The sequence below is a fragment of the Halorubrum wangae genome (assembly GCF_051194135.1).
Lineage (GTDB): Archaea > Halobacteriota > Halobacteria > Halobacteriales > Haloferacaceae > Halorubrum.
In genome coordinates, this window is sequence record NZ_JBLZNH010000001.1 from 947,029 (window position 1) to 1,003,562 (window position 56,534).

Below are 56,534 nucleotides of genomic sequence, written 5' to 3' on the forward strand. Positions count from 1 at the left end.
AGGGTTCGGGCGTTCGCGTCCGTCTCGCGCTTCAGTTCGTTGAAGCGCGACTCGCCGTTCAACAGCTCGTGGAGGACGACGAGCCGCCAGCGCGACCCGATCTGTTCGAGCGAGTCGACGACGGGACAGGGCGTCTCCGGGGCCGAGGAGGTCTCCGCTTCGGGCTCCGCATCGGTCGTTTCCGCCGGATCAGACCCGGCGAAGTCCTGCGATGACATCGGTGTTACCTGCTTACCCACTTGTCCGGGAAGCGATATATAGGTTACGTCCGTACACGTGGTTACACGATGTTAGCTGAATTCACGACGCTACCGCTCCAGATCGACTCGCCCCTCGGGGGCGAACTGTTCCTGCTCGGCCGCATCCTCTTCGGCGCCACGCTGGCGTTCATGGGACTGAACCACTTCATGGAGGTCGACACGATGGCCGGCTACGCCGAGTTCAAGGGTCTCCCGGCGCCGCGCTTCTCGGTGATTGCGTCCGGCCTCGTCCTCGTACTGGGCGGCCTCGGGATCATCGTCGGTGCGTTCCCCGTCCTCGCGGCCGGTGCGCTCGCGGTCTTCCTGCTCGTCTCCGCCGTGACGATGCACGACTTCTGGTCGGTCGACGACCCCGAGGAGAGGCAAAACGAGATGACGAGTTTCCTCAAGAACGTGTACGGCGCCGGCGCCGCGGTCGTGCTGCTGGCCGTCGGCGGCACCGCGTGGCCCTACGCGCTGGGCCTGAGTCTGTTCTGAGTCGGCCGCGACGCTCCCGAACCGAACGCGACCGCACCCGTTTTGACCATTTTCTCCCACCCGCCAGTATCACTAACTGACTTCGGGACTACCGGACAGACGAGCATGACCGACGCCCCGCCCACCACCGGACTGCACCACGTGACGAACATCTGCACCGACATGGACGAGACGGTCGCCTTCTACGAGGACGCGCTCGGCTGGTACACCGTCAAGCGGACGCAGAACTACGACGACCCGGGAACGCCGCACTACTACTTCTCGTCCACGCCGGAGGGGGAGCCGGGGACCAACGTCACCTATTTCGAGTACCCGAACTCGCAGGGCGCGCCCGGACCGGGCGCGAGCCATCACTTCGCGTTCGGCGTCGCCGACGAGGAGACGCTCCGCGAGTGGCAGGCGCACCTCCGCGAGCGGGGAGTTCGGGTCTCCGAGGTGAAAGACCGGACCTACTTCAAGAGCATCTACTTCAGCGACCCCGACGGCCTCGTCTTCGAACTGGCGACGAACGGGCCGGGATTCACCAGGGACGAGGACGAACCCGGCAGCGAGGAGATAGACCCATTCGCGGAGGGGTACGAGAACTGAGAGACGCCGGTACGCGGTCCGAGTTGTCAAGTGTCAGGCGTCGGTTGCACCGTCGCTCGACCGAGACTCGACCAGTTTCGCGAACCGGTCGAGCGCCCGGCGACAGACCGGAACGTACCAGGCGGCGACGAGGGGCACCTCGACGACGACGCGACTGCGATCGGTCTCGCCGACGTAGCTGTCGACGCGGTGGCCTGTCGCCGGAAGTCCGGCCACCCGCCAGTCCCAGCGGCGCCCGTTGCACGCGGTCACCCGAAAGGGGACCCAGGCGCCGCCGACGCTGACTCGTCCCCTCGTCCCGCGGGTGACGTACCGGTTGTCGCTCTCGACGGCGTCGATTGCCGGTCCCCAGTCGGGCCACGCGGCGGTGTCGCGGAGGGCGCGGGCGGCGACCGCCGGCGCGACGGCGACGTCACGACCCACGGCGAGCGTGGTCCCCTCGCGGACGACCGTCGACGACGACTCACCGCCGCAGCAGCCGTCGAAATCGAAACGTGCGTTCGATTCGCTGCCGTCTCGACCGGAACAATTCACGATCCGTCTAACGTTCTCGTCGCAGTTAAGCCGAAGCGTATTAATTCCTTATATGGTATGAGGTATCATTATCTCATTCCACGAAGGGTTAATACGGGGATCCGCGAAAGGCTGGTTCAAGATGGCTGACGACCGCGACACAATGAAAGACGTCTCTCACACGGCACCGCACGACACCTCCGCGAAAGGGGTCTGGAAGCGAGGCCGACGACCCGTCGAGGAAGAGGAAGAAGAGTAACGACCCGCGGACGACCCCGTTTTCTCTCGACGACGCACATCGACACGCACGGTCCGCCCAGCGAGAGCGCCCGGAGCGAACGCCGATCGGTTCTCTCGTCGGCCGGCCGACACGCTCTTAGACCTCGTTTATAAATGAGTCAGCATGGACGAAGTCACACTCGGGTTGGTCGGGATCGCGACGGTGACGCTTCTACTGGCGCTCAGTGCGTTCTTTTCGAGCTCTGAAACGGCGATCTTCTCGCTGTCAAAGGAGTGGTTCGAACAGTTGGCCGCCTCGAACGACCCGCGAGCGGGCGTCTTGAAGGAGCTTCACGACGACCCGCACCGGCTGCTCGTGACCCTGCTCGTCGGAAACAACGTCGTCAACATCGCCATCTCGAGCATCGTGACCGTGCTGGTCGCCAGCTACCTCCCCTCGGGCGCCGCGGTCGTGGTGACGACAGTGTGTACGAGCTTCCTCGTGCTCGTGTTCGGCGAAATCGTTCCGAAGGCGTTCGGGCTCGGAAACGCCGAGACGTGGTCGTTGCGTGTCGCGTCGCCGGTACGACTGGTCGAACGCATCCTCTCGCCGCTCATCACGCTGTTCGACGGGATCACCCGTCGGATGAACGCGTACATCAGCGGCGACTCGAACATCGAGAAGTCGTACACGGACTAACGACGAGGCCCCGCCCGGACCGTCGTCTCCCAGAAGGGCGACGGTCGACACGCCGCGCCCTCTTCCGAGCGCTTTTCCCCCCGTGCCGTGACGCCGACCCATGAGCGAACCGCAGCCAGACGCGGAGTCTGCGCCCGAGCCGTTCCGGTACGACGCCGTTGTCGACCCGGGCGAGAAGCGACACATCCGGTACGAGGTCGGCGAGACGTACCTCGGCGACCCGATAGAGATGCCGGTGACGATCGTCAACGGCGAGGGCGCCGGGCCGAACCTCTTTCTGACCGCGGGCATTCACGGGGACGAACTCAACGGGGTCAAAGTGGTCCAGGAGGTCGCCGACCGCTACACGCCCGGCGACCTCCACGGGACGCTCGTCTGTCTCCATGTGTGCAACGTACCCGCGTACGAGGCGCAGCGGCGCGACACGCCCATCTACGACCAGGACATGAACCGGTCGTTCCCGGGGAAGGAACGCTCGAACACCACCGAACGAATGGCGAACCGGATCTATCGGCGGTTCGTCTCACAGTGCGACATCGGGCTCGACTTTCACACGTCGACGCGCAATCGGACGACCATCTACCACGCCCGCGCCGACCTCGATAACCCCGACGTGCGGCGGCTCGCGCGGGCCTTCGCGACGAACGTGGTGCTGTACGGGAGTGGCGACGCGGGGTCGCTCCGTTCGACGGCGACCGCCGACGGCATCCCGACGGTGACCGTCGAGATGGGGCGCGCTCACCGGTTCCAGCCCGTTCTTGTAGAGAAGGCGCTGGAGGGCGTCGAGAGCGTCATGGCCGAATACGGGATCCTCCCGCACGAGCCGGTCCACTGGCCCGGCTGGTACCAGACGACCTCCGCGGACAGCACGAAGCGCTGGCTCCGCGCCGACACCGGCGGTCTCGTGGAGATGGAGTGGGGACCGTACCCGCTCGTCTACGAGGGCGAGACGATCTGCACTATCACGAACCACTTCAAAACGGAGGAGCACGCGGTCGAAGCCCCCTTCGACGGGCTGATCCTCGGCTCGCTGGAGAATCCGGTCGCGGCGCCTGGCCACCCCCTTTGCCACATCGTGCAACTCGGCACGGAGACCCGCGCGGAGATCGAACGCGAGATCCGGTCCGGCGACTTCGACGGCTACCGCGCCCACGGCGACGCTTGGGCGGACGACTGAGTCGCCGCCGTCGCTCGCGGCGCGGCATATGTCGCGGTCCGCATCGACGCCGGCCTCGTCGCCCCCTGCGTTCTCGTACCTGATAGCCGCGGAGGTGGGTTTAACCCGCCGGACAGTCGATCGGCCTTCATGATCGAAGTGGAGGGGTTGCGGAAGACGTACGGCGACTTCGCGGCCGTCGTCGACAGCGACTTCTCCGTCGAAGACGGTGAGGTGTTCGGCATCGTCGGACCGAACGGCGCGGGCAAGACGACGACGCTGAAGGTACTCGCCGGGCTCGTCGACCCGACCGCGGGCGACGTCGAGGTCGCCGGGTTCCCGTCTGACGACCCGGAGATGCGGCGGCGACTCGGCTTCCTTCCCGAGGAGTCGCCGCTGTACGAGGAGATGACGCCGATGTCGTATCTGCGCTTCTTCGCCGATCTGTACGACGTGCCGAGCGATGTCGCCGACGAGCGCATCGAGACTGCGCTCGACCGACTCGAACTGGACCACCGCGAGCGCCGACTCGGCGACATGTCGAAGGGAATGAAACGGAAGGTCGCCATCGCGCGGTCGCTCGTCAACGACCCGGACGTGCTCGTGTACGACGAACCCGCGTCGGGGCTCGACCCGGTGACGACGAACTCCGTGCTGGAGTTCACCCGCGAACTGCGCGCGGCCGGGAAGACCGTCGTCTTCTCCGCGCACAACCTCTATCACGTCGAGTCGGTCTGCGACCGCGTCGTGGTGATGAACGAGGGCCGTATCGTCGCCCGCGGGAGCGTCGACGGGATCCGCGAGCGACACGGCGAGACGACGTACCACGTGTTCACCGACGTCTCGCCCGCGACGGCGCAACTGTCGGCGGTCCTTTCCGACCCCGACGCGGCGACCGAGGAGGTCGGCGACCGGTTTCGGACGGTGGTGCCCGACATGGACGCGGTCGAGGCGGTCCGGGCGGCCGCCGCCGACGCCGGCGGCGAGGTCGTCGACATCCGCACCCGTGAGCCGAGCCTCGAGGACGTGTTCCTCGACATCGTCGGCCGGCCGATGCCCGGGCGGTACGCCGGCGGTGCGACGCTCGAGGACAGGGACGAGCGAGCGGCCACGGCCGCGGAGACAGACGCGGAGGGGCCGACGGAGTCGCCGGAGGGGGCCGAGTGATACACCGTCTCCGGAGGGTCCTCCGGGTCGCTCGCTGGGAGGTCGCCCGCGCCGGAGGCGGCGTCGACCGTCGGACGATGCTCGCGGCGCTCGCACTCCTCGTCGTTGCCGGCGGCGTCCTCGGCGGGGGGCTCGCCGTCGACGCGGTCGGGCTTGACGTCGACCGCGACGTGTACCGCGTCGCCGTCGACGGCGACTCCCCGTACGCTGACGCGGTCGAGGAGGCGCCGTCGCTGACGCCTGTCTCGATCAATAGCGCCGTGCTCGGCGAGACGGCCGACCTCGTCGTGTACGACGGCGCGCGGAACGGCGCCCTCGAGACCGTCGCCGTCCGCGCCAGCGACACCCGCAAGGGCGAGGCCGCGGCCGCCGAGTTCCGCGAGGCGGTCGAGGCGCACAACGAGCGGCTGATGGCCGCCGAGGAGAACGCGACCGCCGCCTTCCCGGTCGTCGTCACCCTCCAGTACGTCGGCCGGACGAGCGGGCTCGACGACGGGTCGACGCTCGGCGGGGGCGACGCCGGAGGTCCGGACGGCTCGGCTGATGGGGGAGGCGACGGCAGTGCCGGCGGCGACGGGGGGAGCGACACGTCCGAGTCGGGAGACGAGACGACCGTCGACGGCCCCACCGTGCGCGACGCGGAGGCACCCGGAGGCGGCTTCGCGGTCCCCTCCGTCGGCGGCGGGACGTTCGGCGCCGACACGGTCGGCTCGCCGGGGTCCATCTCGCCGCCGTTCCCGTTCGTCTCGCTGCTTCTGGCGTTCATCTTCCTCGTTCCGATGAACTTCCTGATTCAGGCGTACGGCTCCTCGGTGCTCGACGAGCGCACGAATCGACGGGGGGAGCCGCTGCTCGTCACCCCGCTCTCACCGGTTGACATCGTCGCCGGGAAGACGCTCCCGTACGTTGCGGCCGCGCTTCTCGTCACGACGGTCATCGCGGTCGCCGTTGGGGGCGGCGCCCTCTCGGTGGTCGCGGTGCTGCCAGTCGCGCTGACCTTCCTCGCGGCGACGTTCGTCGGCGCGATGTTCGCGCGGTCCTTCAAGGAACTCACCTTCGTCACGGTCGGCGTCAGCGTGCTCCTCACGACGTACGCATTCGTCCCCGCCATCTTCACCAATGTCACGCCCGTGGCGCTGGTGTCGCCGCTGACGCTCGTCGTCTTCGACCTGCAGGGCGAGGCCGTCTCCGTCGGCGAGGCCCTCTTCTCGACGGTTCCGATGGCGCTCGGCGCCGCGCTGCTGTTCGGGCTCGGACTCGGGGTGTATCGCGAGGATGACATGTTCACCCAGAAGCCGGTGGTCCGAAAGTTCCTCGACGCGCTCGCGGTCCGGCTCTCGCCGGTCGAGGAAGCCACGCTCGTCGACCTCGCCGACCGGCGGCGGCTCCGAGCCCTCGGGTCGGTTGCGTTCCTCACCGCCTGTACCATTCCCTTCGTGTTCGTGGCGGAGCTGTTGGCGGTCGCGACGCTGTTCGCGTTGCCGGTGACCGTCTCTATCCCCGTACTGCTCGTGACTATCGCCTTCATCGAGGAAGTCGCCAAGAGCGTCCACCTTTACGCCGGGTTCGAACGCGGCGTCTTCGCCCGAACCGATCAGGTGGCCGTCGCGGTCGGGCTCGCCTCCGGACTCGGCTTCTTCCTCGCCGAGAAGGCGACGGCGGTCGTGCAGGCGATCGGGCTCACGGATCTGTACGTCGGTCGGGCCGCGTTCGGGAGCGTCGCCGGGGTGAGCGGGCTCTCCCCGCTCGCCGTCGCGGCCCTGCTGTTCGCGCCCCTCCTGCTTCACGGGTTCGTCACGACAGTCGCCGCGGTGGGCGCGAGCCGGGATCGGACGGCGTACGCGCTCACGCTGGCGCTGGCGACGCTACTCCACGCCGCGTACAACTTCGGGGTGGTGAGCCTCCATGGGTGACCTCCACAGCCGACTGACGATCGCTGGCCGGGAGCTAGCGGGCCTCCGCGCCGAGAAGACGATCCTGCTCGCAATCGCGATCCAACTGTTCATCGCCGCGTTCTCGTCGTTCCTCGTCGTCGGGCTCGTCTCGATGTACGACCCCGGATCGCTCGGCGGCGCGGAGGTCGAGGTCGCCGGTGCCGGCGACGCGGTGAGCGACCTCGAACGCGCCGCGAGCGAGGTCGAGGGGGCCTCTGTTACACGCTACGAGGATGTCGCCGCCGCCCGACGCGCCTTCGACCGCAACGCCGCGGACGCGGTGGTGGTCGCGAACCACAACGACGACGGCCGGATCTCCGCCGTCGTCACGGCGCCGGACGCAACCATCGAGACGACCGTCATCGTCGTCCAACTCAGAGCGCTGCTCCGGACGTACGAACTGAACGAGCGCGCCGACCGAGTCGCGTACCTCAGCGAGTCGCCGCTTCCGCTCCCGGACCGAACCGGCTCCAGCCCGTACTTCACCTTCACGTACACCGTCCTGATCCCGGTGTTGGTGTTCCTCCCCGTGTTCATCTCGGGGTCGCTCGTGGTCGACTCCATCACCGAGGAGATCGACGAGGGGACGCTCGAACTGCTCCGCGTGGCCCCCGTCACGCTGGGCGAGATCGTCGACGGCAAAGCGCTGGCGGCGGTCGCTATCGCGCCCGGACAGGCGCTGTTGTGGCTCTTATTGCTCCGCGCGAACGGGACGCCCGTCGCCAACGTCCCCTCGATCCTCGCGCTGATGACCGCGCTGACGACGCTCCTCGTCGCGCTGGCGGTCGCCATCTCGGCGATCGCGCCCGACCGGCGGGCCGCGCAGTTCCTCTACTCCATCGGCGTGCTCGTCCTGTTCGGCGGCGCCACGGTGATGGCCGGCGGCCCGGCGAACGCGGTCGCGCGCCTCGCTATCGACAGCGCGGACGCGACGACGACCGCGCTCGTCGTCGCTTACGTCGGGATCGCCGCGGTCGCGTACGTCGGCGTGCGGCGGCTCGTCGCTGAAAACGGGTTCGGTGATTGACGGACCCTAGGGTCGAGTCAGCGCTCTCCGATGACGCGGTCCACGAGGCGCGCGACCCACTGGGCGGTCGGAAGCTCCCAGCCGTAGGCGACAGCGATCAGTCGGGTCACTGCCGTCACCGCCGCGCAGGCGCCGGCGGCGACCCCGCCCAGGCCGCCCAGCGAGACGAGCGCCCAGTACGTCACGCCGCCCAACACCGCGCAACTCGCGTAGAAGTCGTCGAAGAGGATGAACGGGGCGCGGTCGAGTAGGATGTCCGCGAACGCCCCGCCGCCGACCGCGTTGATCGTCGCGATGGCGACGACGCCGAACGCGGAGACGCCCGCCTCGGTCGCGACGATCGCACCGGTCGTCGCGAAGGCGGCGAGTCCGATCGCATCGGCGGCGAGCGTGATCGGGTGCGTGTCGAGATCGGCGAGCACGACGCCGAGGGCGACGGCTAGCCCGACGCCGACCAGTCCGAGCGCGATCTCGACCGGCGACTGGAGGGCGAGCGGGACGCGATTCACGAGGAGGTCGCGGGTCACCCCGCCGGCGAACGCCATCGCCAGCCCGACGACCGCGACGCCGAACAGGTCGAACTCCTCCCGGACCGCCTTCGTCGAGCCGACCAGCGCGAACGCGACCAGTCCGACGGTGTTCATGACGGCGAACGGGTCGCCGAACAGGGTCGCCCCGAGACCGCCCGTCACTCCCCGAACGCCCCCAGGCTCGACTGCAGTTCGCGGTCCGGCACCTCGTCGGTGAGGTCGTAACCGACCAGTTCGCGGGCGTCGACCGCGTAGGTGGACCCGCCGCGGTCGAGCACCAGCACCCGCCCCTTCCAGCCCCGCACCGTTCCGGCCGCCATCGTCTCCGCGACGGGGCGCTCCGCGAGGTCGAGCCCGTCGTCGAACGCGAACTGCTCGACGGGGTCGAACCGACTCAGAAGCGTCTCCCACGCCGACTCGTCGACCTCGCGTCCGAACCCGGCAAGCTTCGTCGGTACCCGGACCCGATCGACGAGGTCGTCGCCGTCGGCCAGTTCGGACTCCACCTGTCGGGCGACTCGGCCGTCTGGGAAGGTCCGAACGTGGGCTGCGCGGTCCGCGCCCTGCTCGCGGAGTCGAGTCTCCAGTCGCCACAGCCGCGTCACGCCGACCTTCAGCACGTCGGGGGCGAACGCGGCGAGGTACAGCGCGTGCTCCTCGTGGCAGTCCATCTCGTCTTTTAAACAATCTCCCGTACACCGCGCGCACACCCAGACGCTGCTGTGAGCGTCGCAGTAGGGTGCGTCAGGCGCGTCGCAGGCGACGTGCTCACCGTCGTGGACGGTTCCCGCGCAGCGGCGTTCGCCAAGCCCGTAGGCGAGCTCCGTCCCGGCGCCCGCCTCGAGGAACTCGACTGCGCCGCCGCTGGCGACGTAGAACCCCTCGCCCGACTCGTAGCCCACGACCTGCACGGTCGGTCGTAGGGGGAGGTACGACTTAGGCGCGTCGTCGATCCCTGTTCCCCGATTTATAAGTCGACGTCCGTGTGAGCCGAACGCATGCTCGACGCCACGCTGACCGCGGTCGACGGCGCCGCGGGTGTTGACCTGACGCTCACCGTGACGAACGAGGGCGACGACCCGCTCACGCTCCGCTTTCGGACCGGCCAGCGCGCCGACTTCGTGGCGTACGCGGCGGAAGACGCCGGCTCTGAGCGCGACAGCGAGAGTCCTGACGCCGACGCCGACCCCGTCTGGCGTCACGGCGACGGTCGGCTGTTCACGCAGGCCCTCAGTAGCGAGACGCTCGAACCCGGCGCGTCGACGACCGTCGAGGGAACGTGGGAGGAGCCGCCGCAAGGGCCGTTTCTGATCGTCGGCTCACTGACCGCCGAGGCGCACGACGCGAGCGCGACGGCGAGGGTCACCGTCGACTGAGTCGCGCCGTCTCAGTCCGAGTCGCCGTGGACCGCGTCCTCGACCGCCGCCGCGAGTCGCTCGCGCGTCCGGTGACTCGACTCGGCATCGGTCCGGACCTCGATCAGGTGCGAGCCTTCAGCGTCACGGGCGCTCGCGACCGCCGTTCCGATTTGCTCGCCGACGTCATCGGGGTCGTCGACCGCCTCGGGCCGCGCGTCGACTCGCGCGTACTCCAATCCGTGGAGGTCGGCCATCGGTTCGAACGCGATGCCGTGCGGCGTCTTGAACGACTCCGTGAACTCGGGCTCGAAGGATTCGATGGGCAGTGCGTGGAAGATTCCGCCGCCGTCGTTGTTGATCAGCACGACCGTCGCGTCGACGTCACAGCGGTCGATCGCAAGCAGGCCGTTGGTGTCGTGGTACAGCGCCAGGTCGCCGACCACGAGGGTGAGGTCGTCTGTCGTCGCCGAGCCCGCCCCGAGCGCGCTGGAGACGATGCCGTCGATGCCGGAGACACCGCGGTTCCCGAGGGCCGTGAGGCTCGTCGTCGTCGGGCCGACGAACCGGTCGAGGTCGCGGACCGGCATCGAGTTGGAGACGAACAGCGTCGCCGGGTCCGGGAGCGCGTCGGCCACGACCCGGAGCGCGTCGCCCTCGTGGAAGCCAACCGTGTCGTCGGCGGCCGAGTCGTTCTCACCACCGTCTTCGCCACCCTCGCGACCGTGAATCGCTCGGGCGGTGCGGTCGGCCTCCTCCCACTGCGCACGCCAGTCGGGGTCGCTTCCGGCGCCCACCGCCCGCGAGAGGCGAGCACAGAGGCGGCTCGGTTCGGCGACGACGAGGTCGGTCGCGGCGAACTCCGCCTCGCGCCAGCGACCCGCTGGGTCAACCAGATACTGGTCGGCGCCGGTGCCGGCGAGGTACTTGCGGAGGTTCTTCGAGGTGGGCGACGCGCCAAGGCGGAGGACGAGTTCAGGGTCGGTCCAGCCGGCGACGTCGGCCGCGTCGCCGTCCTCGCCTCCGGCGACCTCGGCGGAGAGGTAGGCGTCGTACGCGCCGATCACGGGTGCGACGCGAGTGTGACCGCCGTATCGGACGCCCGAGAGCGGGTCGGCGACCACCGGGAACCCCGTCGCGTGCGACAGCGCCGTGACCGCCTCGGCGTCGAGTCCCGGTGGATCCGCCGGCCCGGCGACGATCAGCCCGCGGTCGACCGTCGTCAGTTCGTTCGCGAGGGCGCGCAGTTCGTCGTCGCCCGGTTCGGGCGATCCCGGCGTCACGTCGACGTACGGGCCGTCGCGGCCGGCCGACGCGACCGGGTCGAGGTCGGCGGGCACGTCGCCCGCCACCCGCGTCGGTTCGAGCGGCTTTTTAAATGGAACGTTGAGATGCACCGGTCCGGGGTCGGCCCCCTCGGCGGCCGCGACGGCTCGGCCGACGGTGGTCCGCACCGACCGGAGCGCGCGGTCGTTCGGCGCGGGTTCCGGGAGATCCTTATAAAAGCGAACGGCGTCGCCGTACAGCTTCTCCTGATCGGCGGTCTGGTTGGCGCCCGAGTCGCGCAGTTCCGGCGGGCGGTCGGCCGTGAGCGCAAGCAGGGGGACGCGGGCCTCGCTCGCCTCCATCACGGCCGGGTGGTAGTTGGCGGCGGCGGTGCCCGAGGTGCAGATCAGCGGCGTGACGCTTCCCGTCCGACGGGCGCGGCCCAGCGCGAAGTAGGCGGCTGAGCGCTCGTCGAGTTGGGAGAAGACGCGGAGGTCGTCGCGGCGCGCGGCGGCCATCGTCAACGGCGTCGAACGGCTGCCCGGCGAGACGACGACGGCGTCGACGCCCGCGGCGACGAGTTCGTCGACGAGGGCCCTCGCCCACAGCGCGTTCCGGTTCGGCGCGGTCATTGCCATCGCTTGGGGGTCGATATTTAAATACTCCCGCGGGTCGGCCCGGGCGCCTCGTCAGCCCCGACCGAGTCGCGAGAGTCCGTGCCACACCGCGTGGACGAGCCGGCCCTCACGTCGGCCCTCGTGGAGCAGGTCGGGGCCGTCAGGCTCGTAGGCGGCGTTCATGGCGGTCTGCATGGCGACCTCGCCAGCGTCGGTGCTGACGAACTTCGACTGCACGGCGACGCCGACGGCACCTATCTCCGGATCGTGGGCAGCGATCGAGAACGCTGAGGGACGAGGTGGCTTGCGATCGGTGGAACGACGGCCGTCTCATAACTCGGGCCGGATCGACAGACGCCCCGTCGCGAACGTCCCACGTCGGATCGGCGCTCGCGACCGCGTTCTGCAACGCTTATGCACGCCGACCGACTTCGATCGGGTATGAGCGACGACGACGCCGTCGACGTCGAGGTCGAGTCCCCCGACGACGCCGCGGCCGACGCGGCGAGCGCGAACGGCACGGCGGAGGCAACCGCCGAGAGAACCAGCGGCAGGTCGGCCGGCGCGGCCGGCGAGGCCCGTGCGAACGGACAGAAGCGCGAGGCGCTGGCTGACGACGTGGCCGACCACGACGAAGCACTCGCACGAGAGGTCGCCGCGATGGAGGCGGAGCTCGAAGAGACGCGTGAAGAGCTGTTGGCGGCCGAGGAAGAGGTCGACGAGCTCACGAGCAAGCTCGCCCGCGTGAAGGCTGACTTCAGCAACTACAAGCAGCGCGCCAAGCGCAAGCAGGACGAGATCCGCGAGCGCGCCTCGGAGGCGCTCGTCGAGCGCATCACGCCCGTTCGAAACGACCTCCTGCGCGCGCTCGACCAAGAGGCAGGAAGCGACCTCCGTCCCGGTGTCGAGTCGACGCTGGAGAAGTTCGACGAGGTGCTCGCCGAGGAGGGCGTCGACCCCATCGCCCCCGAGCCGGGCGACGCGGTCGACCCGTCACGCCATCAGGTGATGCTCCGCGTCGAGAGCAACCAGCCCGAGGGCACCGTCCACGAAGTGTACGAGCCGGGCTACGAGATGGGGGACCGCGTCGTCAGCGAGGCGAAGGTCACCGTCAGCGCCGACGAGTCGTAGTCGGCGGTTCCCGTATCGCGCGCCGGTTCACCGCCCGTCTATTTCGTCCGTTCCGTACCCGGTCACGAGTGCCTCCAGCTCGTCGTCCGACGCCGCGGCGTGCGGCACCGACAGCGGGGAGACCGACACCTCGCCGTCGACGACCGCGCGCCGGTCCGTGCCCACCGAGTCCGGCACGTCAGCGGCCGTCATCCGCCCCCATATCGGGTCGGAGATGGTGACGCCGCCGTTGCCGTCGGACGTCGCCTCCATCCCGTACCACTCGGAGGGGGTCGTGACGCGCATCGGCGCGGGGCCGACGTCGACCGAGTCGGCGCCCGCCGATACGCCGTCGACGCCGACCGCCTCCGAGCCGCCGTCACCCTCGGCGGGCTCCGCCATCGGCGCGTTGACGTTGAGGTAGTCCGCTCCCTCGAACACGCCCGCGAGGACCGCCTCGTCGACGAGGAATCGCGTGGCGCGGACGGCGTGCGCGAACGACGCCTGGGGGAGGTCTCGCTTCCACCAGTCGTCGCCGCCGGGGACGTACATCGAGGTCGCGATGCCCGGCACGTCGAAGAACGCCCCCTCGACGACCGCCGAGACGGTCCCGGACCGCCCGAGCGTGTACGCACCGAGGTTCGCGCCCTCGTTGCAGCCGGCGACCACGAGGTCCGCGTCGGGGACGAGTTCGTCGAGGCCGACGACGACGCAGTCGACGGGGGTGCCGTCGACGGCGTACCCCAGTTCGTGGTCGGTAACCGCGACGTCGGCGGAGATAGCGCGACCGACCGACGACCGGTCGCCGGTGGGGGCGACCGCGACGACGTCGTAATCGACCGCGAGGGCTTCGTACAGCGCCCGGAAGCCGACGGCGTCGATGCCGTCGTCGTTCGTCAACAGGATCCGCTCGACGCTCATACCGATCCCAGGGGCGGTTCGGGCAAAAGTCCACCGTCGCCCCGCGAGAGTCGCGTCAAGCCCGCTGCAGTCGGGCGGCGGTGAACGGAAAAGCCCACGTATCCCGGGGCCACACGGTGGCACATGGGATTCGGGGACACGGCGAAGAAGATCCAGACGCTCGCCGACAAGGCCGAGCGCACGTACCAGAAGATCAACGAGCTCCGCAGCGAGGTCGAGGAGACCCAGACGACCGTGGTCGACACCTCCGAGCGCGTCCAGCGGCTCGAAAACGAGATGGCAGAGCAGCGAGCCGTCCTCGACGCGGTCGCCCGCGAGGTCGGGGTCGACCTGGAGAGCGTCAGCACCGAGGCGCACATCACCGAAGCGGAGCGCGCCGACGGGGACGCGGGCGGCTCTGGCGACGACGACCAGCCGACCGACGACGCGGCGTAACTCGCCCGGCTCTCGCAGAGTTTTCGGAGGACTCGGTTACTCGACCGTCTCGGCGCTTTCGGTCGACTCGTCCGATCCGCCATCGCTCGCCCGCGACACCACGTCGGCCGGGACGCCCGCGACCGTCGAATTCGGCGGGACGTCCGCGTCGACGAGCGAGTTGGCCGCGACCCGCGCACCCTCCCCGATCGTGACGCCCGGAAGGACAATCGCGCCGGCGCCGATCATCGCGCCCTTCCCGACGACGACGTCGCCCAGCCGGTACTCCTTCTGAAGGAACTCGTGGCACAGCAGCGTCGCGTCGTACCCGATGATCGCGTCGTCGCCGACGGTGATCCGTTCGGGCCAGAACACGTCCGGCGTCGACTCTAACCCCCACGCGACGCCGGTGCCGACCGTGACACCGATTCGCCGGAGCAGCCAGTTCTTCAATCGGAGGCTCGGGCAGATCCGAGCCAACACGATGACGACGTAGTTGCGAACGACGGCGAGCGGCGACTTCGCCTTCGGCCACGACCACAGCGAGTTGCGCGGGCCGGGCGTCGCGTGACGGTCCAATCGGTCGGGACGCGAGGTCTCCGAGACCTCGTCGCCGTCCTCGTGACTCACGAGGCGCTGTTCGCACGGCACCTATAAAAGGGTCGCCGCCGCGTGCGGCCCGCACGCCGGTCCGTCACCGGTCGGCCGCGAGGGTCGGGAGAGCGGGGCTACGTCCGCAGCTCGTTCATGTGCTCGACGCGCCGCTCGACGAGGTCGGCCTTACCGACGTCGTGGCGGATTCGGAGCCCGTCGCCGGCGGCCGAGAGCCCCGCCTCAGCCTGCCGCTCCGCGGCGGCGATGGAGTCGCCGCGGCCGACGACGGCGAACGACCGCGACGTGGTGGTGTACAGCCCGTCGTCGCGCTCGTCGACGCTGGCGTAGTAGAGGAGCGCGTCGCCGACGCTTTCCTCGTCGACCGCGATTTTCGCGCCCGCGTCGGGGTCGACCGGATAGCCGTCCGGCACGGCGTACTTGCAGACGGTCGCCTCCCCGGTGAAGGCAAGTTCGGGGAGCGAGTCGCCGTCGCGCGCGGCCGTCAACACGTCGATGAACGGCGTCTCCAACACCGGCAGCGTGTTCATCGCCTCGGGGTCGCCGAAGCGAGCGTTGAACTCGACGACCTTCGGCCCCTCGGCGGTGAGCATGAACTGCCCGTAGAGAACCCCCTTGTAGTCCGGGAGTGCCTCGACGACGGCGTCCAGCACGTCGACGGCGGCCGCGTAGTCGCCCTCGGCCATGAAGGGAAGCGACAGCCCCGTGTCCGAGTACGATCCCATCCCGCCGGTGTTCGGCCCCTCGTCGCCCTCGTAGGCGCGCTTGTGGTCCTGGACCGCCGGCGTCGTTCGCACGTCGCCGTTCGCGACGAACGCCTGGATCGTGAACTCCTCGCCCACGAGCCGTTCCTCCAACACCACGCGGTCGTAGTCGGAGTCGCGGAGGTACGCCTTCGCCCCCTCGGCGTCCACCTGGTCTCCCATCACCTTCACGCCCTTCCCGCCGGTGAGGCCGGCCGGCTTCACCGCGAGGTCGCCGTCGTACGCGTCGATGTAGTCGCAGGCGGCCTCGATGTCGTCGAACACCGCGTAGTCGGGACAGCCGGGCACGTCGGCCTCCTCCATGAATTCGCGCTGGTACGCCTTATCCGTCTCCAGTCGGGCCTCCTCGGCGCGCGGGCCGAACGCGTACACGCCGGCGTCGTCGAGCGCGTCCGCGACGCCCGCCGCGAGCGCGGACTCCGGGCCGATCACGGCCACGTCCGCGCCGACCTCGGTCGCGTAGTCGGCGACGGCATCGGCGTCGGTCTCGTCGATCGACTCGAACCCGTCGGCCAGCCGGCGGATACCGGGGTTTCGGTTGCTCGCGCAGGCGTACAGCGCGCAGTCGTCGGCGACCGCTCGGGCGATCGCGTGCTCGCGTCCGCCGCCGCCGACGAGGAGTACGGTCTCGGTCATGCCCGACGGATCAGTACACGGTAGTGTAAGCCTTACTCTCCGATGGCGTCGAGATAGACATGTGCGTGGATCAGCGACGCGTTCGGCCGCCGTCGACACCGCTCGTGTGACGGCTTTTTGCCTCGGCGGGGCGAACCGTGGGTATGTCACAGCCGACGGAGCGGAACCGTCTCGACGAAGAGGCGAGTCCGTACCTCCAACAGCACGCCGACAACCCGGTTCACTGGCAGCCGTGGGGCGACGAGGCGTTCGAGCGCGCCCGCGAGCACGACGTCCCGGTGTTTGTCTCCATCGGCTACTCCTCCTGCCACTGGTGTCACGTGATGGCCGAGGAGAGCTTCGAGGACGAGGCGATCGCGGAGGTCCTCAACGACTCGTTCGTCCCGGTCAAAGTCGACCGCGAGGAGCGACCCGACGTCGATAGCACCTTCATGACCGTCTCACAACTCGTTACGGGTGGAGGCGGGTGGCCGCTCTCCGCGTGGTGTACGCCGGACGGCAAGCCGTTCTACGTCGGGACCTACTTCCCGCCCGAGGCGCGCCGGAACCAGCCGGGGTTCCGCGACCTCTGCGAGCGCATCGCCGACTCGTGGAGCGACCCCGAGCAGCGCGAGGAGATGAAGCGGCGCGCCGAGCAGTGGACGACGAGCGCCCGCGACGAACTGGAGTCGGTCCCGGCCGCGAGCGACGCGAGCGACGCCGAGGCACCCGGCGACGAGCTTCTCGACGAGGCGGCCGCCGCCGCGGTCCGCGGCTACGACGACGAGTACGGCGGGTTCGGGAGCGGGGGCGCGAAGTTCCCGATGCCGGGCCGGATCGATCTGCTCCTGCGCGCCTTCGCCCGGAGCGGCCGGGACGCCGCGCTCACGGCCGCGACCGGGACGCTCGACGGGATGGCGCGCGGTGGGATGTACGACCAAATCGGCGGCGGGTTCCACCGGTACGCGGTCGACCGAAGCTGGACGGTCCCGCACTTCGAGAAGATGCTGTACGACAACGCGGAGCTTCCGCTGGTGTACCTCGACGGCTACCGGCTCACCGGCGACCCGGCGTACGCCCGTGTCGCGACCGAGACGCTCGGCTTCCTCGACCGAGAGCTCCGCCACGAGGACGGCGGCTTCTTCAGTACGCTCGACGCTCGGAGCCAGCCGCCCGAGAGCCGACGGGGTGACGCGGCCGAGAACGGAAACGGACACGCCGACGTCGAAGGCGCCTTCTACGTCTGGACGCCCGCCGAGGTCGACGCGGTCCTCGACGAGCCGCTCGCGTCGCTGGCGAAAGCCCGGTACGGGATCGAGTCCGGCGGGAACTTCGAGCGCGGGACGACCGTGCCGACGATTTCGGCGTCGGTCGAGGCGCTGGCAGACGAACACGGCCTCTCGACCGAGGACGTCCGCGAGCATCTGACGGCGGCCCGCGTCGCACTGTTCGAGGCGCGGGAGTCGCGCCCGCGGCCCGCCCGCGACGAGAAGGTGCTCGCCGCGTGGAACGGGCGAGCTATCTCCGCGTTCGCGAACGCGGGGGGCGTCCTCGGAGAGGCGTACGCGGACATCGCCAGCGAGGCGCTCGAGTTCTGCCGCGACCGCCTCTACGACGAGGCGTCCGGCGACCTCGCCCGCCGGTGGCTCGACGGCGACGTCCGCGGACCGGGGTATCTCGACGACTACGCATTCCTGGCGCGCGGCGCGCTTGACGTGTACGCCGCCACCGGTGAGCCGGAGCCGCTCGGGTTCGCGCTGGACTTGGCCGAGAGCATCGTCGACGAGTTTTACGACGCCGACGACGGGACCGTCTACTTCACGCGAGACCCGGACGCGGACGGGGGCGACGACGGGACCTCCGCCGGCGACGGCGCCCTGTTCGCTCGGCCGCAGGAGTTCACCGACCGCTCGACCCCGTCGAGCCTCGGCGTGGCGGCCGAGACGCTGGCGCTGCTCGACGGGTTCCGGACCGACCGCGAGTTCGCGGCTATCGCGGAGCGCGTCGTGACGACCCACGCCGACCGGATCCGTGCGAGTCCGCTGGAGCACGTCTCGCTGGTCCGCGCGGCCGATCGCGTTGCGAGCGGAGGTATCGAGGCGACGATCGCCGCCGACGCGGTGCCGGACGCGTGGCGCGAGACCCTCGGCGAGCGGTATCTCCCGGGGGCCCTCGTCGCGCCGCGGCCGCCGGACGAGTCGGGGCTCGACGCGTGGCTCGACCGTCTCGACATGGACGAGGCGCCGCCGATCTGGGCCGGGCGCGACGCCGTCGACGGCGAGGCGACCGCCTACGTCTGTGAGGGTCGAACCTGCTCGCCGCCTGAGACCGACCTCGACGCGGCGCTGGCGTGGCTGGCGGCGCGCGAGTAAGCGAGCCCCCGCCGACGCGAGTCGGCACGCTTTACAGAATCCGGTGCCGAGGGTTGGCATGGAGCGGTACGATCTTCTTTATCGCCTGTACGACTCTTTCGACGTCGAGACGCTTCGAGACCACCAGTCGTTCGTGAATCTCTTTCCGCCCCTCGACTCGCGCGTGGCGTTGGACCACTGGGAGGACGCGAGCGACGAACTAGACCTGCGCAAATCGGAGATCCGCGACGCGCTTCCCGGCGGCGCCACCTTCGCGGAGGTCGCGGCGTACGCCGACCGGGAGACCGCGTTCACCGCGCTCGACCTCCACGCGCGGTACGGGCGCGCCGTCAACGGGCTGGTGTTGGACGTCGACGAGACCCTCCGCTCCGCCGGAGGGACCGACAACGAGATTCCCCGCGAGACGCTGCACATGCTGACCGCGCTCCACGACGCCGGAGTTCCGATCGTCATCTGCACCGGACAGACCGTCGAGAACGTCAAGGGGTTCATGATTCAGGGGCTCGGGAACGAACTGGTCCACTCCGGCACCTTCTCGATCGTCTACGAGTCGGGTAACGGCGTGTTCACGCCCGGACACGGCTCGCAGACCAAGCGGCTGCTGTACGAGGAACTGGACGAGACCGTCCGGGGCACATTCGACGAGGTTCGCTCGCGCGTCCTCCCCGAGGCGCCGCGAAACGTCCGCCGCGGCTGTCACCTCCAGGGAAACGAGTTCAACGTCACGCTCAAACCGAACTTCGAGACCGGCAGCGCCGACGCGGAGGCGGTGATCGACGACGGGCTCGTCCACCTCATCGACCTCCTCGGGGAGACCGTCGTCGACATGGTCGATGTCGAGGGACTCGACGCCGAGCGGGGTGCCGCGTGGGCGCGGGCCCATTACGCCGCCGCGGACTCCGAAATCCGCGAGGTGCTGGAAGCACAGGCCGCGGTTCCCGAGACCGACGCGACGGCGCTCGCCGACGTTCCGGAGCCGGTCGCCGCGCTGTTCGACCGGATCGACATCGGCTACTACCGGGGCGACGCCGCCGAGATCACGTCGCTGGAGCTGAACAAGGTCGCCGGGGTCGAGTCCGCGCTCGACGTGCTTGACGTGGCGGACCCGTTCCTGCTGGTGATGGGTGACAGCAAGTCCGACCTCCGGGTGATGGAGTGGGCCGCCGAGCACGAGTGCGGGATTGCCGCGGCGCCCGAACACGCCTCCGCGCCCGTGCTCTCGCACGTCCTCGACCGCGACGAACTGGTGTTCGACCGCGGGGGGTCGGCGCGGATGCTCCGCACCGTCTACGCGCTCAACCTGCTGGCACGACTCGAGTAAGCCGCGTCGTAATTATAAGCGTCCGTCACGACCCTCCGTTATGCACGATTTCGTCGTCGTCGGTGCCGGCCCGCCGGGGTCCCGGTTCGCTCGGAGTGCGGCCGAGGCCGGGCGCGATGTGGTCGCCTTCGAGAAGGGGACCGTCGGCGAGCCACTGGCCTGCTCCGGGCACGTCTCCGACGACATCTGGGAGTACGTCCCCGACGAGGCCCGCGGCCGACTCCTACAGAACCGCGTGTACGGCGCGCGGTTCCACGTCGGCGGTCCCGGCTCGACGGCGTACCCGTTTTATAAGGATCGCCCCATCTCGAACGTGATAGATCGCGTCGGACTCGACCGAACTCTCGCCGACTGCGCGCGGGACGCGGGCGCCGACGTCAGGGAGGGACACACCGTCCTCGACGTCGACGAACGCTCGGACCATGTCGCCGTCGAAGTCCGGACCCCCGACGGCACCGTCGAGACGGTCAAGGCCCGGATGGTCGCCGGCTGTGACGGCCCCACCTCTCGCGTGCGCCGCACGCTCGACCTCCCGGAGCCGGACGAACTGCTCCACGGGGTGCTCGCGTTCGACGAGACCCCTGACGATGGCGACCTCGTCGACGTCCACCTCACCGCGCCCACGTTCTTCGCGTGGCGGATCCCGCGGGGCGACGCCGGCGTCGAGTACGGGCTCGCGGCGCCCCCGAGCGACGACGTCACGGCGATGTTCGAGCAGTTAACCGACGCCTACGGCGCGACGACCGACCGGTTCTGCTCCGGCGCGATCCCGGTCGGGCCGCCTGACCGCGTCACCAGCGATCGCGCGTTCCTGATCGGGGACGCGGCCGCACAGACGAAGCCGTTCACCGGCGGCGGTATCCTCTACGGAATGACCGCGGCCGACGTGGCCGCGGAGACGGTCGATCCGACGGACCCGGCGACGCTCGCCGACTACGAGTCCGGGTGGCGCGAGGCGATCGGCAGAGAGATTCGGCTCGGGAGCGCGATCCGCCGGTGTTACTCGCTCCCCGAACCCGTCCAGCGGTTCGGGCTGTGGGCGCTCTCCGGCGAGATCGGCGTCCATATGGACCGCCCGAGTTCGTTCTTCTCGCCGGCGCACCTCCGGCGGCTGTTCTCCCGGAGCAATCCGCCGGAGTAGCGACGACAGCGGTCGAGCGACCGTGACGCCCGCGGCGGGCGGTCTCGGTCCCGCTGGGGCATGCTCGGTTACTCTCGGTTACTCTTCGTTACTCGTCGATAACGTCGGCGAACGAAACGTTCTCGCGGACACTCGTGATCTTCACCGTGGGCTCGTCGCCGGGCTTGGAGTCGGGGACGATGACGACGTACCCCCGCTCTATCTTCGCGATACCGTCGCCCTTGTCGCCGAGCGTTTCGATCGTCACGTCGCGGACGTCCCCCTCGGAGACCGGCGGCCCGGCGGCGGCGTCCGCGGACGACCGTGCCGCGGAGTCGCCGGCGCCGTTCCCGACGACGCGACGATCGGGCGAAGCGCCGGTCGAAGACTCGGCGTCCGCATCGGCGTCGTCGTCGTCACGTTGTATCAACGCGACCCGGTACGTCTCGTTCGGGACGACCGTCGCGTGTTCGATCTCCGACTGTGGAATGGCGACGACGTGGTCGCCGTCGCGCTCCTCAACCTTGCCGGTGAACAGACACGCGAGCGAATCGGTAATTTCGACCATACGCACCCTTTTGTGTACGGTAATGAAAAGCTCCCTATCTGGGACCTCCCCGCGGAAGGCGAGAGTGTCGCGCGGCAAGATAGTAGACTGACGTCGGTGAGCGATCTCTGCCGGAGGACGAATGAACATAAACGTTTACCCTGTTCCGAATGAATCCCTCGCCATGAGCCGAAACTACGAGTCGCTCCACGACCCGAACGCGGAGTACACGATGCGGGAGCTCTCGGCCGAGACGATGGGGACGACCGGATCGCGCGGCGGCGGTCGCGACGTCGAGATCACGGACGTCCAGACGACGATGGTCGACGGCAACTTCCCGTGGACGCTGGTCCGCGTGTACACCGACGCCGGCGTCGTCGGGACCGGCGAGGCCTACTGGGGCGCGGGCGTCCCTGAGCTGATCGAGCGCATGAAGCCGTTCGTCGTCGGCGAGAACCCGCTCGACATCGACCGGCTGTACGAGCACCTCATCCAGAAGATGTCGGGCGAGGGCTCGGTCGAAGGCGTCACCGTCACCGCGATCTCCGGGATCGAGGTCGCGCTCCACGACCTCGCCGGCAAGATCCTCGACGTGCCCGCCTATCAGCTACTCGGCGGGAAGTACCGCGACACACTGCGCGTCTACTGCGACTGCCACACCGAGGAAGAGGCCGACCCCGACGCGTGTGCCGACGAGGCCGAGCGCGTCGTCGACGAACTCGGCTACGACGCGCTGAAGTTCGACCTGGACGTCCCCTCGGGGTTAGAGAAGGACCGCGCGAACCGCCATCTCCGTCCCGGTGAGATCCGTCACAAGGCGGAGATTGTCGAGAAGGTCACCGAGCGCGTGAAGGACAAGGCCGACGTCTCCTTCGACTGTCACTGGACGTTCTCGGGCGGCTCCGCGAAGCGCCTCGCGGACGCCATCGAGGAGTACGACGTGTGGTGGCTCGAAGACCCCGTGCCGCCGGAGAACCTCGAAGTGCAGGAGGAGGTCACTAAGAGCACGACGACGCCCATCGCGGTCGGTGAGAATCGCTACCGCGTCACCGAACTTCGCCGCCTCATCGAGAACCAGGCGGTCGACATCGTCGCGCCCGACCTGCCGAAGGTCGGCGGAATGCGCGAGACCCGCAAGATCGCCGACGTGGCGAATCAGTACTACGTCCCGGTCGCGATGCACAACGTCGCCTCGCCGGTCGCGACGATGGCGGCCACGCACGTCGGCGCCGCCATCCCGAACTCGCTGGCGATCGAGTACCACTCCTACGAGCTCGGCTGGTGGGAGGACCTGGTCGAAGAGGACGTCATCGAGGACGGCTACATCGAGGTACCGGAGAAGCCGGGCCTCGGCGTCACGCTCGACATGGACACCGTCGAGGCGCACATGGTCGAGGGCGAGACGTTGTTCGACGAGGCGTAAGCCGAAATCGAACGCGAAAATCGGGGATTTTTGCAGTTCGACGAAGCGTCACTTCGTTGCGCTCGATAGGCGAGACCACACAGGTTAGATCTCATCTTCATCAGAATCCTCTGTCAATTCGTAGTCTGTGACTATCGTAGAGGAACTTGTTGTAGCTTTGACTGTGGAGGTCGTCTCTATACTTATTTGGAACGCCACCCAGACCTCAATCAGGGTCAAAAAACCGACGACAATACGTGCTGATAGAGACACTTTGGGCCCCACACATCCGTAGAGTGATGCGGTTGTTATTCAGAGTCTGTGAAGGCATCTAACGGGGGAGACTGGGTAGAGAGATGTGTGTTCTTGAATCCAGATTCAAATTTCAGACCGTAGCCAACGAAACGGTCGAGACCGATGTGGCCGGCCCAGATCAGCGCGACAAGGAGTGCCATTCTGATGTCAGCCCAAAAGCCGAGGCTGCCGAGAGCAATTGGTAGCGTATACGTATGAACGATATTGTAGCTCAGACTTCCCAATCGAGGGCCAGCGAGATAGCCGATCATCGATACGTCGGGAGCCAACGCGAGGATGATCAGCATCCAGATCGGCCCGTCAAGTGTGAAATAACTGGCCAGCGCAATCCCCAAGACAGCCAGGCCCTCAACACGCAGGAAAATTCGCGGTTCCATGTATTTGGTTCAAAGTAAACCATCATAAACCCCGCCGACCGCTGTAAACGCGCCCTGGGCCTTGTTTAGACGTATGAGATTACAGGAGTTAGAGTCTCACTGCCCGTTCAAGGTTCCGGACAGCTGCCTTTAGGACAATCTCTCGAAACTGTCCAAACCACGTTCTAGCCCGGGTTGTTGAGCCGAAGCGTTTGCGAAGTGAGAAGAATATTGCTTCGACGATTGACCGCCGGTGGTAGACATCATCGTCAATCCGCGCGTTATGTGCTGCATCGAGCGAGTAGAACTCACGATGCTTAATCACCGGTCTGATGCCCTCTTCACGTAACTTGTGGCGGAGATCGTCCCAGTCAAATCCCTTGTCTGCGACAACTGTCTCCAGCTGATCGAGATTTCTCGTCAGCGCTTGCCACGCGATCTGGGTGTCGTGCGGGAGGTTCATCGAACAGTGAACGTCGAGGATAGCGCCACTGTTACAATCGACCAAAAGCGCCGTTTTCACCGACTTAAAGGTGTCTTTGACGCGTTTCGCGTAGTTGTGACTTGCAGATGTCGAGCAACCGCCGGTACGGTTGGTTGAGATACTCACGAAGACAGTGAATTGCAAGGATGACCCAGTCAGCGTAGCCACCATTTCCTTGCTGAAGTGCTGGCTGAGGTTCACCAACGACAGATTTTTGAGACAAATCGACGCATCTGTCGGTGAAGCGGGCGAGTTGGGTTGGCATACTCGACTCGTTCCCGCTTCAATCATTCATAATCCTCGGCAACAACGTCTCTCGCTAGCGTCTAAACACGGCCAGTGGCGATAGACATATGATTCGTGCCAGTGAATACCAAGAGGCATGGTAACCCAGACTCACCGCAGCCTGACGCATCGAGAACGTGACCGCAATCACTCGAGGGGGAATCAATGACGGAGTGTGTGGAATGCGGTGGTGAGCTGTCGATTTCTGAGAACCTAGAGGTTGGTGAGATCATCGACTGTACGACGTGCGGAACTGAACTCGAAGTCGTTGAGGTGGATCCACCGGTAATAGAGCTAGCTCCAGAATTGGAAGAAGACTGGGGTGAGTGAAGGCGATGGAGCTTGGATTGCTCTACTCCCGTATTCGGGAGGACGAGAAGATGTTACTCACCGAATTACGGGATCGTGGACACGAGGTTACGACCATCGACGTCCGCAAACTCCAGTTCGATCTCAACGAATCCCCAAGCGAATTCGATGAAGTCGACATCGCCTTCAACCGAGCGATGGAATCGAGCCGGATTCGATACGTCGCACAGTTCGTCGACCACTACGACATCCAGGTCGTCAATTCACCCGAGACCGCACGGATCTGTGCCGATAAGGTCCGCGGTAGTTTGGCGCTCAAAGAGGCAGGAGTGCCGACGCCCGACACCGAGGTATCGTTCGACCACGAGAGTGCCATCGAATCAATCGAGCGGTTCGGCTATCCGTGTGTCCTGAAGCCCGTTACTGGGTCCTGGGGGCGGTTGATGGCTCGGATTGACACGCGCGCCGCTGCCGAAGCGATTCTCGAACACAAGGAGACGCTCGGGGGATACGAACACAAGGTATTCTACATCCAAGAATTCGTCGAAAAGCCCGGTCGTGACATCCGTGTCGTCGCCGCCGATGGCGAACCGATCGCAGCGATGATGCGCAGTTCCGACCACTGGATCACCAACGTCGCACGAGGTGGTCGAACTGAAAAGTTCGAGGTTAATGACGAGGTTCGCGATCTGGCCGAACGTGCAAGTGCCGCCGTCGGTGGCGGCCTTCTCGGTATCGATTTGATGGAGACGGGCGATAGCTACACAGTCCACGAGGTGAACAGCACCTGTGAGTGGAAGGGACTCAACCAAGCGGTCCCCGAAGTGGATGTGCCGGCTCGCATCGTCGACTGGATCGAACACCGAGCCCAAGAGGTGGCAGCATGAGCACGGATATCTACACTGCGTCGGTGATCGGTGGCAGTGGATTTACCGGGGGGGAGCTCCTTCGATTGCTTGCCGGGCATCCCGGATTTACCATCCAACAAGCGACGAGCCACAAATTCACGAATAAATCGTTCGGGTTCGTGCATCCGAACCTCCGGAACATCGATCTCCGATTCAGCGACCCCGAGACGCTCGACCCGGTCGACGTCCTGTTTGTCGGAGCCCCTCACGGAGTGTCGATGGACCGAATCGATGCGTTTCGTGATGTGGCCGAGACAGTCGTCGACTTGAGCGCCGACTTCCGCCTTCGAGAAGCAGCCCAGTACGACGAGTGGTACGACGGACACACTCGACCAGAACTGCTCGAAGAATCGGTGTATGCGCTCCCGGAACTCAACCGTGATCGGATCGCTGACGCGGATTTCTTGGCCTGTGGTGGATGTAATTCCACGGTTACTATCATGGGGCTCCTCCCGCTGTTCGAGACGAGCATTCTCGACGGCGACGAACAGATCGTCGTGGACGTGAAAGTCGGCTCGTCGGAGGGGGGAGCTGAAGGCGGATCCGCATCTCATCACGCTGAACGGTCGGGAATCGTCCGGCCCTATGCCCCGACGGGTCACCGTCACGAAGCCGAGATCGAACAGGAACTCGGAACGACCGTCTCGTTCACCGCCCACGCCGTCGATATGATCCGTGGCGCAGCCGCCACGTGTCACGTCTACCCCGATTCCTTCCCCGAGAAGCCAGACCTCTGGAAGGCCTACCGGAGCGTCTATGGAGATGAACCCTTCGTTCGTCTCATCGCCGGTGGTGGTGGCGTCTATCGCTATCCCGAGCCCAAGGTAGTCGCGGGGACGAACTACGCGGAAGTGGGATTCGAACTGGACGAGCGGAACGAGCGGATCGTCGTCTTCTCGGCGATCGATAACATGATGAAAGGGTCTGCGGGTCAAGCCGTCCATGCCGCGAACATCGCTCTCGGTCTAGAGGAAACTGCCGGGCTCGAGTTCCCGGGCCTTCACCCTGTGGGGGCACCCTGACATGACGGTGGTCGTCAAAATCGGCGGCGCCCGGACGGTCGATCCGGCGGGGGCGCTCGCTGACATCGCGGTGCTTCGGGAAGGCGGACGGAACGTGGCAGTAGTTCACGGTGGCTCGACAGCCATGGACGAGACGCTGGAACGGATGGGGATGGAACCCGAATACGTCGAGACGCCCGACGGTGTCATCGGCCGCTTCACCGACGAGGAGACGATGCTCGTGTTCAAGATGGTCTTTGGCCAGCTGAATACGGACCTCGTCACGGGCCTCCAGAACGAGGGGGTGAACGCCGTCGGGTTGAATGGCGCGGACGCCCGGTTGCTTACCGGTCCACGAAAGGATGCAATCCGAGTCGTCGAAGACGGGAAAAAGAAAATCCGTCGCGGTGATCACTCGGGGACGATCGAGACCGTCAACAGCGAGTTTCTCGAACTGCTATTCGAAAACGGGTACACTCCGGTAGCGAGTCCTCCGATGCTTGCCGACGACATCGGCGACTCGCAGTCGGCGGACAGCAAGACGGAGTCTCGCCGGTGGACAGCGGTGAACACGGATGCCGATCGCGCTTCGGCCTCGGTCGCGGGGGAACTCGGTGCGACACTCGTCTCGCTGACCGACGTCCCCGGTATTTTCAAAAATCCCGACGACCCAGCGACCGTGATTGAATGCGTCGAAACACCGGAAGCACTCGAAGAGGTCGAACGTGTTGCCACCGGGTTCATGCGCAGGAAAGTGATGGCTGCTCGTGAAGCGCTGGTACGTGGTGCCGAGGCAGTCGTCGTCGCGGACGCCAACACCGACGAACCGATCCGTTCGGCTCTCTCTGGGGATGGCACGACAATCACGAGAGACGCGGTGGTGACCGAGCCATGAGCGGGTTCGTCTTCACCGAGAAGCCAATCCCGATTGACCACGGAGAAGGCCCGTATCTCTATTCAGACGACGGGACGGAGTATCTCGATTTCGGCGCGAGCTATGCCTGTTCCCCACTCGGCCACTGTCATCCGAACGTTATCCGAGCGGTGAAAGAGCAGGTTGAGCAAGTGAACTTTGTCCAGGCTTCGTACCCCGTCGACGTTCGGACAACACTCTACGACCGGTTGGCCAAACTCGCACCTGGTGATAATGATAAGGTATGGCTCTGTAACTCGGGGACCGAGGCTAATGAGGCGGCACTCAAGTTCGCGCGACACGCGACCGGGCGACAGCAACTCGTCGCCACGACGCGCGGTTTTCACGGCCGGACGATGGGTGCCCTAGCCGCGACCTGGAACCAAGAGTACAAAGAGGGATTCGAACCGCTAGTCGGCGGAATCGAGTTCGTCGAATACGGGAACGCCGATGCGTTGTCCGAGGTAGTTAGTGATCAGACTGCAGGACTCATCCTCGAACCGTTGCAGGGCGAGGGGGGCGTCAATCCCGGTTCCTCGGAGTTCCTGAGACGGGCGCGTGAGATCACGACCGAGGCAGGAGCGGCGCTCATCGTTGATGAAGTGCAGACTGGAGTGGGACGGACTGGATCGCTCTGGGCGTGTGATGCCGTAGACATCGTCCCGGATATTCTTACGACAGCGAAAGGGCTGGCGAACGGTCTCCCGATGGGAGCTACGCTCTGTCGAGAGTGGATTGCCGAGAACCCCGGCTCTCATGGTGGGACGTTCAGCGGTGGACCCGTAGTCTGTGCCGCGGCCGACGCAACGCTCGAGACATTACTCGACAATGATCTCCCGGATCACGCGGCAAGGATCGGCGAGTATCTCGTCGACGAACTCGAAACCACGCTCGGTGATACGGTCCGCGATGTTCGGGGACAGGGGTTACTCGTCGGGATCGAAGTGCGCCACGATGCAAACGCCATCCTCCGAGAATTGGCCCTCGAACACCGGATACTTGCACTCCCTGCGGGACGAACGGTAGTGCGATTTCTTCCACCTCTCATCGTCGACGAAACGCACGTCGATCGGGTCGTGTCGGCACTCCCTGAGGCGCTGGCGGCTGTGGAGTCATGACCGATCGGGCAGTCGATATCGATACAGGGACCGAAAGACAGCTCCTCCGTAACCTCGTTTCGATCTCCTCTCCCAGCGGCGAGGAACAGGCGTGTGCGAATGAACTCGTCGCGTTCTTCAACGACTATGACCGCGAGGCGTGGATAGAAGATTCGAGGGGCGCCGCTCCTCCAAGCGCGTATCAGGCTGTTCACCGACAAGGGCCACTTCATTGGTACTGGCGAGGGATATGGAGCGACACACGCACTTCACATGGCACGGAATATCTTGGAACGGCAGATACTCGAGAGGAAAGACTACGGCCGTACGAAGAAGCATCCGACCGGGGAAGAACTCTCGAAAATGCTCGGGTGGTGGTTAGTCGAGTCGCCAAGGGCACGTTAGCACGCCCTGAACTCTTGGACCGATATCTCATAATCTCATTTCAAAACGTATGGGGAGAACGTGGATCGAATTCAGACACGATATAGATGTATCAAGATAGAAGTGAGATTACCCAATAGGTACCTACCGCCCTGTGACTCGGGGTCAGACCCTGCACCGGTCGAACGCATATCACTCGATGAGTTCGACCAAGCAATCAGTGTCTGGAAACGATAGTGCTCTCATTGCGAGAGTGATTGTGATGAGGGCACTGTCTAGTTGAGGGAGTTTGAGAAGTGAGCAGGTCGTAGCGAGAAGTGGCTATGCGACTCGCCGACCTGCTCACAGAGACGTTGGAGGTGGACAGCCGAGACGTTTTGGAGAACGAGCGCCCCCCGACACCCGTCCGGCGGTTTGGGGTGCGTCTCCACACGGCGGGGATATCGATTAGGGAGACAGTCGCCATCCTCGAGCTCTTGCGTGTCGACCGCTCGCACGGTGCGGTCTGGCAGTGGGTGCATCGGCTGGCCGACAGCGAGTCGGACCCGCCGACGGCGAAGCCGTCGTGGGTCGCCGTTGACGAGACTGCTGTCCAGATCGGAACCGAGTGGTACTGGTTGTATGCGGCGGTCGATCTCGACTCACTGTGTCTGCTAGACGTTGAGGTATTCAGCCGTCACGGCACCGATCCAGCTGCGGCGTTTCTGCATCGGCTCACCGAGAAATACGATGTTTCCACCACGGAGTTCTTCGTTGATGGCTATGGCTATCGGACTGCCCTCTCTCGGCTAGGATTGAGCGGTCGGGTCGAGTACAGCGACCGAAACCACATCGAAAAGTGGGTTCACACTCTCAAACAGCGCACCGACCGCTTCCATACGAGTTGGGTGGGCAGTCGGCCGGCCGTCACCGAATGGTGCCAGCAGTTCAAAACGCTACTACAATCAGCAGCGACCAAATCAAGCGCTCAACGGTAAACCACCCACGGAGGTGCTGAACTAGATAGTGCCGTGATGAGAAACAGTTGTTCAAACTGATAACTATGATGAGGATCCTGAATCCGAATCCATGCCGGCCAATTTTTCACTAACCTCGGTGGGAGACAATTCGCGAAACTGAGTCGTGTCCGTTCTGATGGTCGCGATCCGAATACGCTCACTCGTAACCGGCTCACCAACCGCTGTCGACAGGGCGGAAACCGCTAATCGTATCCCTCCATCGAGATCCAGCTCTTCACTGTAATTAGAATCCAAATATTCCTGAATCTCACGGGCATTCCCACCAACCGCGACCGCGTTCCACTCGAAGGACATCCCACTCGGATCCGTTTCGTAGAGGTGTGGCGTTCCATTATCGATACCACCAACGATAAATGCGACACCGAACGGTCGGGTTCCACCGAATTGAGTATATTGCTGGATAACGTCAGCCAGATGCCTCGTTAGCGTGTTGGTATCGATCGGTTCCCCATAGCGTAATCTGTTGACCTGAGCGTCGCGGCGGGCGTAATCCATAAGCTGTCTCCCATCTGCAACGTGTCCGGCACTAGCAATACCGATATGGTCATCGATTTTACGGAGTTTCTCGATACTATCGGTTCTCATCAGTGGGGATTGCGCTGGCAAATGAACGACGAAAACGACGCCATCACGAGTGCGAACACCCACGCTGGGCGTGCCCCGCTTTACGGCCTCCCGCGCATACTCGACCTGGTATATTCGCCCATCCGGGGAGAAAATCGTTATACCCCGGTCGTACGCCATCTGGTGTTCTTGTCCTGCCATGTAGATCACTGATGCCCGAGTTACGGCTGCTAGGAGGATAGTAGACCCGATGTGTGAAATATATTTCCTGGACAACTGCCCTCGATGGAATAATCACTATCGCGGCATCGAGTGGTGAGTTCTTCATCCCGGACTTCCGTCATATAGAATCTTCTATATGATCTCGATACGTTACCATCTAACACACATGCACCTGACCTGGCATGGCCACTCTACGTGGTACGTCGAAATCGAGAGCACTTCGCTTCTCATCGATCCGTTCTTTGACAACCCCAATACAGCAACCGCTCCCGAAGAACTCGACCCAGATTATCTTCTACTCACGCATGGTCACTCCGACCACATTGGAGACGTTGATCGTTACAAAGGTGCAGAACTGGTTGCCACTCCGGAAATTGTGGAGTATTGCCGCGATGAGATCAGTGATTTCGAGGCTGTCGGCGGATCTGGAATGAATATCGGAGGGACGGTCGAATGTGACGATGCCTTCGTGACGATGCACCGTGCCGACCACACTAATGGGTTAGACACGTCGTACGGGACATCAGGCGGGATGCCTGTTGGGTTCATCATTAGCGATACAAAGCCGACGCAGGTGGCCGATTCAGATAGCGAAACCTTCTATCACGCAGGCGATACTGGCCTCATGACCGAGATGCGTGATATCATCGGGCCGTTCCTCGAACCCGATGCCGCTGCTGTCCCGATCGGGGATCACTTCACAATGGGACCGTGGCAGGCAGCAATTGCTATTGATTGGCTCAACGTGGATATCGCGTTCCCGATGCACTATGACACCTTTCCTGCGATCGAACAGGATCCAGAAGATTTCGCACGCGAAGTGGAAGCTACCGGGAGTGACGCAGACGTACATATACTGGAAGCAGATGTCCCGTTCGACCTCACCAACGAACGATCCTTCGGACACGAGAGCCGACCACGGTGGACGTATTTCCTACTACCATGTGTGTTGCTGCTGGGGGTCAGCGCTGTCTACGGCGGCGCCAGTCTCGTACTTGATCCGACCGGAGAGCTTCTGGGAATGCCGTTCGAGTGGATTCAAGGGACAGTCTTCGGTAATTATCTCGTCCCCGGACTCGTCCTGCTCGGAGTGCTGGGTATTGGCTCGTTCATCGTCGCGTACGGGCTGCTGCGTCGATCGCTCTGGGCCTGGCCCGCAGGAATGGTGCTGGGCGTGGCCACCGTCATTTGGATCGTGGTTCAGCTCGTAGCTATCCAGCGATACTTCTTCCTTCAACCCGTTATTGCCGCCCTTGGCGTCCTCATCGTCCTGTTGCTCGGGGTTCCATCGATGCGTAATTACTACCGGGCAAACGAATCACTCCAACGAACCAGATTAAGGGGTGGAAGGCGTTAACGATGGGCGTAGAGAAGTCGGGAAGCATTCGACATGAGGTATTTCTCTACGGACTCGGCGGGTAGCTACTTCTTGCCGTGGTTGGGGGTCGTCAACGGAATCGTTTGGGCGGTTATCGTCAAACCAGTCGTTGGCGCATATTCGGCTCATGTCGTTGCCACCCTGGTGCTGGGATTCACGCGTTTCTCCGAGTAATGTATCTGTACTAGCGACTTGGGCCGATCGACCACACGAAGCGTGAACTGGCGGCGCGCGGCGTGTTCTGTCTGTTGTTGACAATCATATTTAATTTGGCTTCGGTCACCACGTCGTCGGCCATCCGTGGTCGTGGCTGCTCGTCGATTACAACCTGCCGGCGGGCCGGCTCTGGGTGCTGGTCCTTGTCGTCATCCTCGTCGGACCGCTGCTCGTCGACGAATACATCTCGACCGGGACAATCATCGAAGGTAATCGCGCTGCCCGGGCGGGGTCAGACGGGTTCCTTCCGAACCTCGGAAGGAGTCGGGGTGCTGCATATGCACGTTTTTAGCAGGGCTGCTGAAACCTATCACCCACTGAGGATTTCAACAAGGCCATTCTCGGGTGCTTCGCGGTCAAGTTCGGTATTGATATCGTACTCTACAGGAACAAACGAGTATTCTTTCGAAAGCGGCGAATAGATATTGTCCTCCTCATTCCAGTTCTCTTCGTCGTTCAGCTTGGTGCTTGGATTGGATGCCTCATTTTATTGGGCGGGCGCTTCGGGCGATCGAATTCGTCGAGACGATCGGATTGGAAATAATTGTATCGAAGAATTGACTGTCTCCGGGTCGCGACTTCAGAGCCTGTTGATACTCTTCTGGAAGGGAAAAGCGTATTTCAGCCCACACAAGCCGAGTGACGGCCGCTATGTATCCACGACCAATGTGTCCTATCCAGAAGGCTGGTAATCTCTGATAGGGTCCGTCATTCAATCAGTCTATATTTGTTCACTCGGAAGTCGACACCGGTTGCTCGTCCACTCATGTCGGTTTCGACGTAGTCTTCGAGAAAGTACTCAGCATCCCCCTCTGTCGCAAATACTCGACTACCAACTACTGTCCACGTACCGTTTTCATTCTTCTCGACAGCGTACACTTGTTTTGGCATCCGTACGTATAGATGATCGGTCCAGAGACAACAAGATTTGTAGTATCTCTCCTTGGTCACTAGCCTAGTATCCTGGTGGGGTGGTGGTTAACCTTGAAACGTATTCCAGGCCTAGCCCCCCAGCGAGCCGGCCTCGGTAACCCTTCAAACATGGGTTCGCATCCCATCTGGGGTGTACACCACCATCGACTTGCAGGTAGGGTCCTGGAATATTGCGCCAGTGGGCTGATTGCTTCGCCGTATCACTCGGTATTCCTTCAACAATGCCGGCGATCCCCTCAGTGTATCGTGATTTCGTCACCGGGATCAGGGTGGTCGAAGGCTGTCGCCGCCGATCCTCCTCGCATGAAGACCTCCATGTATGGATCATTTCCGCCGGCTGATCCGGGAATCAGTGCTACCGTGCCTTGCTCGACCGTGGAAACTGCGTCCCTGACGACGATATTCATGGTTTCGGAGTTGATAGTTATCTGTACGGTATCCCCATCCGGGTCGAATTCGGATGCCTCGATCGAGGTTTTGATGTTGCCGTATCCATCGACATGACAGACGACCGATTCTGGTTTTGGCGGAATGTCTTGAACGGTTCGTTCAGGCCCGAGCGAACCCATATCCCCGTCAGCGAGTTCGGCAACCCGCTTCGGGAAGTAGTCTCGGGATCGAAACTGGGATCGACTCACGGGCGTATCTATCTCCCGGAATTCTCGGATAGCGTCTCTGACGAACGAAAGGTTGTATCCTGCATCAACTGCGACGACCGGAATTCCGTTCTCCAATTCGAGATAACAGGGTCGGCCCCCTTCGTCAGCCCGGCCCGGTGCGGCATCTTCAGTTCTCGGAGCTGTGTTCGAATATATCATGAGACCATCGAAGGCAGGATTGTGGAGCCCGAGTTGTTCGATCCAAAATCCCGTTGCGATCGTCGAAAACGGTGGAACTTCAGTCGTTTGCACATTGATCGTGGGGTCTTCATACGTCAGCCGATGAACGACCTCTGAAAACGCGGGATCCGACGGTCCGTAGTCCGCGATGAGGTGTATGAACGTGGCCATATTGGGTGAGTGTACGCGGAGGTACAGCGTTGATTACCACCACCAAACGGGTAATTCACTCGGTTGCATTGGCCAATCCCATTACTCTGGCGTCTCTCCGAACGTCCAGAGGAAGGCAATACTAAGAGCTTTCCGCCGAATTCAACGTAGTTCCCCTTTCTAATTCGAATCACGCCGAGATGGCCGAGTGCGTTCAAGAGATTATCGACGAGCTCTCGTTGTGGTCTCACGTCCACACTGACGAACGTCGTTCCGGCAGTACTGAATTCAGACTCGGGCCCCGTTCGATTGGACATGTTCATCGTTGGGGCATCGTCGATATCGCCTTTCCCGTGGACGTTCGAAATCACCTGATCGAGGTCGGTAGAACGGATTCGCACTATCCCTATCCGCAATCTGGATGGACCACGTTCTATCTCGAATCGAAAGACGATGTTGACACTGCACTGCAATTGCTTCGATTGTCGTACCTGATTCAGATTCAGACGCTCAAGCGATCACCCGCTGGGCGATCCGAACTCGCGGACATAGATGTGCCAAACGAATTAGCCACTCTCGACATCAGTGATGACCTGCGCGAGATGATTTACTCGCAAGGAGAATAAGCACGCAAGACGATATCGAATTTCCAGACCTCGCCAAGGGGGTCAATTCAAGATCTATTATCCGCACACCATCGTCACGGATAAAGGGACAGTAACTGATAGGGAGGCTCTGTTGAAATTCTATTGGCTCGACATCTTTCCCGCTGAAACAGCCGTTGATTAGAACTGCGAATCAACTGTTGAGTATTTCAACAGAGTCTCGCTTTTTAATATATAGAAAGGTGGATACTATTAGCCGGGAATCCAAAATAATATTAGATCGGCAGAAAATGGGTTCGTGTGCGGCCCTCCACTCGAAAAATCTCGCTGAGCCTGTTCGTCTGTCTCATCGTACTGACAGCGGGCTGTAGCGGGATTCAAGGAACCGAATCGTCCTCCACGACCCTGACCGTCGTCAACCAAGACGACGTAGATCATGCAGTAGTCGTTGAGATTGGAACCCTCACAGACGACCCGAATCCGGACTACACCGCAGGTCGAACCCTCGATGGGGAGTCTGATGTGGAGTTAGAACCATTCGAAGGCACGGGTGAGTACGAGGTGGCTGTGACTGTCGATGGAAAAACGACTGTCCTGACGCATACGTTCGCCCCCGACGATGACACGGTTAGTATCGGTATCGATAACCAAGAGAACGTCACTATCGAGTGACCCCTCATCGATAGCTATCTCCTCTATATCTAACGTTCAGAGTGCCTTGTCGATATTGTGAGTGAGACAGACGACAACGAGTTCCCGGAACTGCTTCCACCAGTGACGTGAGCGGACGAATGCGCCGTATTTCCGTTTGAGGCGAGAGTTCACCGTCTCGTTCTGACTGCGCTGACCGTAGAGATCGGCATCCAACAGAGCATTCCACGCTTTGTGAAGAGACGAGAACTCGCGGTGCTTGATCAGCGGACGAACACCAGTTTCACGGACTAATGCGCGCATCTTCTGGTCATCGTATCCCTTATCGCCGAGGAGAACCGCTACTTCCCCGGTATTCCGCTTGATGAGCGACGGCGCGATCTTCGAGTCGTGTTTTCCTGTCGTCGTTACGTGTACGTCGAGAATCGCGTTTGATCTTGTGTCCACCAGGAGCGTGACTTTCAACTGCTGAATCGTCAACTTCGATCGCTTCGTGTAGTGCTTTGAGGCGTGACTCCGGTCGAACCCAGAGGCGTCAATCCCGACGACACTGTTGGTCGGAAGAAGCGTGATTGAGAGGTTGAGAAGAACCCGCCAAACAGCCATTTCGAGCCGGTTGAACGCCTTACACAACGTCGAAGGAGACGGGAGTTCCTCAAGAGCGAGAGTGTTGCGAATCCGAGGCATCTCGATAAGTTCGTCGAGAAGAGTCCGGTACGTCGTATTCTTCCGCATCTTGAGGCAGAACAAGACGATGTGTTGATGGAGTGTGTACCGCCGTTTCGAGAATTTCGAAGAGTAGCGAGCAACAGCTCGCTGAGCCAAGTGATACGCCCGCTCAACAAACCGGAGTAACCGAGACTTCGGAAGGGCTTCCATCTGGTTAGACTCCCGGGACAACTTGTAACTCTCTGAGGGGTTCAACAGAGCCGCCTCACTAGGAATGCGGTCGTAGTTGAACGCACTCGCCTCCATCTCAGAGGTGGCTAAGGCCGAAAGTACGCCTCTGTCGTCTCGTCGTGAAGCCCCGGTTCGTAGGCAGCGCCGCCGTCGATCTCGCTAATCTGGTACTGTGGACCACCTGAAGGCCCCGACAGACATCCTGAAAGCGGTTGATCTGGGATCACCTCTGCAACGTGAACAACGCAATTCTCTCATCAGGACAGGGGCGACCGACCGAAGTGTCGAAATGAAACAAATTGGATACTTATACGTCCTCGGCGGTCAAACCAGTACGATAACTGATGAGCGAGAACGAGGGCCGGTACACGCGATTACAACAGATTGGGCTGATCCTCGGACCGCTCTTGTTCGTGGGTACCAGATTATTCGTCACTCCGGCCGAACTCTCGCCACAGGCTAACGCAGTGCTGGCGAGTACGCTCTGGATCGCTGTATGGTGGATGGCCGAAGCAATCCCGATACCGGCGACGAGCTTGCTCCCGATTCTCCTCTTCCCGACCCTCGGCGTCACGAGCGTCAGTGAAGCAGCAGCGCCGTACGCCGATCCTGTCGTGTTCCTCTTTCTCGGCGGATTCCTGATTGCGCTTGCAATCGAACGCTGGAATCTCCATCGCCGGATCGCGCTCAACGTTTTACTCCGGGTAGGTGACGACGCTCGCTATCTGATATTGGGGTTCATGGTCGTAACAGCGTTCCTGTCGATGTGGGTCTCGAATACGGCGACAGCCATGATGATGGTCCCGATCGGGATGGCGATCGTTGCCCAGGTCCAAGCGCTTCAAACACAGGAGGATGTAACTCCCTCCTACTCCAGCCCAGAACTGGAATCTCTCGACGTCGGTGCCACTCCACCATCGAACTTCGGGGCGGCACTGATGCTTGGTATCGCTTATGCGGCCTCGATCGGGGGGATCGCGACGATTATCGGGACACCACCGAACGCGATCCTCGTCGGTATCGCACAGTCGTCGCTCGGCGTCCGGATCGGATTTGTCCAGTGGATGTTGTTCGGCCTCCCGATCGCTGTCGTCTTTCTCGCTGTGACGTGGCTCGTCCTTATTACGCTCCTCAGCCCCGAAATACGGACACTTCCAGACAGTCAGTCGATCATCCGCGAGCAGCTCGCGAATCTCGGCTCGATGAATACGGGAGAACGGCGAGTCGTTGTCGTCTTTGCAATCGTCGTCCTCGGCTGGCTTCTCCGGCCATTCGTCATCGAACCGATTGCGCCGGGCATTACTGACACGGTTATTGCGCTCGTTGGCGGTGTGCTGGTCTTCTTGATTCCAGTCAATCTGAAGCAGGGCGAGTTCCTCCTCAACTGGGAATACACGACGCGTGTTCCGTGGGGAGTGTTACTCCTGTTCGGTGCCGGGTTTTCGCTGGCCAAGGCGTTCCAAGTTAGTGGATTAGATCAATGGATCGCGGGCAACCTGACCAGTTTACAAGGTATCGAGTTCCTCTGGATTCTGCTTGTGGTCGCGACGCTCATCGTGTTCCTGACGGAAGTCACGTCGAATAGTGCGACCGCGTCGCTGTTCATCCCGGTGATGGGCAGCCTCGGTGCGTCGTTGGCTGTGTCACCGCTTATTCTCATGGTAACCGTGTCGGTTGCCGCCTCGTTCGCATTCATGCTTCCCGTTGCGACGCCACCCAACGCCATCGTGTTCGGAAGCGGCTATCTTTCCATTCCACAAATGGCCCGCGTCGGCTTCTGGTTAAATCTCTTGGGCATCCTGTTTCTGACCGTGATGACGTACGTCTGGTTGCCAATCGTGTGGGGTGTGTGAACTCATCTTGAAGGATTAAGCCAATCAAGAGAGTGGTTCGAAAAGAGGGTTCCATTATGAGTGTCAATAGCCCTTCGTCCGAATTGTGCGAAGATCACACGTGGTCGTCTGTCGGCGTGACCGTCCTGGAGGAAACTGTCAGCCAAATCTGGGGTGTGAATATTGTCCAGCATGGACAGCAGAGTCACTTGGCGAGGAGTACGAGTGCCGTGGGAAGAAACAGGACTTGGACAGGAATAGTCTGATTGTACTCCGAGTTCCGTACGCATGGAAACTGTTCTTCAGCTGATTAGCTTTCTTCTCGGTGGCACGGTCGCGTTCGTCGTCCTCGTTAGGGGTGCCCGTATCGCCATCGAACGCGCCATCTTACTTCCCGAACGAGTCGAGAGAGTGCTGCCTGAACGCCACGAAATAATCACTTTCTATATGATTTGGCGGTCAGTCTCGGCTGCTGCCGCGGCGTAGATCGAGACAAGTCCAAGTCACCGCTCCGGACAGACGATATCACCCGGACTTCGACGGTCTCTGCCGACAGTTGTCACTCACCGCCCAGTGGGTAGGCTGTGGGCTGAACCTAGTCAGCCCGCGGCCGTTGCCTGTGACGCCAGCACGTCAACCCCGTTCCTTTAATCTTCCACCGCCGGCGTAACTCCTCTTCCAGTTCGTGGCGAATCCAGTCACAGAACGTCTTGAACGTGAACTCCTCGGGCAGGTCGCGCCCGCCGCGTCGCGGGCGGGCGACGACCGCCCATCTCAGTACGAGCCACAGGTTCTCCAACAGTGCTGCGACCAACATGCTTGCAAATAGCACGACGGGATCACGACGACGCGTGATCCCGCGTGCTTGCCGCGGCTAGCGATAGGTCGTTTCGATGCCTGACCGCTTCCTGTAGAGCCGTTCGACCTGCTTCGCCGAGCGATCAGCAACGCCGCACGCGACGTAGCCACGAACAACTTCGCCGTGCTTGCCCCGATCTCCATTCTGGTAAAGACAGCGACCGCGAGCGGGAAGCGCAGTTCCCGCTCGCTGTCCTTGTACATGCGGTAGGCCGTCATGTATGACTCGTGAGTGTCGAGTTTCTCCTTCATCCGCTCGCCTTTCTTGGGCACGTGAACAACCGTTGCGGCGATATCACGAGCACGGCGGTTGACGCGCTCGTTGTAGAAGCCGCTGTCAGCAAGCAGAAGGTCGATTTCGAGGGGATAGTTCTCGACGCGAGCGAGCACGCAATCGACCGCGTCGGCCTCGTCTTCGTCGTTGCGGACGTAGGTCATCGCCAGTGTCACCGGCTTGCCGTTCGAGACGACGTACGCCGTACAGTAGCGGTGGCAGGTAGTCGTCCCGTCTTTGGGGGCCAGCAAGCAGAGTTCCCCTTCGTCGGCGTATTGCTCGCCATGAGAGGGGTTATCGACGACGTCGATGGAGGCGATTCTCGACCCTGACCTGTCGAGAATCGTCATGGCGAGGCGTCCAAGCAGGAGGTTCGCAACGAACTCTAGCCAGTCTCGATCGAGCGCATGCAGCCACGTCAGAACGGTATCATCGCACGGTGTCTCGTTGGTATCGTTGCAGGTGTCCCAGATCGAGTTCTGGTTGACGCAGGCCAAGATGACAACGAGCCATATGTTGCCGGGGGTCGAGGGGGCTTCCCTCGACCCCCGGCAAGGGGAGTGGAGCAATGACTTCTTCCGCTACGTCTTTCACGTCGAGGCCGAAAGGTACCCGTCTGGGTCGGGGATACTGAACACATCCAGACTCAGACACTTTCTCGTGGTCAACTCGGCGATTCAATTCAGCTGATTACGTCAGTTGGGAAGGACCGGTACTTCGTATTCATTGCCGTGCGGCCCCTGCTCTTCCCCGACCAGTAGATGAATATTCAATACTGGCAAAATGGACTACATCAGAGGGGTAGTCGACACATTATTTTCCAGCTTTAACACCGAGCCCGAAGTCCAGTACATCGGGACTGTGTGTTTTATTTAATCTACCGAGTGTATCCACAGTAAGATGGCACTCTCTGGAACGGTGGTGGTGGTTGGATTACTCGGGATAATCGTCTCCGTCATTGCCAGTGCGTTCTTTTCAAGTAGCGAGATTGCGGTCTTTTCACTCAAGGACCACAGACTACCAGTTGGGAAGCAATTAACAGACACCGATACCGCGGACGAGGGACAAATTGCACTCGAACGTTTGCGATCGGATCCCCACCGTCTACTGGTTACGATTCTCGTTGCCAACAATTTTGTTAATATTGCTATCGGAAGCATCATGACAGCGTTACTGGTCGAGTTCTTCTCCTCGGGATTTGCGATCGTGCTTGCGACCGTCACCGCAAGCTTTGTTGTGCTCGTGTTTGGTGATATCACCCCGAAGTCTTACGGGGTCGCAAACGCCGAATCATGGGCCCTCACCGTCGCACGTCCGATCCTGTACGTCCAGTGGGTACTCTATCCGGTCGTTCTCTTTTTTGACAAAATCACAAGGGTACTGAATGGTGTGATCGGAGGGAGTAGCGACATTAAACGGTCGTACGTGACCCGTGAAGAAATTGAGGCACTCGTCCGGACAGCAGAACAGCTCGGAGTCATTCAAGAAGACGAACAAGCGATGATTCAACGGATCTTCCGGTTCAGTACCACCCCAGTCCACGAAGTAATGGTTCCCCACGACGAGTTGCACTGTATTCCCACGACGGGACGAGTTGACAATGCAATCGCCCTCTGCTCTGAGCACCATCTCAGACGACTTCCCGTGTGTAACGGATCAATAGACACCATCACGGGGTACGTCGATATTAACGACCTCCTCGCAAAGCGTGAGAGTGCAACCGTCGCAAGCGATCTGAGCTATCCAGTCATCCATGTGCCAGAGTCATACGAAACCGACGAACTTCTCGCTGATTTTCTCGAAGAGCACGTTTCGATGGCGATTGTCGTCGATGAAACTGGCGCCACCCAAGGGATAGTAACGGTCGAAAACCTCGTTGAAGAGATTGTTGGCAGCGTGTTCACTGATGGGAGCGGACCCTCGATAATCGTTATTGACCGAGACACGCTCAGTATCCGAGCGGACCAGACGATACGCGATGTCACCGATAAGTTCGGCGTCGATTTCCCGAATATAGCTGGTGACCAACGGCTCGGAGATTTTCTCTCGGCCCGGTTGGATGGACCAATTAGGATAGGGGATACAATCGAAATCGATGGATTACGGTTAGAAGTACAGTCTCTCCGGGAAATGGAAATCCAGCGAGTCTTGATATCCAACAAGACAGGAAGTCATTCTGTAGTATCGAGGTGACACCAATAGACAGCAGAACGCTTGTTGTCGGTGGTACATGGTGGCAGGAATATCCGAGTACATCCAAGGACAGACATCAAGAACATGCTTTTCATCCTACCCTATGAAACAACATCCTGAGTGACCTCAAGCGGTCTCGTCGGGCGGCGAAAAGCCTTGATCGGACTGACAAGTGCGACACAGGCAGCCAGTGGCGGAATGCTCGGAACGGCACTGGTAGTGTACGTCGGACGTGACGGCTCGCCGTTTGCCGTGAGTATGCTGGCGACGGTGTTCTTCGTTAGTTCGATGGTATTCTCACCGTTATGGGGAGGAATCGGTGACCTGCTTGGTCGGCGGCGAGAACTTTTGCTCGGACTCAGTCTCCTCACCACATTCGTAACATTTGGCTTTCTCGTGATCGACGGTATCTGGGGGTTGGTCGGGCTTCGCGGCCTCAGAGCTGTCTTCGCAGTTGGGTATGGTCCACTCGTGCTCTCGATCGTGAGAGCACTGGTTGGACAGGCGCGTCGTGGGCGTTCAGTTGGGTTTGTAAGCAGCACATCTGCGGCGGGTGACGTTGGGGCACAACTCACAATTGGTGTGCTTCTGGGAATCCTCGCTCCGACAGCAATCTACTTCCTCATTGGCCTGTTGAGCGTACTCACGACTGCTCTCCTCGTCTTCCTCGAAGACCCCGTGGAACCGGCCGAATCACAACCTACGTTTCACGACCTACTGAGGAATGTTCGCACTAGATTGGTTCCCGATCGATCCGAACGGGCGCGCCTTCGACGCACTGGCCTCACCTGGTTGTACGCCGGAATCGCCCTCCGACATATCGCAATCCAGGGCGTCGGGAGTCTCGTACCCATTTATCTTGTCGGACAACTCGGTATTCCAACACCGTTCATGGGAGGAATTCTCGCGATAGGACCAGCTGCACAAATCGGATTCATGCCTCTCTTCGGTCGACTCGCCGATCGGGGCGAACGAAAACGTCTCATCGTCGGTGGAATCCTCCTGAGCGGCACTTATACGCTTATTCTTGCCGGAGCCGGAGTTCTAGCTCGGCCTTTAATTCGGATCGCGATTGTCGGCATCGGGTTCATTGTGATCGCAGCCGGCTTCTCGGCGATGGATGTCGGGGCGATCTCCGTTATCGGTGATTCCGTTCCCAGCTCACGCGAATCTGCCTTCGTCGGTCTCCGCTCAACCGCTGCTGGTATCGGAGGGGTTCTGGGTCCTACCTTCGTCGGAGTCACTGCAACCCTCCTCGGGTTCAAACTTGCCTTCGCGATCTCCAGCGTATTCGCCTTCGCAGCGGCCGCCCTCGTTTCGACGACGCTTGAGGAACCATCTCGAACGACGGCCCCTACGACCGAACTCCAAACGATCGAAATCAGCACCGGGATTGCACAGCTACCGGGAACTCATCGCGGAGAAGACACAGAGTGAACTACTCCGCCCTGCTCGGCCTTACGACTCGCTGAGGACTGGCTTCCTGTTTCTACAACACGCTTTGCAGAAACCGAATCGGTTCTTACAGCTTGCGCAGTCTCCGCACGCATTGAATCGGAATAAAACCCCTCAGAGTGTAATTTTGAGATGTTCCCCGAATCTCGATAATGCCGGGAGTCAACGTCTCGTTGTGATTGTAGCTGTTTCTGGGGTCGGGACCCACTCTATCCCCGTGAATGAATTTGACCATTTCGACATCGGGTATTATCGATACCGGCTACGTAGTTACTGTATGGGTTCAGACCCTACCTTCGAAGTGAAAGAATCGTCAGATAGACAATCCAGTGAATCACTTATCGTTGGGCTATCTCATTTTGGCATGGCAGGACTTACAGCCGCGGATTATCTCGTCAGACAGGTTGATTCAGAACAAATCGGATATATCTCACCCGACGATTTCCCTGCAATAACACCCTTTGAGGATGGCGAACCCCGACACCACACACGGCTCTATCATTTACCGGAGGCGAATGTTACGGTATTAGTTGGCGAATTGTTCGTTCCCGTGGGGGCAGCTCACTCGTTCACCGACGCGATAATGGACTGGATCGAACCTAAAGCGATTGGAGAAATCGCTGTCCTCCACGGGGTACCGTATCCCCACGGACCAGAAGAGCACAGCGTATTCCATGTCTCGACACCGGCCTATCAAACGCGTCGGCTCAGTAAAACCGAAGTACAGCCGTTAGGAGGGGGTCTGCTTGACGGCGTCGTTGGGGAGATCGTGTCCCGAAGTCTGGACGACGGTGCACCGCCCGCGGGGGTATATGTTACTCCAACGCATCCACCTGGTCCCGACATTGACGCTGCTATCCTGCTCTTGGATGCAATCCAAGATATTTACGGCTTTACAGTTGACGAAGAGGAATTGAAACAACGCTCGGAGGAGCTAAAACAATATTACACTGAACTCGCGGAACGGATTAAAACGATGAATGAAGCGGAACAACCGCTCGGGACCCGAGAATATCCCGAAGACCGGATGTATATGTAACGTAAATATATTAAATATAGTGACAACCAGTCCAAGAAAAGCATTCTTCAGGCTTGTAATCATTTATCAATCTACTTTAAAAAATAGCTTGATATCGAGACTGAGTCATAGGAAACGACCAGCCGAGAAACAACAGGATTCATGTCTCTCCTGATCGGAGTACACTCAGTACGGTTATATTTTTCTAGTTCGGACATTGACAGTAACCCCGCCCACACTGAGGCGGGAGTCCATCCCCTAGAAGTCATCAGAGTAGACTTCGAAATAGTGCCATGCTATCACGAGAACGTATGGCAGTTGTTGAGATGAACGCGCTAGCACTCGGCATATCAAAAAAACAGTTTGTGGAGTCAGGTGGTAATGCCGTCGCCCAAGACGTCCGGGATATCTCAGATACGGGGTCAAAGGTAACTATCGTTGCGGGGAGAGGGGACAACGGAGGCCCCGCACTTGTCGCGGCTCGGTTTCTCCGAACGCACGATGTCCGAGTACTTCTCCTTGGCCGACCAGAGACGATCACCACCTCAACAACCCGAGAAAACTGGGAGGCACTTTCGATGGCCGAAGAAGACATCCATGCCGTGAATGATTCGACCGAACTAGATGTCGATAATCCTGATATTATCGTTGACGGAATATTTGGAATCGAGTTTACTGGGAAACCGACGGAACCAGAACGAACTGCTATCGAGAAAATTAATGCAACCGCTGCAACCACGATCTCAGTTGAAATCCCGTCTGGAATGAATGCAAATTCGGGTGAGGTAGCCGATACAGCCGTCTCTGCAGACCGGACCATTACATTCCACGATCTGAAACCAGGACTTGAGACACTTTCCGAAGTCACAGTCGCAGAAATTGGCATTCCTCAAGCAGCAGAATCGATTGTGGGGCCTGGTGATCTCACTCCGATCCGCACTCGCCTTCGGGGGAACAAACAGGAGGGTGATTCTGGACGAGTCTTCGTTATTGGCGGAGGTCCATATACTGGTGCTCCCGCACTGAGCGCACAGGCTGCCCTCCGGGCTGGTGCCGATCTGGTCTTTGTTGCTGTGCCAGACGCTATTGCTGACACAATTCGTGGATATTCAGAGAATTTGATCATACAACCATTCTCCGGTACGAAACTAACACTGGACCCGGTTGATTCACTTGTAGAGACGGCCACAAAGTACAACGATATCGTCGTGGTGGGTCCAGGGCTCGGTGAGGCAGATGAGACCCAAGCTGCTGTTCGAACTTTCTTGACGAAGTTCGATGGAAAGGTTGTTGTTGATGCGGATGCCCTATCAATTGTTCCAGACAGTCGAACGGACGCCTCACTCATTCTGACTCCGAATCAACAGGAAGTGCACGAGCTAGGAGGGCCAGTCGTCCGGAACCTTCGTGACCAAGTGGAAGAACTTGAGGCGCTCGCAGCCGAGTTAGACCACACTCTCCTGGTGAAAGGAGAAGAAACAGTCATCACGGATGGAGACCGAACGCAGATCGTCCGGGAAGGACCACCTGGGATGACTACTGGAGGAACAGGAGATGTTCTTTCAGGAGTGGTAGCGGCCTTCTTTGGCGTCGCTTCACCATTTGATGCCGCCTGTGCTGCTGCTTACGTGAAAGGAGCTGCCGGTGATAAACTCGCTGAACAGTTTGGACGTGGGTTCACCGCATCAGACCTGCTTGAAGCGATTCCGAGCGTCCTGTTTGACCGTAGCGAACACGAGTAAAAATCTGGCATAACCGGGAACAAAATTCTGCAATTCGAAATCCTAACATTTCTACCACTATATCGATCATTTCATATCATTCACGACGAGTCAGTGCATAGAGATTCAACGGCCCGGATTATACTTTCTCTGGGGCATCCACTAATTATGACTGAGTCGCTGTCTGACCGCGTAGAGGCAATATTCTGGCGTCGTCATTCGCATCCACGAAGCGGCTGGTCGCGGATTTCTACGGGTCCCCTCCTCTTCTACGCGGTCTATCGCCGCAACTGGCGGCTGCTCCTCACTGGGCTCGCCTGGGCCGTACTCAATCTATTCCTGTTCTCCCCTCCCGAGAGCGAAGACACGTGGATGACTCGCGCAGTCCTTTCCGAGCGGTGGTGGGTTCGAGAGGAGGGAAATCGAACGATCGGCCTCAGCTATCCGAATATCTGCAACACAGCTGGCGCGCTTGCGTTCATATACACGCTGTACGCTGCGTGGCAACTGCGGCCCGGCGGTACCACGCTTATTGATCCGGACGTAGAAGTACAAACTGCCGTTGAGCGGCCGACATCGTTTGAGGGTGCCGCTGCCGGTGTCCGGGACTATGTTGGGAAAACCGAAATCGATCTCGTCGTAATGGGGTCACATGGTCGGTCGAATCTCAAGCTCCAACTTCTCGGTAGTGTCGCTTCAACCGTTCTTCGGAGTATTGACGTTCCGTTGCTAGTCGTAAAGCGAACCGCTTGATCACATCGTCGAGATAGCTATTCGTCTTGCTGAAGGTCTTGGCGGCGCTCTTCGAACTCCTCGTCCGTCAGGTCACCTCGGGCGTAGGCCAGACGGAGTTCCTCGAGTGCAGGATCAGCTCCCGACTCCGGTGCTACCTGCCCGTCGAGGACACGATAGATGGCGTAACCGATGGCGAGCAGAACGACGAGCCAGGCGAGGAGCATCCCGACTCCCCATAGTGGCGAGAAGCCGTTCATCATCCCGCCGTCCCACCACCCCATCATTCCCATCATGAGCATAGCGAATACCATCATCAGGATGGGGAACAGCAGGAGTACGCCAAGCACGATGACGCCGACACGAAGCAATCCACCACTTGTGCGTGCTGTGGACATGATCTAGATATACGAAGGCTGGGTGGTAAACATATGCCAGGCCAGAGCACTCATCGTAGTGCTATCCCATTTGAGACGAGTTCGTGACCCCCTCAGTGAGCTACTGAGAATCCAGAACCCGCTTGAAACGTTCCTCAACTTCTTGGGCAATCGAATGCAGAGCGGGATTATTCGCTACACCGACTAGTTGCCCCGGATCAACGGCACTGACGACGATATCGCCATTATCTGCCTCGTATACGACGACGTTGCACGGTAGCAGCGCGCCGAGTTCGAGTTCCTCCGTGAGCCCTTGGTGGGCTTACTTCGGATTGCACGCGCCGAGGGTGCGGTCGGAACTCCTCGTCGAGTTTCTCCCGCAACGTTGCTTGGACGTCGATGTCACAGAGAACGCCGAACCCCTCGTCCTCGAGCGCACTAATCGTCGACTCGACAACTCCAGTGAAGTCCTTCTCGACCCGCTTGTTCAGGGTATATCCCATACTACACATACTACGTCTCTGGTATTTACTGATTCAGCCTTGTTGAAACCCTCAAGCGGTGATAGGTTTCAACAGTCTTGCTAAATACATAACACACATCACGCGGTCATATCTCTCAATACCGCTGTTAGGTACTCCTGTGAAGTTTTCGCTTCTATGCAGTGTATATTTCTTGGTCGGTCCAACGGGGTCGGTAGCGGACATTGGGTTATCAAGACTATATCGTGTAGACGATTCGCGAAACTCGTGGTGCCGACCTAGCGTATATATTTCAGCCCCTCTATAGAGTAGGGGCATGAATCCACCCAATCTCAATCGGCGCGACTTGATGAAAGTGGCTGGCATAGCAGGCCTCGCATCTCTCGCATTTCAACAGAATCAGCGTCAATCACTCGTTCCGACCAGATGCGAATGCGGGAAGCACGCAAACAACACCGCGCCGAGCGTGTCATAAGCGAGATCTTCAAGTGTATCACTGAGGTATCGCTCGAAACTCCAGTGGATGTAGAACTCGCGGAAGAGGTATTCGTATACCTCAAACACCGCTCCGATGGTAAACACGAGCGCCGGAAGGAAGAGGAACAGCCGCCTCGTGTTTCCAAACGCTGCAGGTCGTAGGAGATAGATGATGCCGGCGACACCGAATCCGGACAAGGTATGAGTCATCACGTCCCAAAACCAGTAGCGCGTATAGATCTGCCACGCGAGGCCGAGAAAGTGAAATACCGTGACAGCGATCGACAGCATCGCGATTGCGATCCACGTGAGTCGCCACTCAGGCCCATGCGCGATCCCGGAGAGTACCCATGTAAGCGGTGACTCGTTGTCGGGTTCTTGGGTTCGGGTTGCAACCGTTTCAGATGGTTCACTGAGAATTCCGGTGCTCGCGGCAAGGACCGACAGCGTCGCCCCGAAAATGATCGCGCCCCCGACTGCGACCATGACGCCGCTGTGACTGGGGGTGTACATAACCATGAGTGAGCCAACCGTCCACAACGGAACAAGCAACGCGAGAGCGAGCCACCAATCGTACCACCGTCGGTCGGTAACAGTGTTCAACAGGCCCAGAAGGACGAGAATCCCAACCATAATCACTTCGACTGCGATTCCGTATGGGACGATTCCTAACACCAAGAGTCCACCAGTTGCGCCCCACTGCAAGCGACGGTTGTTTCGCCAGGCACCAACCGACGCGAGACCTGCGAGCAACGGAACGGCAATCACGAAGACCAGCAACGCGAACGGGACGAGTGGATCGATAGGTGACTGATTCGTCACCGTCGTCGTTCCGAATACGAAAGCTGCAGCCAGTAACACAGCCAGGGGAGTCGCCAACAGTGCCGGAAGTGCGCGGAATCGCCGACGAAAACGGCTCCGCGAGTTGACCCCAGACATGTGTCGATATGTATTGAACCTGTTACAAAAATTGACCCATTTGCTATCGGTAGACCAAGTAAGCGAACCTACCCAAGAAGTTAGACGGGCGATACCGAAGGTGATCCCGAATACCGAACTCACTCTCGACGTCACCACCGGGAAAATCACCGAATTAGCAGCGATCGCTTCCGGGTGTAAGAATGTCTGGCGCTTCGAGGTACCGACTCGGAAGCGTTGCAGAGACTGTCGTGCAGCGTTCTCAGACATCAGGGTTAGGCGAGCTCCGACGGTTCGATAGCGCCTTCGAACTCTCTGACTCGGTTTGCGATCAGGCGTGTCACTCTTCCACAGCGTCCAGAACGAAGACCTGCGTCGTGGCTGCTCGCTCGCCGCGGCCAGCGTGTACGGGGCCTGCCGGAACCGGCTCTCGCAGTTCCGAGGTGAGGTCAGTGAGATGGCTCGCGTAGAGGAGGTGCGAGCCGCGGACGCGTACAAAACGTTGAACGAGGACTGGGCCTGACTCCGAAGCCGTCTCTCCTCGGATGTTTGTTCCTTGGATCGTCACAGACCTCTACTGTCATAAGACAGATGCGGGGTTCAGAACAGAAGAACGGATTTCGACCGTATTTGCGCTCTGTATCGGCCGCTTTCCTTACCGATGGGCAGATTTCAATGACACGTCACCAGTTGTAATCCGAATCGATCTTGATCAGAAAGAGCGCCACCTCAACCTCATATACGCGCGATTCCTCAGACAGAGGCAGATGACCGAGTACACAGTGGATTCTATCGGAGTCGTGTCGTTGGCAAAGATTCTCGGCCTCATCGGATTACTCTGGGGATAATACTCGCGATCAGTTGGATAGCCTTCGGCGGACCCGTGGGAGGTCGGCCCGAACTACCGGAACTCCTTCTCGCGATTCTCGGTGGTGCTCTTTACCGTGTAATCAGCGGAGCAATCACGGCGGTCATTTATAATGCTGCAGCGGGGCTAGCGGGCGGCATCGAGCTCGATATCTCGTGATGCGGCGGGCAGTATAACGTGTTAACTCACAACTTCCTTTATTTGATGTGATCCTCAATTCTAATAATATGCAATTCCAACGAGCAGCCAGCAGCGCAATTCTCGGTGCGATCGTTTCGATTGTCAGTGGCTTTCTCCCCTACGTGTCCTTCCTCGCACCGTTGCTTGGCGGCATCGTTGCGGGATATGTCTACCACGCTGGCCTCCGAGACGGAGCGGGTGCAGGCGCACTTATGGGCGTCTTTCTCGCTCTGCTCGGAGTGGTGCTCCAGATATTGGGTCCCGTCCTCCCGGCGTTCCCCGCGGCAGTCGTCCTCGGTCCATGGGCGCGTGGATTCGGGCTCGGGATGTTGAATAGTATTTATATGATCATCGCCGCGAGCGCTGTATTGCTCGTATTCGTGGGGGCAGTCGGCGGTGCTATCGGTGGCGCACTCGCGGGGCAGCGAGCACAGCGGACAGACGAGACTCTCGGCTAGAAACTCTTTATGGATACCTCATACGAGATACAGAGAGCAGAGTCAATAGACTGCTATTACTTATGTTAGTATACTACAATTAGAATGGTCGACTGGTAGGGTGCGTATATTGATAATCTCGTGAACTAATGACATTGACCGTGCTAATATGGGAGACAGAAACCATCTTCACGTTTGTAGACACTGCGGGAACGTCGTGGCGACCTCATCAACCGTAGGCCCCGAGGAATGCTTTAACTGTGAAGGAACCGATTTCTCACAGTACCTGAGTATCCCTGAAATGTCCGGAGAACAGTAGAATATCTGTAGATGGGCTCTCCACGGAATTGTTCATTATTCAGCGGTTCTGAAAAGCTGTGTGAGAAGGAGGATAAGGGTAATCTGGACAAGTTTGTCGAAGAGGGCGAGATCACTGATATCGCCGAACGACCCAGGTTGCTCCACCATGTACCAACCGACAATCTGGGCGAGCGTGTACGGAATACCGGCAGCGTACAGCCACTTCCGGTAGTCGGGGAGGACGAGGATCAGGCCGATCGCTCCGAAGAATCCCAAACCGGCGAGAAGGAACATCAGCCATCCCTGTTGAAAATATAGGTAGATGTGGATGGACCCGGTGATTGCGGCCAAAGCGATGGCCGTCCAGTGTGATCCGTGAAGCGCCTTAACGTTGAAACCGACCGTACTGCCGGCTTGTTTCGATGCCATGGCTCCAATTGGCAGTCTCCTAGCATATTAGTAGAATTCAAATAACAGACACACATCCTGAGTAAGTATGTAAAAACTAAAGATCAGACAGGAGAGAAGCGCTTTGTGCCGGTATCAGAATTCAACCGACGAAAGGTGCTCGGGGCGATGGCGGCTGGCGGGCTCGCCGGGTTGGCCGGGTGTAACGGGGGAGAGGAACCAAACACCGACTGTTCGGAACTACCGCAGGAACCGAACTACGGCGACTGGTTCGACAATGTGAGCAACTACGAAGCCACCTGCGATTTACGGGATTCGGACAGCGTCGAGATCGAAGTCGGTGCAAAGGGGAACGATGCCTTCTGGGCGTTCAACCCGGCCGCAATCGCAATCACTACGGGAACGACCGTTCGATGGAATTGGACTGGGCGTGGCGGCCCACACAACGTGGTTTCCCAAACTGGAGTGCTAGACAGCGGAGGGGCGGTTGTAGACGAGGGTACCGAATTCGAGTATCGGTTCGAATCTCCTGGACTTCACCGATACATCTGCGAACCGCACGAATCACTCGGGATGAAGGGGGCAGTTTTCATCGCCTTAGAGTGAATGTGTCTCTTTGGACTGACAGAACCCTCGGTGACCAACCCACCTTTCAGTTACCCGTTATTTCGGCAGAACCGATACCGGAAATCGGATTTCAACGGGACCGGTTATCCGGACTGGTTACTATAACCCCGGCCCGTCAAGTAACTCCCGTAACGCTTCCGTGAAGAACGCCGGATTGACGATGTTCGAGGCATACCCGGCATCGGGAATCTCGGTTACCGTACCCTGTTCGGGACCGGTTCCCCCCCCATTCAGTGTCGCGTGATCACGCATAAGCGACGGAGCGTTTTCGCCGTAGAGGACGAACGTCGGACGCCGATCTGCGAGAGTTTGATGTTGCCACCACGAGGAAAGGCAACGAGCGCGTCGACGATCTTGACGAACTCCTCGTGGGGGATCGTCGGGGTCGTGTCGATGAGTTCCTGAACGATCCCTCCTTCGCCCGCGACCCCGGGCTTGATGACGTTGCCGGCGCGTATCTGGACACGATTGAGCGACTTGTACCGGATGACGCGGTCGAGGGCGGCGAAGACCCGGAGGTTGGCAAGGAAGAGTCGCCCGGAGATGCCGAGCGGCGCTTGGGTGAACGTGTCGGCCAAGGCGAGGCCCGCAATCTTCTCCGGATACGTCGCCGCGTGCCCCTGAGCGATGCACCAACCCAGCGAGAGCCCGCACAGCACGGGGTGGCCGAGGTCGAGAGCAGTGAGCAGTGCGTCCGGATCCTCAACGTAGAGGTCGATCGTGTAGGTCGGCACGTCAGACCCACCGCTCGACCGTGCCCCCGGACGTCGTAGGCGACTGTCGTGAACTCGTCGTCATCGGGACTCAATCTCGACGGTGATATCGTCGACATGATGGGTCGCGTCCTCCTCCCAGATGACGGCGTGGCCGACCGCGACGTAGAGCGTCTCCGTCGAGAGTTCCGGGCTCGTCCACTCGATGTGCATAAAAACGAGTGTCATCAGGTAGCGAGGCACCGTTCGCAGCGACCCGTCGCGCGTGACGGGTTGCTGGGGGAGCGGCCGACCCGTGCTTCTCAGAATACGTCCACCTCGCCCGTGAGAATGTCATCGGTCAAGTCGTCAACGGACGCGAGCAGGTCGTCGACAACCGCCCGCACGGCGGTCTCGTCCCCGCTCGTGGTAGTGACGTCGACAGCCAGCGGATCGCTGACGGGATCGCCGATCCGAGAGAGGATCTGGACGCTTCCGTAGTCGACGTTCAGATCGGCCTCGAGTCGGCGGGCGATCCGGAGCGAGAGGAGGTTGTACAGCTTCCCGACGTGCGTGACCGGGTTCTTCCCGGCGGTCGCCTCGAGACTCATCGGTCGGTGCGGCGTGATGAGCCCGTTCGCTCGGTTTCCCCGGCCGACTGCGCCGTCGTCGCCCGCCTCCGCCGAGAGCCCCGTGGTCGTGAGGTACACCGACGCCGAGTCGAAATCGTCGGCCGCGTTCACCTCGACGGAGACCGAGAGATCGATCGACTCGGCGGCGTGCCGTTCGGCGAGCGCCTCGACGCGACCGAGTACGGTCCGGTACTCGGCCAGGTCCGCCACGTACCGGTCGATCACGGCCGCCGCAACGGTCAAGTAGAGGTGCGATCCGCGACGCAGTGCCATGATCTTCACGTCCTTTCCCACGGCGTCGAGTTCGCCGTGAATCCGCGGCTCGAGCGTCCTGACGACCCGTTCGGCCGCCGTTCCGGGCGCGTGGCCGACACCGAAGCTCGTGTCGTTCGCAAGCGGTTCGTCGCCGCGACCGAACAGCGAGGCGAGGTCGCTCGACGTCCGACCGATGCGCGTCTCCACGACGACGTGATCGGGCGCGAGTTCGGGGACGGTGTCGAGGAGGTAGGCGCGAGCGGCGTCCCGCGCGAGCTCATCGATCGGCAATTCTTCCCCGTCGACCCGAGTCGTTGCCCGGCCGCCGACGAGAACGTAGATCGGTTCGACGACGCGTCCGCCGCCGAACGCGGGATCGGCCCGGCCGGCGCCGAGGTGAATCTTGTCGGTGTTGTGGTGGAGGACTCTCCCAAATTCGTCGCGGTAGAATCGAGAGAGTCGGAGAGAGACCGCCTCGGCAACACCATCGCACAATGAGTCCGGATGCCCGATACCCTTCCGCTCGACGAATTCGGTGTACTCCTGAGCTACTGGATCCCCGTCGACGGTCGTCATCGAGAACCGGTCCGTCATACGCTCTCATCGCACGCTGCTAGCAAAACGTCTGGGGAACGGAGAGGTGGGACGCACCCCGCTCGTTACGCGAGTCAGTCAGGGCGTTCGGTGGACAAAAATAGGTCACTGGTCCGCGAACGAGTTGTCATGCGCCGGTCATCGGGTGGGAGGAACGGATGAGTGTTCCGACTTCGATCGCGAAACGTCCGATAACGCACGTTTACGACGCGGCGTACGCGGGAGTTCCGAACTGGGACATCGGCCGCCCACAGCGGGCGTTCGTCCAGCTCCTCGACGCCGGGCTCGTTCGAAGTCCCGTCCTAGACATCGGGTGCGGAACCGGGGAGCTGTCGCTGTTTCTGGCTCGTCACGCGGAAGACGATATCTACGGAATCACGCCCGCGGAGATCCGCGACCGATTCCGAGTGGCGGACGGGTGCGAAATGGTCTTCGCCTATTCGACGACCTTCGAACGGCGGTGGAGCAGCAACGCGGCGTACTTCGTCGGTGTCCGGCGACTGTGACTGAGGCGTCCGTGATCGACTGCGACCGGCTCCGTAGAGGCGGCTCCGACAGCGAAAGAGAACGAACCGGCTTTCGGAGACGACGTGACCGAACCCCGTGGACGACCCGAGCCGGTGAATGCCCCTTGGAGAGCTATTCATCCGGAGCGCCGGCCATCCCGGGACGTCGTCGCTCGAAGGCGGTCCGGACGGCGTCGCTCGGGGCGAGCGCGTCGAGTTCGCTTTCGATGTCGACGGCGGCGTACTCCTCAGACCCGGCGGGCGTCTTCTTGTGGACGTTAACGTGGTAGAGATACGAGAGCCGAACGAGCCACCGAGCGTGATCGTAACCGCTCGGTCGTTCGAGGTAGAACGTCGTCCAGCCCGACTGGTCGAGGAAATGGTGAACGCCGGTCTGGTCGCCGTCCACGAGCGTTTGATCAAGTCGGCGGCGAGTATTGGTCGAACCGTCGCACGGCCAGGCGGTACGAGAGGGCTGTCACGACGACCGCTCCAAGCATGAGCAGCCCACTGGCCGCGATCTGGAACGATTCGACGCCAACAGACTGTACTCCGGTCCCGATTCCCTGGAACCATGCTCCGATGTCCGCGAGGATACCGCCGTCACGCCCGGCAGCAAGTGTGAGGAGCGCCGCCGGGAGAAAGCCCAGGACACCCGCGACGAGCGCACGGGCGAGTTGGGCGTCGACGAGAAGTACGACCAGCAGCGCCCCCGGGACCGTCACCCCGAGAAAGTGGAGGGCCGTCGTCAGCAATCGTGGAGGAATCACGTCACGGCTCTGTCCGATGCTGATCGCGCTGAACCGGGGAAACCACATCCCCACAGCGGGGGCGGTGGTGACGGCCACGAGCGTGACGAGGACACTGACAGCGATGAGGCCCGCGGCGACCGGGAGTGCGAACGGCCCGGCCAGCGCAGCACCCGCAGTCACGAGGAGGACGAATGGGAATCCGATCAGGAGGCCGGGGAGCATCAACCCACGGACGTACGCCGAGCCGGAGATGGCGATGAGCGTCGTCGAGAGGACGGGCCCCTCGTCGCCGAGCGGATTCATGGCGAACGTGGCGCCGGCCACCCAGGGAAGCAAGACAGCACTGGCGGGTGCGAGGACGACCCAGATTGACTCGAACTGCGCGCTCGAACTGAACAGTCCGCTCCCGACCATCACCACGGGGAGCAAAAGGAAGTTGAGCCGTCGCGGGTCCCGGCGCGTCCGCAGGACACTCCACTGGGCGACGCGACGAACCGGCTGGGGAACGCTGCGTGGAATCCCGATCGGAGCGATGGCGTCGGCCAGCGCCGTCCGCATCCCGTCGGCGTCTGGGACGGTCCGCTCGAGGGTGGCTGTCGTTCCCTCTTCACCGCTGACGGGGTCGGTGAACCAGAGGCGGGTCGCCTCCCGCTCGACGAGGGCAATGCCGACGAGGACGACCACGAGGCTCCCACCCACGACGACGCCCGCACGGGTCACCGATCCACGGACGGGACTCCCGATGACGGCGAGATCTACGAACCACCCGACAGGGAGCACCGCGAGCGCCTCCTGACCGACGCCGCCGAACTGGGGGAGCGTCACCAGGAGGTATCCCCCCATGACGAGGAGCACGGCGACACCCCCGAGGACGGTCTTGTGGCGCGCAACGAACGGGGAGGTGGCGATCAACAGCGCGACGGCGTATCCTAGCATCATCCCCACGAGGACGGCGGTGAGACCCAGGAACACCGCTGCGAGCGGAATCAGGACGGCACTCACTGGCGAGGCGAAGAGGTAGACCGCCCCACTCGTGAGGACCAGCACCGGCAATCCAAGATACGCAAGTATACGGAGCGTCTCGGCGACCAGGAGCCCACCCACGACCGTCCGGGGGGAGACGGTCGTGAGTATGAGCGATTCGGCGTCGATGCGTGGGCGGGCTGAGACGACGCGCTGGGTGGCGATGAACACGCCGAACAGCCAGAGGATAGCGACGGTCCCGCGGGCGACCGGGGGCAGTGAGACGGAGCCAATCCCTCTGATGGTGTCGGAGAAGAGGTAGAGGAAGCCGACAAGCATGAGCGAGGGGAACACCAGTCCGGCACCCATCAGGAACGCCCGTGCCTTGTCCTGCCACAGGGCGCGGACCGTGCGCCGGAACTCGAAAACGCCGACCTGGATAGCGTG

At 61.7% G+C, this 56,534-nt stretch carries 53 protein-coding genes and 8 pseudogenes (2 of these 61 only partly in view); 36 read left to right on the plus strand and 25 right to left on the minus strand.

Annotation, left to right across the window (positions count from 1 at the left end; genetic code table 11):
* On the minus strand, positions 1–218 hold the 5' portion of the coding sequence (locus ACNS84_RS04780; RefSeq protein ID WP_435073694.1) for a winged helix-turn-helix transcriptional regulator. It extends 172 nt beyond the left edge of the window; only the first 218 of its 390 coding nucleotides appear in the window; the start codon lies at positions 216–218; its stop codon lies beyond the left edge, outside the window.
* A 69-nt stretch (positions 219–287) separates the two neighbouring features.
* Here ACNS84_RS04780 and ACNS84_RS04785 point away from each other — a divergent pair, with 69 nt between their 5' ends.
* Positions 288–737, plus strand: a complete 450-nt coding sequence (locus tag ACNS84_RS04785; RefSeq protein WP_435073695.1) for a DoxX family protein — start codon at positions 288–290, stop codon at positions 735–737.
* Positions 738–842: 105 nt separating this feature from the next.
* Entirely contained in the window at positions 843–1,325 is a 483-nt protein-coding gene (locus tag ACNS84_RS04790; RefSeq protein WP_435073696.1) for a VOC family protein, read from the plus strand.
* A gap of 33 nt (positions 1,326–1,358) precedes the next feature.
* On the opposite strand, the gene ACNS84_RS04795 is transcribed toward ACNS84_RS04790, so the two are convergent.
* A complete protein-coding gene (locus ACNS84_RS04795; RefSeq protein WP_435073697.1) occupies positions 1,359–1,859 on the minus strand; it encodes an SRPBCC family protein in 501 nt (166 codons plus the stop codon).
* Positions 1,860–1,980: 121 nt separating this feature from the next.
* Here ACNS84_RS04795 and ACNS84_RS16090 point away from each other — a divergent pair, with 121 nt between their 5' ends.
* The 6 genes from ACNS84_RS16090 to ACNS84_RS04820 all read left to right on the plus strand — a co-directional run bounded on the left by ACNS84_RS16090 (position 1,981) and on the right by ACNS84_RS04820 (position 8,041).
* A complete protein-coding gene (locus ACNS84_RS16090; RefSeq protein ID WP_496923246.1) occupies positions 1,981–2,097 on the plus strand; it encodes a DUF7989 family protein in 117 nt (38 codons plus the stop codon).
* 144 nt (positions 2,098–2,241) lie between these two features.
* Positions 2,242–2,757, plus strand: a complete 516-nt coding sequence (locus tag ACNS84_RS04800; protein WP_435073698.1) for a CNNM domain-containing protein — start codon at positions 2,242–2,244, stop codon at positions 2,755–2,757.
* A gap of 100 nt (positions 2,758–2,857) precedes the next feature.
* On the plus strand, positions 2,858–3,934 hold the full coding sequence (locus ACNS84_RS04805) for a succinylglutamate desuccinylase/aspartoacylase family protein (RefSeq protein ID WP_435073699.1): 1,077 nt from the start codon (positions 2,858–2,860) through the stop codon (positions 3,932–3,934).
* A gap of 129 nt (positions 3,935–4,063) precedes the next feature.
* On the plus strand, positions 4,064–5,080 hold the full coding sequence (locus tag ACNS84_RS04810; RefSeq protein ID WP_435073700.1) for an ABC transporter ATP-binding protein: 1,017 nt from the start codon (positions 4,064–4,066) through the stop codon (positions 5,078–5,080).
* Positions 5,077–6,993, plus strand: a complete 1,917-nt coding sequence (locus ACNS84_RS04815; RefSeq protein ID WP_435073701.1) for an ABC transporter permease family protein — start codon at positions 5,077–5,079, stop codon at positions 6,991–6,993. Before ACNS84_RS04810 ends, ACNS84_RS04815 begins: the two co-directional genes overlap by 4 nt.
* Entirely contained in the window at positions 6,986–8,041 is a 1,056-nt protein-coding gene (locus ACNS84_RS04820) for an ABC transporter permease (RefSeq protein ID WP_435073702.1), read from the plus strand. The genes ACNS84_RS04815 and ACNS84_RS04820 overlap by 8 nt, the downstream gene beginning before the upstream one ends.
* A gap of 17 nt (positions 8,042–8,058) precedes the next feature.
* Here the strand turns inward: ACNS84_RS04820 and ACNS84_RS04825 are convergent, their stop codons facing one another.
* Both ACNS84_RS04825 and ACNS84_RS04830 read right to left on the minus strand, forming a co-directional pair.
* On the minus strand, positions 8,059–8,733 hold the full coding sequence (locus ACNS84_RS04825; protein WP_435073703.1) for a trimeric intracellular cation channel family protein: 675 nt from the start codon (positions 8,731–8,733) through the stop codon (positions 8,059–8,061).
* Positions 8,730–9,482, minus strand: coding sequence for a DUF2797 domain-containing protein (locus ACNS84_RS04830; RefSeq protein ID WP_435073704.1), 753 nt, complete (start codon positions 9,480–9,482; stop codon positions 8,730–8,732). The genes ACNS84_RS04825 and ACNS84_RS04830 overlap by 4 nt, the downstream gene beginning before the upstream one ends.
* Before the next feature lie 87 nt (positions 9,483–9,569).
* Between ACNS84_RS04830 and ACNS84_RS04835 the strand changes: the two genes are divergently transcribed.
* A complete protein-coding gene (locus tag ACNS84_RS04835) occupies positions 9,570–9,947 on the plus strand; it encodes a BsuPI-related putative proteinase inhibitor (RefSeq protein WP_435073705.1) in 378 nt (125 codons plus the stop codon).
* 11 nt (positions 9,948–9,958) lie between these two features.
* Here the strand turns inward: ACNS84_RS04835 and menD are convergent, their stop codons facing one another.
* Together menD and ACNS84_RS04845 are read right to left on the minus strand one after the other, a co-directional pair.
* On the minus strand, positions 9,959–11,824 hold the full coding sequence (gene menD, locus ACNS84_RS04840; protein ID WP_435073706.1) for a 2-succinyl-5-enolpyruvyl-6-hydroxy-3-cyclohexene-1-carboxylic-acid synthase: 1,866 nt from the start codon (positions 11,822–11,824) through the stop codon (positions 9,959–9,961).
* 99 nt (positions 11,825–11,923) lie between these two features.
* Positions 11,924–12,088, minus strand: a pseudogene (locus tag ACNS84_RS04845) (DUF1028 domain-containing protein); the annotation flags it as partial.
* Between the two features lie 162 nt (positions 12,089–12,250).
* Between ACNS84_RS04845 and ACNS84_RS04850 the strand changes: the two are divergent.
* Positions 12,251–12,940, plus strand: coding sequence for a nucleotide exchange factor GrpE (locus ACNS84_RS04850; protein ID WP_435073707.1), 690 nt, complete (start codon positions 12,251–12,253; stop codon positions 12,938–12,940).
* A gap of 27 nt (positions 12,941–12,967) precedes the next feature.
* On the opposite strand, the gene surE is transcribed toward ACNS84_RS04850, so the two are convergent.
* Positions 12,968–13,840 (minus strand): 5'/3'-nucleotidase SurE, encoded by an 873-nt coding sequence (gene surE / locus ACNS84_RS04855; protein WP_435073708.1) that lies wholly within the window; start codon positions 13,838–13,840, stop codon positions 12,968–12,970.
* A 123-nt stretch (positions 13,841–13,963) separates the two neighbouring features.
* Between surE and ACNS84_RS04860 the strand changes: the two genes are divergently transcribed.
* Positions 13,964–14,275, plus strand: coding sequence for a DUF5798 family protein (locus tag ACNS84_RS04860; protein WP_435073709.1), 312 nt, complete (start codon positions 13,964–13,966; stop codon positions 14,273–14,275).
* Between the two features lie 36 nt (positions 14,276–14,311).
* On the opposite strand, the gene ACNS84_RS04865 is transcribed toward ACNS84_RS04860, so the two are convergent.
* Positions 14,312–14,884 (minus strand): acyltransferase, encoded by a 573-nt coding sequence (locus ACNS84_RS04865; protein WP_435073710.1) that lies wholly within the window; start codon positions 14,882–14,884, stop codon positions 14,312–14,314.
* Positions 14,885–14,982: 98 nt separating this feature from the next.
* Entirely contained in the window at positions 14,983–16,266 is a 1,284-nt protein-coding gene (purD, locus tag ACNS84_RS04870; protein ID WP_435073711.1) for a phosphoribosylamine--glycine ligase, read from the minus strand.
* Between the two features lie 143 nt (positions 16,267–16,409).
* Here purD and ACNS84_RS04875 point away from each other — a divergent pair, with 143 nt between their 5' ends.
* Genes ACNS84_RS04875 through ACNS84_RS04885 form a run of 3 tightly spaced genes read left to right on the plus strand, consistent with a single transcriptional unit; the run spans position 16,410 to position 21,079 of the window.
* Positions 16,410–18,617, plus strand: coding sequence for a thioredoxin domain-containing protein (locus tag ACNS84_RS04875; protein WP_435073712.1), 2,208 nt, complete (start codon positions 16,410–16,412; stop codon positions 18,615–18,617).
* A gap of 58 nt (positions 18,618–18,675) precedes the next feature.
* Entirely contained in the window at positions 18,676–19,938 is a 1,263-nt protein-coding gene (locus ACNS84_RS04880) for an HAD hydrolase family protein (RefSeq protein ID WP_435073713.1), read from the plus strand.
* A gap of 40 nt (positions 19,939–19,978) precedes the next feature.
* On the plus strand, positions 19,979–21,079 hold the full coding sequence (locus ACNS84_RS04885) for a geranylgeranyl reductase family protein (RefSeq protein ID WP_435073714.1): 1,101 nt from the start codon (positions 19,979–19,981) through the stop codon (positions 21,077–21,079).
* An 88-nt stretch (positions 21,080–21,167) separates the two neighbouring features.
* Here ACNS84_RS04885 and ACNS84_RS04890 read toward each other — a convergent pair whose 3' ends face one another.
* Positions 21,168–21,626 (minus strand): TRAM domain-containing protein, encoded by a 459-nt coding sequence (locus ACNS84_RS04890; protein ID WP_435073715.1) that lies wholly within the window; start codon positions 21,624–21,626, stop codon positions 21,168–21,170.
* A gap of 163 nt (positions 21,627–21,789) precedes the next feature.
* On the opposite strand from ACNS84_RS04890, the gene ACNS84_RS04895 reads away from it, so the two are divergent.
* Entirely contained in the window at positions 21,790–23,028 is a 1,239-nt protein-coding gene (locus ACNS84_RS04895) for a mandelate racemase/muconate lactonizing enzyme family protein (RefSeq protein WP_435073716.1), read from the plus strand.
* Between the two features lie 287 nt (positions 23,029–23,315).
* Here the strand turns inward: ACNS84_RS04895 and ACNS84_RS04900 are convergent, their stop codons facing one another.
* The gene (locus ACNS84_RS04900) at positions 23,316–23,699 is read right to left on the minus strand and encodes a DUF4260 domain-containing protein (RefSeq protein ID WP_435073717.1); all 384 of its coding nucleotides are present in this window, start codon (positions 23,697–23,699) and stop codon (positions 23,316–23,318) included.
* An 88-nt stretch (positions 23,700–23,787) separates the two neighbouring features.
* Positions 23,788–24,427 (minus strand): annotated as a pseudogene (locus tag ACNS84_RS04905) (transposase).
* Positions 24,428–24,612: 185 nt separating this feature from the next.
* Here ACNS84_RS04905 and lysW point away from each other — a divergent pair.
* The 7 genes and pseudogenes from lysW (at position 24,613) to ACNS84_RS04935 (ending at position 30,061) form a co-directional block, all read left to right on the plus strand.
* Positions 24,613–24,777, plus strand: coding sequence for a lysine biosynthesis protein LysW (lysW, locus tag ACNS84_RS04910; protein ID WP_435073718.1), 165 nt, complete (start codon positions 24,613–24,615; stop codon positions 24,775–24,777).
* 5 nt (positions 24,778–24,782) lie between these two features.
* Positions 24,783–25,643, plus strand: a complete 861-nt coding sequence (lysX, locus tag ACNS84_RS04915) for a lysine biosynthesis protein LysX (protein ID WP_435073719.1) — start codon at positions 24,783–24,785, stop codon at positions 25,641–25,643.
* Complete coding sequence (argC, locus tag ACNS84_RS04920) at positions 25,640–26,686, plus strand: N-acetyl-gamma-glutamyl-phosphate reductase (protein ID WP_435073720.1); 1,047 nt, start codon at positions 25,640–25,642, stop codon at positions 26,684–26,686. Before lysX ends, argC begins: the two co-directional genes overlap by 4 nt.
* Before the next feature lies 1 nt (position 26,687).
* Positions 26,688–27,560 carry an acetylglutamate/acetylaminoadipate kinase gene (locus ACNS84_RS04925; protein WP_435073721.1) on the plus strand — a complete coding sequence of 291 codons (873 nt, stop codon included), beginning with the start codon at positions 26,688–26,690 and terminating at the stop codon, positions 27,558–27,560.
* Positions 27,557–28,696, plus strand: a complete 1,140-nt coding sequence (locus ACNS84_RS04930) for an aspartate aminotransferase family protein (protein ID WP_435073722.1) — start codon at positions 27,557–27,559, stop codon at positions 28,694–28,696. The genes ACNS84_RS04925 and ACNS84_RS04930 overlap by 4 nt, the downstream gene beginning before the upstream one ends.
* A 150-nt stretch (positions 28,697–28,846) precedes the next feature.
* On the plus strand, positions 28,847–29,080 hold the full coding sequence (locus ACNS84_RS16095) for a hypothetical protein (protein WP_496923248.1): 234 nt from the start codon (positions 28,847–28,849) through the stop codon (positions 29,078–29,080).
* A 302-nt stretch (positions 29,081–29,382) separates the two neighbouring features.
* Positions 29,383–30,061: pseudogene (locus ACNS84_RS04935) on the plus strand (IS6 family transposase).
* A 38-nt stretch (positions 30,062–30,099) separates the two neighbouring features.
* Here the strand turns inward: ACNS84_RS04935 and psmA are convergent.
* On the minus strand, positions 30,100–30,843 hold the full coding sequence (psmA, locus tag ACNS84_RS04940; protein WP_435073723.1) for an archaeal proteasome endopeptidase complex subunit alpha: 744 nt from the start codon (positions 30,841–30,843) through the stop codon (positions 30,100–30,102).
* A gap of 187 nt (positions 30,844–31,030) precedes the next feature.
* Between psmA and ACNS84_RS04945 the strand changes: the two are divergent.
* Positions 31,031–31,747, plus strand: a pseudogene (locus tag ACNS84_RS04945) (metal-dependent hydrolase); the annotation flags it as partial.
* 1,880 nt (positions 31,748–33,627) lie between these two features.
* Here the strand turns inward: ACNS84_RS04945 and ACNS84_RS04950 are convergent.
* The gene (locus tag ACNS84_RS04950; RefSeq protein ID WP_435073724.1) at positions 33,628–34,401 is read right to left on the minus strand and encodes an SAM hydrolase/SAM-dependent halogenase family protein; all 774 of its coding nucleotides are present in this window, start codon (positions 34,399–34,401) and stop codon (positions 33,628–33,630) included.
* Positions 34,402–34,580: 179 nt separating this feature from the next.
* Here ACNS84_RS04950 and ACNS84_RS04955 point away from each other — a divergent pair, with 179 nt between their 5' ends.
* Together ACNS84_RS04955 and ACNS84_RS04960 are read left to right on the plus strand one after the other, a co-directional pair.
* The gene (locus ACNS84_RS04955) at positions 34,581–35,006 is read left to right on the plus strand and encodes a luciferase domain-containing protein (RefSeq protein WP_435073725.1); all 426 of its coding nucleotides are present in this window, start codon (positions 34,581–34,583) and stop codon (positions 35,004–35,006) included.
* 279 nt (positions 35,007–35,285) lie between these two features.
* Positions 35,286–35,657 carry an Ig-like domain-containing protein gene (locus ACNS84_RS04960; RefSeq protein ID WP_435073726.1) on the plus strand — a complete coding sequence of 124 codons (372 nt, stop codon included), beginning with the start codon at positions 35,286–35,288 and terminating at the stop codon, positions 35,655–35,657.
* A 36-nt stretch (positions 35,658–35,693) separates the two neighbouring features.
* Here the strand turns inward: ACNS84_RS04960 and ACNS84_RS04965 are convergent, their stop codons facing one another.
* On the minus strand, positions 35,694–36,515 hold the full coding sequence (locus ACNS84_RS04965; RefSeq protein ID WP_435073727.1) for an IS5 family transposase: 822 nt from the start codon (positions 36,513–36,515) through the stop codon (positions 35,694–35,696).
* 365 nt (positions 36,516–36,880) lie between these two features.
* On the opposite strand from ACNS84_RS04965, the gene ACNS84_RS04970 reads away from it, so the two are divergent.
* Entirely contained in the window at positions 36,881–38,389 is a 1,509-nt protein-coding gene (locus tag ACNS84_RS04970; protein ID WP_435073728.1) for an SLC13 family permease, read from the plus strand.
* A gap of 578 nt (positions 38,390–38,967) precedes the next feature.
* On the opposite strand, the pseudogene ACNS84_RS04975 reads toward ACNS84_RS04970, so the two are convergent.
* Positions 38,968–40,138: pseudogene (locus ACNS84_RS04975) on the minus strand (ISH3 family transposase).
* Between the two features lie 262 nt (positions 40,139–40,400).
* On the opposite strand from ACNS84_RS04975, the gene ACNS84_RS04980 reads away from it, so the two are divergent.
* The 6 genes and pseudogenes from ACNS84_RS04980 to ACNS84_RS05005 all read left to right on the plus strand — a co-directional run.
* A complete protein-coding gene (locus tag ACNS84_RS04980) occupies positions 40,401–41,693 on the plus strand; it encodes a hemolysin family protein (RefSeq protein WP_435073729.1) in 1,293 nt (430 codons plus the stop codon).
* Positions 41,694–41,813: 120 nt separating this feature from the next.
* Entirely contained in the window at positions 41,814–43,130 is a 1,317-nt protein-coding gene (locus ACNS84_RS04985; RefSeq protein ID WP_435073730.1) for an MFS transporter, read from the plus strand.
* Between the two features lie 295 nt (positions 43,131–43,425).
* Positions 43,426–44,187, plus strand: coding sequence for a proteasome assembly chaperone family protein (locus ACNS84_RS04990; RefSeq protein WP_435073731.1), 762 nt, complete (start codon positions 43,426–43,428; stop codon positions 44,185–44,187).
* Positions 44,188–44,459: 272 nt separating this feature from the next.
* Positions 44,460–45,908: an NAD(P)H-hydrate dehydratase gene (locus ACNS84_RS04995; RefSeq protein ID WP_435073732.1), complete on the plus strand. Its 1,449-nt coding sequence runs from the start codon at positions 44,460–44,462 to the stop codon at positions 45,906–45,908.
* A gap of 147 nt (positions 45,909–46,055) precedes the next feature.
* A pseudogene (locus ACNS84_RS05000) lies at positions 46,056–46,292 on the plus strand (DUF6653 family protein); the annotation flags it as partial.
* Between the two features lie 132 nt (positions 46,293–46,424).
* Positions 46,425–46,640, plus strand: a pseudogene (locus ACNS84_RS05005) (universal stress protein); the annotation flags it as partial.
* Positions 46,641–46,657: 17 nt separating this feature from the next.
* Here ACNS84_RS05005 and ACNS84_RS05010 read toward each other — a convergent pair.
* From ACNS84_RS05010 to ACNS84_RS05020, 3 genes and pseudogenes are all read right to left on the minus strand, one after another.
* The gene (locus tag ACNS84_RS05010) at positions 46,658–47,017 is read right to left on the minus strand and encodes an SHOCT domain-containing protein (protein WP_435073733.1); all 360 of its coding nucleotides are present in this window, start codon (positions 47,015–47,017) and stop codon (positions 46,658–46,660) included.
* A 100-nt stretch (positions 47,018–47,117) separates the two neighbouring features.
* Positions 47,118–47,499, minus strand: a pseudogene (locus ACNS84_RS05015) (DUF302 domain-containing protein).
* 384 nt (positions 47,500–47,883) lie between these two features.
* Positions 47,884–48,894 carry a DUF2238 domain-containing protein gene (locus ACNS84_RS05020; protein WP_435073734.1) on the minus strand — a complete coding sequence of 337 codons (1,011 nt, stop codon included), beginning with the start codon at positions 48,892–48,894 and terminating at the stop codon, positions 47,884–47,886.
* Positions 48,895–49,210: 316 nt separating this feature from the next.
* Between ACNS84_RS05020 and ACNS84_RS05025 the strand changes: the two genes are divergently transcribed.
* Together ACNS84_RS05025 and ACNS84_RS05030 are read left to right on the plus strand one after the other, a co-directional pair.
* Positions 49,211–49,396 carry a hypothetical protein gene (locus ACNS84_RS05025; RefSeq protein ID WP_435073735.1) on the plus strand — a complete coding sequence of 62 codons (186 nt, stop codon included), beginning with the start codon at positions 49,211–49,213 and terminating at the stop codon, positions 49,394–49,396.
* 572 nt (positions 49,397–49,968) lie between these two features.
* Positions 49,969–50,379, plus strand: coding sequence for a DUF5518 domain-containing protein (locus tag ACNS84_RS05030; protein ID WP_435073736.1), 411 nt, complete (start codon positions 49,969–49,971; stop codon positions 50,377–50,379).
* A gap of 333 nt (positions 50,380–50,712) precedes the next feature.
* Here ACNS84_RS05030 and ACNS84_RS05035 read toward each other — a convergent pair whose 3' ends face one another.
* On the minus strand, positions 50,713–51,087 hold the full coding sequence (locus tag ACNS84_RS05035) for a DUF7475 family protein (protein ID WP_435073737.1): 375 nt from the start codon (positions 51,085–51,087) through the stop codon (positions 50,713–50,715).
* Between the two features lie 105 nt (positions 51,088–51,192).
* On the opposite strand from ACNS84_RS05035, the gene ACNS84_RS05040 reads away from it, so the two are divergent.
* The gene (locus ACNS84_RS05040) at positions 51,193–51,672 is read left to right on the plus strand and encodes a halocyanin domain-containing protein (RefSeq protein WP_435073738.1); all 480 of its coding nucleotides are present in this window, start codon (positions 51,193–51,195) and stop codon (positions 51,670–51,672) included.
* Between the two features lie 251 nt (positions 51,673–51,923).
* On the opposite strand, the gene ACNS84_RS05045 is transcribed toward ACNS84_RS05040, so the two are convergent.
* The 3 genes from ACNS84_RS05045 to ACNS84_RS05055 all read right to left on the minus strand — a co-directional run bounded on the left by ACNS84_RS05045 (position 51,924) and on the right by ACNS84_RS05055 (position 53,866).
* Entirely contained in the window at positions 51,924–52,427 is a 504-nt protein-coding gene (locus ACNS84_RS05045; protein ID WP_435073739.1) for an alpha/beta fold hydrolase, read from the minus strand.
* A 60-nt stretch (positions 52,428–52,487) separates the two neighbouring features.
* Entirely contained in the window at positions 52,488–52,634 is a 147-nt protein-coding gene (locus tag ACNS84_RS05050) for a hypothetical protein (RefSeq protein WP_435073740.1), read from the minus strand.
* A gap of 74 nt (positions 52,635–52,708) precedes the next feature.
* Complete coding sequence (locus ACNS84_RS05055; RefSeq protein ID WP_435073741.1) at positions 52,709–53,866, minus strand: methionine adenosyltransferase; 1,158 nt, start codon at positions 53,864–53,866, stop codon at positions 52,709–52,711.
* Between the two features lie 158 nt (positions 53,867–54,024).
* Here ACNS84_RS05055 and ACNS84_RS05060 point away from each other — a divergent pair, with 158 nt between their 5' ends.
* A complete protein-coding gene (locus ACNS84_RS05060; protein WP_435073742.1) occupies positions 54,025–54,372 on the plus strand; it encodes an SAM-dependent methyltransferase in 348 nt (115 codons plus the stop codon).
* A gap of 133 nt (positions 54,373–54,505) precedes the next feature.
* Here the strand turns inward: ACNS84_RS05060 and ACNS84_RS05065 are convergent, their stop codons facing one another.
* On the minus strand, positions 54,506–54,781 hold the full coding sequence (locus tag ACNS84_RS05065; RefSeq protein ID WP_435073743.1) for a luciferase family protein: 276 nt from the start codon (positions 54,779–54,781) through the stop codon (positions 54,506–54,508).
* Between the two features lie 10 nt (positions 54,782–54,791).
* On the minus strand, positions 54,792–56,534 hold the 3' portion of the coding sequence (locus ACNS84_RS05070) for a hypothetical protein (RefSeq protein ID WP_435073744.1). The gene runs 24 nt beyond the window's last position; the window shows 1,743 of its 1,767 coding nt (coding positions 25–1,767); its start codon lies off the right edge, out of view; the stop codon is at positions 54,792–54,794.

Coding starts and splice junctions, on each gene's coding strand:
- ACNS84_RS05030 (WP_435073736.1), top strand. CDS start 49,969: ATGCAATTCCAACGAGCAGCCAGCAGCGCAATTCTCGGTGCGATCGTT.
- ACNS84_RS04810 (WP_435073700.1), top strand. CDS start 4,064: ATGATCGAAGTGGAGGGGTTGCGGAAGACGTACGGCGACTTCGCGGCC.
- menD (WP_435073706.1), bottom strand. CDS start 11,824: ATGACCGCGCCGAACCGGAACGCGCTGTGGGCGAGGGCCCTCGTCGAC.
- lysX (WP_435073719.1), top strand. CDS start 24,783: ATGGAGCTTGGATTGCTCTACTCCCGTATTCGGGAGGACGAGAAGATG.
- ACNS84_RS04955 (WP_435073725.1), top strand. CDS start 34,581: ATGGCCGAGTGCGTTCAAGAGATTATCGACGAGCTCTCGTTGTGGTCT.
- lysW (WP_435073718.1), top strand. CDS start 24,613: ATGACGGAGTGTGTGGAATGCGGTGGTGAGCTGTCGATTTCTGAGAAC.
- ACNS84_RS04970 (WP_435073728.1), top strand. CDS start 36,881: ATGAGCGAGAACGAGGGCCGGTACACGCGATTACAACAGATTGGGCTG.
- surE (WP_435073708.1), bottom strand. CDS start 13,840: ATGAGCGTCGAGCGGATCCTGTTGACGAACGACGACGGCATCGACGCC.
- ACNS84_RS04895 (WP_435073716.1), top strand. CDS start 21,790: ATGAGCCGAAACTACGAGTCGCTCCACGACCCGAACGCGGAGTACACG.
- ACNS84_RS04800 (WP_435073698.1), top strand. CDS start 2,242: ATGGACGAAGTCACACTCGGGTTGGTCGGGATCGCGACGGTGACGCTT.
- ACNS84_RS04820 (WP_435073702.1), top strand. CDS start 6,986: ATGGGTGACCTCCACAGCCGACTGACGATCGCTGGCCGGGAGCTAGCG.
- ACNS84_RS04980 (WP_435073729.1), top strand. CDS start 40,401: ATGGCACTCTCTGGAACGGTGGTGGTGGTTGGATTACTCGGGATAATC.
- ACNS84_RS04885 (WP_435073714.1), top strand. CDS start 19,979: ATGCACGATTTCGTCGTCGTCGGTGCCGGCCCGCCGGGGTCCCGGTTC.
- ACNS84_RS04930 (WP_435073722.1), top strand. CDS start 27,557: ATGAGCGGGTTCGTCTTCACCGAGAAGCCAATCCCGATTGACCACGGA.
- ACNS84_RS04995 (WP_435073732.1), top strand. CDS start 44,460: ATGCTATCACGAGAACGTATGGCAGTTGTTGAGATGAACGCGCTAGCA.
- ACNS84_RS04965 (WP_435073727.1), bottom strand. CDS start 36,515: ATGGAAGCCCTTCCGAAGTCTCGGTTACTCCGGTTTGTTGAGCGGGCG.
- ACNS84_RS04805 (WP_435073699.1), top strand. CDS start 2,858: ATGAGCGAACCGCAGCCAGACGCGGAGTCTGCGCCCGAGCCGTTCCGG.
- ACNS84_RS04785 (WP_435073695.1), top strand. CDS start 288: ATGTTAGCTGAATTCACGACGCTACCGCTCCAGATCGACTCGCCCCTC.
- argC (WP_435073720.1), top strand. CDS start 25,640: ATGAGCACGGATATCTACACTGCGTCGGTGATCGGTGGCAGTGGATTT.
- ACNS84_RS04860 (WP_435073709.1), top strand. CDS start 13,964: ATGGGATTCGGGGACACGGCGAAGAAGATCCAGACGCTCGCCGACAAG.
- ACNS84_RS04880 (WP_435073713.1), top strand. CDS start 18,676: ATGGAGCGGTACGATCTTCTTTATCGCCTGTACGACTCTTTCGACGTC.
- ACNS84_RS05035 (WP_435073737.1), bottom strand. CDS start 51,087: ATGGCATCGAAACAAGCCGGCAGTACGGTCGGTTTCAACGTTAAGGCG.
- ACNS84_RS04850 (WP_435073707.1), top strand. CDS start 12,251: ATGAGCGACGACGACGCCGTCGACGTCGAGGTCGAGTCCCCCGACGAC.
- ACNS84_RS04900 (WP_435073717.1), bottom strand. CDS start 23,699: ATGGAACCGCGAATTTTCCTGCGTGTTGAGGGCCTGGCTGTCTTGGGG.
- ACNS84_RS05055 (WP_435073741.1), bottom strand. CDS start 53,866: ATGACGGACCGGTTCTCGATGACGACCGTCGACGGGGATCCAGTAGCT.
- ACNS84_RS04835 (WP_435073705.1), top strand. CDS start 9,570: ATGCTCGACGCCACGCTGACCGCGGTCGACGGCGCCGCGGGTGTTGAC.
- ACNS84_RS04890 (WP_435073715.1), bottom strand. CDS start 21,626: ATGGTCGAAATTACCGATTCGCTCGCGTGTCTGTTCACCGGCAAGGTT.
- ACNS84_RS05020 (WP_435073734.1), bottom strand. CDS start 48,894: ATGTCTGGGGTCAACTCGCGGAGCCGTTTTCGTCGGCGATTCCGCGCA.
- ACNS84_RS04875 (WP_435073712.1), top strand. CDS start 16,410: ATGTCACAGCCGACGGAGCGGAACCGTCTCGACGAAGAGGCGAGTCCG.
- ACNS84_RS04950 (WP_435073724.1), bottom strand. CDS start 34,401: ATGGCCACGTTCATACACCTCATCGCGGACTACGGACCGTCGGATCCC.
- ACNS84_RS05050 (WP_435073740.1), bottom strand. CDS start 52,634: ATGACACTCGTTTTTATGCACATCGAGTGGACGAGCCCGGAACTCTCG.
- ACNS84_RS04990 (WP_435073731.1), top strand. CDS start 43,426: ATGGGTTCAGACCCTACCTTCGAAGTGAAAGAATCGTCAGATAGACAA.
- psmA (WP_435073723.1), bottom strand. CDS start 30,843: ATGGCAGGACAAGAACACCAGATGGCGTACGACCGGGGTATAACGATT.
- ACNS84_RS04925 (WP_435073721.1), top strand. CDS start 26,688: ATGACGGTGGTCGTCAAAATCGGCGGCGCCCGGACGGTCGATCCGGCG.
- purD (WP_435073711.1), bottom strand. CDS start 16,266: ATGACCGAGACCGTACTCCTCGTCGGCGGCGGCGGACGCGAGCACGCG.
- ACNS84_RS05010 (WP_435073733.1), bottom strand. CDS start 47,017: ATGTCCACAGCACGCACAAGTGGTGGATTGCTTCGTGTCGGCGTCATC.
- ACNS84_RS05060 (WP_435073742.1), top strand. CDS start 54,025: ATGAGTGTTCCGACTTCGATCGCGAAACGTCCGATAACGCACGTTTAC.
- ACNS84_RS04790 (WP_435073696.1), top strand. CDS start 843: ATGACCGACGCCCCGCCCACCACCGGACTGCACCACGTGACGAACATC.
- ACNS84_RS16090 (WP_496923246.1), top strand. CDS start 1,981: ATGGCTGACGACCGCGACACAATGAAAGACGTCTCTCACACGGCACCG.